Genomic DNA, 56,687 nt, shown 5'->3' on the forward strand with positions numbered 1-56,687 from the left:
GATGCCGAGGATGAGCGCGGGAACCACGATCATGAAGATGTGCTCTTCGATGGGAATCCCGAGCAGGTCGACACCGGTCCGGAGTTTGATCGCGAAGACACCGACGGTGAGGGTGTACCAGTCCCAGACGTAGGCAATCGGATAGAGCACGACGATGGTCTTGGCCGCCATCCGGAGGGCGTTCGCACGCCAGAGCAGCACGAGGGCAATACTCCCCCAGACCACCTCTGTGACAAGATATGTGTAGGGACCGAAGACGCCAATGTCGGGCAGCATACACTGACCTTAGACCCAAGGGCCTAAAGCTTAGTTCGTCTCTCGGTTTCCGGGGACTAAACCAACCTTGATAACCCCACACGTCGAATCTACGAACTGTGAAGAACGATGGATATTGCTGATATCGCCACCAGAGAGTTTGTCGAGGTTGACGCCAACAAGCGCCTGGGGAAAGTCCGGTCTATCTTCGAACGCGAGAACCCCAAGGGTATCATCGTCACGGAAGACGGTGACTACGCTGGCGTTATCACGCAGAAACAGCTGGTCCAGTCCCACGTCGAGGACAACGCGAAAGCGGGGGCGATGACGCGCTCGGCACCGAAAGTCGAGCGCACCGACGACGTGCGCGAAGTCGCGCGCGTCTTGGTCGAGGGTGGAGTCAAGCTCGCGCCGGTGTTCGAGGCGGACGAGCTCTGGGGCATCGTCACCGAGGACGATATCCTCGACGCGGTTCTCGACAACCTCGACGCGCTGAGCGTCGAGGACATCTACACGCGAGATGTCATCACGGTGTCCGAGGATACCAACGTCGGGCAAGTCGTCAATCTCCTCCGGAAACACGGCATCTCCCGGCTGCCGGTGCTCGGTGACGACGACGGCCTGACCGGAATGGTCACGCGCCACGACATCGTCGACGTCGTCGTCCGGGACATGAACAAGACGACGCGGGGCGACCGCTCCGGCGAGATCGAGCGCGTGCTCGACATGCCCGTCTACGACGTGATGAGTAGTCCGGTAGAGACGGCGAAGCTCGGCGACTCCGTCGAGGACGCCGTCGCGCGGATGCTGGAAAACGACTTCGCCGGGCTCGTCGTCACGCCGGAAGACGACGACACCCACGTCGCCGGCATCCTCACGAAAACCGACGTGCTCCGCGCGCTGACCTACACCGAGGAGGAACACATGGACGTCCAGATCACGAACATCAAACTGCTTGACACCATCTCCCGTGCGGACATCCGGTCCGACATCGAGGCGGTCGCGGACAAGTACGGGGCGATGCAGGTCCAGCACGCCCACGTCCGGTTCCACGAGCACAAGGAGAAGCTCCGTGGCACGCCGCTCATCCAGTGCCAGATCCGCCTGCGAACTAACAAGGGCCAGGCGGCCGGCTCCGGCGAGGGCTACGGCGCTGAAACCGCCTTCAACGTCGCGCTCGATAAGCTAGAGCGCAACGTTCTCGAACTGAAAGGCGTCCAGGCCGACGAGGAGTACCGCGGCCAGCTCCTCCGCAAGCTCGGCGAACTATAACCGGATACTCGCTTTTTCTATCGCTCGGCGACCTGCACGAGCTGCTTGCCGATGTTCTCGCCCTCGAACAGCCCGAGGAACGCGTCGGGCGCGTTCTCGATGCCTTCGGTGACGGTTTCTCGGTAGGAGATGTCGCCCGAGGCGACCCACTGACCGAGCTGCTTCGTCGCTTCCTCGAACCGCGGCTCGAAGTCGGAGACGAGAAGTCCTTCGACGGTCGCCCGGGACTGGATGACCTGAGTCAGCTTGCGCGGCCCCATCGGGACTTCCTCGCTGTTGTACAGCGAGATCTGTCCGCAGACGGCGACACGCGCGTCGGTGTTGAGTCGCGTGAACACCGCGTCGGTAATCGGTCCGCCGACGTTGTCGAAGTAGGCGTCGACGCCGTCCGGTGCGGCCTCGTCCAGCGCGGCCCGATAATCGTCGGTCGTCTTGTAGTTGATCCCCTCGTCGAAGCCCAGGTCGTCTTCGAGGAACGAGACCTTCTCGTCGGAGCCGGCGAAGCCGACGACGCGTGCGCCCTGGAGCTTGGCGAGCTGGCCCGCCACGGAGCCGACGGCCCCGGCAGCCCCGGTGACGACGAACGTGTCGCCGGCCGAGGGCTGTGCCACGTCTCGGGTGCCGAAGTACGCTGTCAGGCCCGGCATCCCCAGAACACCGAGAGCCGTCGAAATCGGTGCGAGTTCCGGATTGACCTCTGTCAGTACCGGTCCGGGTGCCGTGGCGTACTCCGCCCATTCTAGCTCGCCGGTGACGACGTCGCCCTCGTCAAACCGCGCACCGTTGGATTCGACGACCTCACCGACGACTGCACCGCGGAGCGCGTCGCCCACGTCCCACGGCTCCTCGTACGATTCGCTGTCGCGCATCCGGTCGCGCATATACGGGTCCACAGAGAGGTACAGCGTCTTGATGAGCACCTCGCCAGGCCCCGGTTCCGGGATCTCTTCCTCGGAAAGCTCGAACGTATCGTGGTCGGGAGTCCCTTCGGGCCGCTTTGCTAGCCTGTAAACGCGGTTAGTGTTCGACATCATCCCCTATACACTTGGGACCCGAAAGGGGGCTTCGAAAGGAGAAACAAACACCGGTTGTATAGTTTATCTAATAATTATCCACAGGTGTTGTGCGGCCGGCGGCAGGGGCATCGCTGATCGGGGACAGCAAAACCGAAAAACCGCGCTCGAATCACAGCGAGGAGCAGGAACCGTGAGCGCCGGAGTTACTGGAAGCCGATCCGGCCGCCGGTCCCGGCCTGGCGCTGCGGACTGGAACCGCCTCTGAACTCCTCTTCCATCTGCTCGTAGTACTCCCGGATGTCGTCGGTGATGGTTGGCCGCACGCTGTCCATCGCCTGCCGGAAGTGACGCATCTCGACTTCCTCCGCGTCGTCGTCCTCGCGGAGCGCCTCGATGGCGGCTTCGCGGGCGATGGATTCGAGGTCCGACCCGACGAACCCGTCGCTGACTTCGGCCAGTTCGCGCAGGCTCACGTCGGGCGACAGCGGCGTGTCGTCCGTGTGAATTTTCAGGATTTGCTCGCGGCCCTCGACGTCGGGCTCGCCGATCATCACCAGGCGGTCGAACCGGCCCGAGCGGATGAGCGCCGGGTCGATCATGTCCGGCCGGTTGGTCGCGCCGATGACCATCACGTCCTCCATCTCTTCGAGCCCGTCGAGTTCGGTCAGGAGCTGATTGACGACGCGCTCGGAGACGTTCGACCCCATCTCGCCGCCCCGACCCGGTGCCAGCGAGTCGAGTTCGTCGAAGAAGATGATGGTCGGGGCGACCTGGCGGGCCTTCCGGAACGTCTGCCGGATGGCCTTCTCGCTCTCGCCGACCCACTTGCTGAGCAGTTGCGGGCCACGGACTGAGATAAAGTTCGCGTCGGTCTCGTTGGCGACGGCTTTCGCCATGAGCGTCTTTCCGGTGCCGGGCGGGCCGTACAGCAACACCCCCGAGGGCGGCGTCACGCCCATGCGCTCGAACTTCTCCGGGGAGTTCATCGGCCACTCGACGGCCTCCTGGACCTGCTCTTTGGGGCCGCTGAGGCCGCCGACGTTGTCCCAGGACATCTTCGGGAGCTCGACCAGCACCTCCCGCATCGCCGACGGACTCACCTCGTTGAGTGCGCCCTTGAAGTCGTCCCGCTTGATGATCATCCGGTCGATGAGGCTCGGCGGGATGTCCTCCTCGTCCAGATCGATCTCGGGAAGGTAGCGCCGGAGCGCCTTCATCGCGGCCTCCTTCGTGAGACTCTCGATGTCGGCTCCGACGAAGCCGTGCGTGTCCGTCGCCAGCTTCGCCAGATTCACGTCGTCCGACAGCGGCATGCCGCGGGTGTGAATCTGGAGGATCTCCTCGCGACCGACTTCGTCCGGGACGCCGATCTCGATCTCGCGGTCGAAGCGGCCCGGGCGACGCAGCGCCGGGTCCACGCTGTCGACGCGGTTCGTCGCGGCGATGACGATGACCTGCCCCCGCGATTCGAGGCCGTCCATCATCGTCAGCAGCTGGGCGACGACCCGGCGCTCGACCTCGCCGGTCACGTCCTCACGCTTGGGCGCGATGGAGTCCAGCTCGTCGATGAAGATGATCGAGGGCGATTCCTCGCTCGCGTCCTCGAATATCTCGCGTAACTGCTGTTCGCTTTCCCCGTAGTACTTCGAGATTATCTCGGGGCCGGCGATAGAGAAGAAACTGGCAGAGGTTTCATTGGCGACGGCCTTCGCAAGCAGCGTCTTCCCGGTTCCGGGCGGCCCATGCAACAGGACCCCCTGTGGCGGCTCGATGCCGAGCTTCTTGAAGATCTGGGGGTGTTTCATCGGCAATTCGACCATCTCTCGCACCCGCTGGATCTCGTTTTGCAGGCCGCCGATGTCCTCGTAGGTGATGCCACCGCCGGTCTTCTCGAAGCCGGAGATCGGTTCCTCGCGGAGTTCCACCTCGGTGTCTTCGGTGATGAGACAGACGCCCTCGGGCTCGGTCTCGACGGCGATGAGCGGGATGGCCTGTCCGGGCGAGCGCATGAACGGGTGGTTCGTCGAGGACATCACCGGGACGATGTCGCGCTCGACGACCGGCCGTTTCAATATCTGCCGCTTAACCATGCCAGCGGCGTCGGAGCCGAACTGGACCGACGCTTCCTCGGGCGGCGCGAGAACGAGCTTGTCGGCCTTCTCGGCCTCGGCCTTCCGGATTGTGACGCGCTCACCAATACCCACGTCAGCATTCTGGCGCGTGAAGCCGTCGATGCGAACAGTGTCAGTGTTCCAGTCCTGCCGGTCGGCCCGCCACACCTTGGCCGCGGTCGTGTCGCTCCCCTCTATCTCGATGATGTCTCCGGGGGAGAGCTTGAGATGCAACAACGTATCGGGGTCGAGTCTGGCGATACCGCGTCCCGAGTCGTTCGGGTACGCCTTCGCCACTTCCAATTGAACTTCGTTCATAGTAGAGCCTGCTTACAATGAACTCGGGTAGCCCCGGAGATATGCTTTATGCTACCGGCGGCCAAGACGCAGGGCGACGGGTTTATATGATACCTAATAGCACACCGCACAGTAGGGGGTAATAGCCACCGGTCTGGGTTGCCGTGACACAGGCTGCCGCCATCGCCGCGTTTCATAAGGCTGGACGCGATAGCGCCGGTATGGTATTTCTCGTTCCCTTCGATGGGTCACCGCTTGCAGATGCGGCACTCAACCGCGCCGTCACCTACGCTGAAGCGCTTGACGAGGACGTCGTCGCTGTCGCGTTTATTCCGACTGGCGCCGACTACGCCGAGCGCCGCCGCCGCGTCGACCCGACCGAGGACTTCGCCGCCGAGACCGCTGCGGACGACCTCCGGCGCAAAATCGAGGAGGCGACCGACGACTCCGAACTCCGCTACGACGACGTGAGCGCCCACTCCACCAGCGAACTGTCGACGACGATCAGACAGACTGCCCGCGACGTCGACGCCAGCGTCGTGTTCCTCGGCAGCGACGACACCGAGGACATCGTCGTCCCTATCGACGAAGTCACCGACGGCGAGACCTACGACATCCACATCGTCCGTCAGGCCTGAGCGGTTCAGCGACTCGACACGCTGGGTGGAATCGTAGTATGAGGGCTTTTACTCGCGGGGCGCGACGCCCCGTGTATGCGAACACTCGCTTTCGACGGCCGGATGGGCGCAGCCGGCGATATGCTTCTGGGGGCGCTACTGGCTGCCGGGGCCGACCGCGACGCCCTGGCGCCGGTCGAGGACGCACTCGCTATCGAGTACGCCGTCTCCGAGGTGGACCGATGCGGCATCGCCGCCACGCGCGTCGAGGTACTGCTGACCGACGCTGCTAGCGACGCTGATGGACCTCACGACCACGCTCACGACGATCACTCGCACTCCCACGACGAGGGACACGGCCACACTGGGGACGACGACGGATATTCTCATACCCACGATGAGCACGACCACACCCACGCCGAGGGCCACGGCCCGAGCCGAACGTACGCCGAGGTGGTCGAACTCGTTGAGGAGATGGACCTCTCGAAGTCCGTCAAGGCGGACGCGCTGGCCATCTTCGAGATACTTGGCGAGGCCGAGGCGTCGGTCCACGGGACGGACCTCGACGGGACGCACTTCCACGAGGTCGGGGCCGACGACGCCATCGCCGACATCGTCGGTGCCTGTCTCCTGCTGGATGACCTTGACGTCGAGCGGGTCGTAACGACGCCGCTGGCGACGGGCGGCGGGAGCGTGGAGATGAGCCACGGCACCTACCCGGTTCCGACTCCCGCGGTAGTCGAGATCGCCGAGCGGGCCGACTGGTCGCTGCAAGGCGGCCCTATCGACAGGGAACTGGTGACGCCGACCGGCGCGGCGATTCTCGCCCACATCGCGGATGGCACTGAGTCGCTGCCGTCGCTCGACATCGACGCGTCGGGCTACGGCGCTGGCGGGTGGGACCTCGACGACCGCCCCAACGTCCTGCGGGCGCTGGTCGGCGACGGCGCGGGGCGGCTCCGCCGCGACGAAATCACGGTCCTCGAAACGAACGTCGACGACGCCCCGCCCGAGGTACTCGGCGACCTCCAACGTTCGCTTTCAGAGGTCGGCGCACGCGACGTGTCGATCGTGCCGACGACGATGAAGAAGTCCCGGCCCGGCCACATCGTGAAGGTCATCTGCAGACCGGACGACGCCGAACGGGTCGCGCGTCGGCTTGCCGAGGAAACCGGGACGCTCGGCGTCCGCGAGTCCGGGGCCGGTCACCGCTGGGTCGCCGACCGCAAGTACGAGACGGTCGCGCTCTCCGTCGACGGCGAGGAGTTCGAGGTGACGGTCAAGATCGCCAGCGACAGCGACGGCACGGTGTTCGACGTGAGCGCGGAGTACGACGACGCCGCAGCCGTCGCGGACGCGACCGGACTCCCCGTCCGTGAAGTGATGCAACGGGCCGAGCGGATGGTTTCGAGTTAACCGCTCCCGTCGGCCGTTTCGTGTTCTTCGTGGTCCGGATCGTCGGCGTCGCCCGTGCTTTCGTCGGTCGCAGTATCGCTGTCGTGTTCCGCCAGGGCCTCTTCGACGGTGAGCGCACCAGTCGCGACCTGCCGAGCCAGTCTCTCGCTGATCGCCCGGTTCGTGTCGCTTTCCTCCCGGGAGCGGTCCTTGATCTTCTGGAGTTCTCCAGCCGTGGGCTCGATAGTCCGACTCTCGATTTCTTCGCCGTCAAGGCGGGCGATGTTGACCGCAGCCAACACGTCGCCCATCCCGCGCGCCCCGGAGCCGAGATACGGCGTCGTCCCCGTTTCGTCGACCAGTTCCACCGGCACGGATTGGATGTCGTCGATGATGCGCGCGCCGACGAGCCGTGCGCCGTCGCCGATGCGAACGACCGGATTGACAGCGTCTTCGACCTCCTCGCGGACGATTTCGCCGACCTCCGCCGTGGGCACCTGAAACGCTGCCACGACCATGTCACCGTGGAGAATCGCGACGCCCGGTCGCTCGCCGGGGTCGATGCCGATGACGGTGCGACCGTCGCCACCGCGGAGTGTCGAAATAACGGCTTCTACGGCTCGACGCGGCGCGTCGGGATCCGCCTGCACGACGTCGACGCCGTCAGGGATCTCGACCGACTCCCCGGCTGCGATGACCGCGACGTCGGCCCCCTCGGGCCACTCGTCGCCCGGTTCGATAGTCGTGAACGCTACGCCGCGGTCGCGGAGTTCGTTGACGACGCCGTGGTACACTTCGAAGTCCTCGGTGGCGACGACAATCACGACCGGATTTCGGCCGCCGATTACTTACAAATGTGGGGGTACAGTGGTCCGCGTATATGTTGCAGATAATTACGAGGTACTTGATAATACATCCAGATAAGAATCTGCCCGATCCCTATTACGTTTGACAGTATTTTTATAACAGCTAACTGGAGTGTCAGTGATGGGTCCAGCGGCCAGCACTGATGGAGAAGACGCGGCGTCAGACCCACTGTTCGGTGGTGTCAGTGGTGCCTATCTGGGCTTAATTCTAGCACCGCCAGTCATACCGCTCATCGAGCGTGTCGGCGTCACCGAAGCCTGGACGCTGTATCTGGCACTGATCGTGACGTTCGGGCTTGTAACCACCGGGACGGCCTGGATACTCACCAGTCGACCGACAGTGGCTGTTACACTCGGCGCGACTCGCGCACGCTGGCTTCTGCCGGTGATTGCGATTGGGTACGCTGTCGTCGGCTTTGCGTCGCTGGAGACGACTGGAATCAGTGGCGTGCTGGCGTTCTTCTTCGGCCTGCTGGCCTTTTTACTCGGAGTTGCTATCGCGACCATGGCACAGACGCGGTACGCCGCTGCGGTCACCGCAGACACGAACGAGCTGACCCGCTGGCGAGCGAGCTGGCCCGAGTCTGCACAGCGCCGGCGGTTGCACGTCGGCGGAGCCATCGCTGGCGTCGCGACCATTGGCTTCGCCGTCGGTGCGGTGTTCGATATCGCCCTGCTCCAGTACTCCGGCCAGGTGCTGTTCCCCGCTGGGTTCGTCCTCCTCTCGACGGGCGGGTCCCGAACCGCCGTTGCGACCGAACGCGGTCTGGAAATCAGACTGCCGGTCGCCAGGCGGTTCTATGCCTGGGAAGACCTGGAATCCTACGACCTCGACGCCGAGTCGCTCGTCATCACCCGCAGATGGGGGTCGGACCTGCGGTTTGCGACGGCCGAAAGCGACGACGTGTCGCTCGTCGAATGGACGCTGGCCGAGCGGCTTTCGGACGACTGACAGTAGTGCTGCCAGGTACCAGCGTTTTTATCGGAACCTGCCCAACCCTTGCCCGTGAGCGAGTACGTCCCGACCGGGTGTGATGCAATCGACGATCTCCTGGGTGGTGGGCTGGAGCGCGGGGCCGTGACGCAGGTGTACGGCCCGCCAGCGGCCGGGAAGACTAACTTCGCCCTCTCGGCGGTGATGGAAGTCGCTGCTGCCGGCGACGCGGCGCTGTACATCGACACCGAGGGGCTCTCCGCAGACCGCATGGAGCAGGTCGCCAAGGGCCGCGCACGCGGGACGGCCCAGACCGTGGACGACCTCGCTGGCCGGCTCATCATCACCGAGGCGCTGGACTACGACGAGCAGGCCGAGGCCGTCCAGGACGCCGCCGAGTTCGCCGCCGAGGTCGAACTCATCGTGCTGGACAGCGCGACCGGGTTCTACCGACTCCGCCGGGACGACGAGGACGGTGGCGAGACGCTGCGGGACGTGGCCCGCCAGATCACCCACCTGCTCTCGCTGGCCCGCAAACACGACATTGCCGTCTTGTACACGAACCAGGTGTTCACCGACCCGGACAGCGACCGCTCGACGGCGCTTGGCGGCCACACCCTGAACCACTGGTCCGGCGCAATCGTCCGTCTGGACCGGTTCCGCGGCGGCAACCGTCGCGCCACGCTGGAGAAACACCGCGCCAAACCGGCCGGCGACACGGCCCAGTTCCGCATCACCGACGCGGGACTCGTGGGCGACGACACGCCCGAGACGCCGAAGTAGGCTTTTCGTCGAGAAGCGTTGCTATCAGGCGCGCGCCGTCGCGGCGACGGCCGCGTCGCAAGCGCGAGGGACGAGTCGCACAGGCGAGCGGAGCGAGCCGAGCAACGCAGTCGGCTGGGGAGGCGTGTGGCTGTCGCGGTTTTGTGGCTGTCGTAATTAATGCATACCGCGCGAGCGGAGCGAGCGCGGTTTCGCTCCGAGCGCGGCCCTGGCCGCGACTCGGAGGTCGTTTTTAGCGTAGATTTTTGCAAAGGGGGTTCCCGCAGCGCCGCAGGCGCGAGGAAACCCCCTGCAGTAAAAAGGTACTCTCAGTAGATGAGGTCGTCGTCGTTCTCGACCATGTACAGCGTCCGCGCGGCGATGTTGACAGCGTGGTCCCCGACCCGCTCGATGTCCCGAATCGTCAGCAGCAGGCGGGATACGTCGGCCATCAACTGCTCGATTTCGGCCTCGCTGGAGTCGGCGTCGATCTCACGCTCGATGAGGTCGCGTACGACCGTCTCGGAGGCGGCCTCACAGCGTTCGTCCACCTCGTCGTCGATGTCGGCGATAGCGTAGCACTGGTCGGCGCTCTCGTCGCCGTAGGCTTCCATGGCGTTCTCGACCATCTCGATGGTCACGTCGGCGACCTCCTGAATGTCGACCTCGGGGTACACGTCGCGTTCGGCCTCCAAGGAGTACTCGCCGAGGTTCGTGGCGAGGTCACCGATACGTTCGAGGTCGGTGATGATCTTGAACGACGCGGCGATAAAGCGGAGGTCGGACGCGACCGGCTGTTGCAGCGCCAGCAGGTCGATACAGTCCTGTTCGAGGTCGAGATACAGCTGATTGATCTCGTGGTCACCCTCGATGACCTCCCGGGCCATCTCCTCGTCTTTCTGTTCGAGCGCATCCAGGCCAAGCCGGAGCCGCTCGAGGACGATCTCTGACATATAGAGGACATCCTCGCGGAGCGAGTTCAGTCCCTCCTGATAGGAATCGCGTGGCATAGTCCGGAATGTGCTAGTGGTATGCATCAGCCTTTCCCTTCTCCCAATATCTCCCGATACCGACCGGCGCGACGGTTGCAGCCGGCGTGCTATGCGGGGACAGGGAGCTCGACAGCGAGAACCGGCTACTGTGGCACCGTCTCGGCGTCGTCACGGGGACGAACGTCCAGCGTCGTCGCGTCGCCGAGTGCTGTCCCGCCCTCGACGCGCTCGACGCGCAACACCACGTCCTGTGGCGTTGCACAGCCACAGCTGACGAACTCGTCCCACTCATCGCCAACAGCCACTGGGCCGCCGTGGGCGCGTCGGAGGTACTGTTGATAGGTGTCCCCGCGGAGTTCGTCGGCTATCCACTCGGTATCGACGCCTGACCACGGGTCCCCATCGGCGATGCTGGGGGCAAACGAGAGCACGAGACGGTCCGCAACGGGAGCCATACACTGGCTGAGGCGGGAGACAGGCTTAGTCCCTTGGGAGCGACCGCCTCGGCGCGGCTACAGTTTGTCGTTGACCGCTTCCAAGCAGTCGGCGTCGACGAACACCACGACGTGATCGCCGGGTTCGATGACGGTGTCACCACGGGGGATGACCAGTTCGCCGCCGCGGCTGATGGCCCCGATGACCACGCCGGTCGGCAGTTCCTGCACCGATTCCTGAATCGGCCGCCCGGCGAGGACGCTGTCGGCGGCTACCTCGATTTCCAGCACCTCGGCGCGGTCGGATTCGATGATAGCAACCTTCGTCGCGTCGTACTCCCGGGTGAACCGCGTAATCTCTTCGGCGGTCGTCTCGCGGGGATTGACGGCCACGTCGACGCCGACGGCCTCGAACAGGTCGACGTACTCGCCGGAGTTGACGACGGCGACAGTTCGCTCCGCGCCGAGCCGCTTGGCCAGCAGCGTCACCAGGAGGTTCTTTTCGTCGCTGTCGAGCGTCGCAACCACGGCGTCGGCGTCTGAGACGTGTTCGCGCTCGAGGAACTCGCTATCCGTTGCATCACTCTCAAGCACGGTGGTTCCCTGCAGGTCCTCCGCGAGTTCGCGCGCTCTGTCGTGGTCTTGCTCGATGAGCCGTGGCTTGATGCCGCGATCCTGGAGCAGTCGTGCGGTGTGATAGCCGACATCACTCCCCCCGACGATGAGGACGTTCTGGGTCGCCTCCGACTCCGGTGCGATCTCGGTCGCGAACTGGCGAACGCTCTCGCAGCTGCCGATGACGACGAGATCGTCGCCTGCTTTGATGACTGTCTCCCCACGCGGGATGATGACTTCGTCGTCACGCAATACGGCAGCGAAGGTCAGGGATTCGTAGCGGTCAGCCTCCGCGACGGTCAGGTTCGTGATTGGACTAGACTCACGAACCTCGAACTCCCCCATCTGGACCTGCCCGTCGACAAACGTTTCCACGTCACGCGCGCCGGGGAGCCCGATGACGCGAGCGATGTTCTCCGCGGTGAGCAGGTTCGTCGCAACCATGTGGTCCACGCCGAAGGCGCCACCGGACTTCTCCCAAGTCCGGAGGAACTTCGCGCTCTTGACGCGGGAAATCGTGAACGGGTCGGCGGCCGTTACCGCCGTCCCGCAGGTGACGATGTTCGTCTCGTCGTCGTCGGTACTGGCGATGAGTACGTCGGCTTTCTCGATACCGGCCTCTGCGAGCGTGTCGAGTTCCGCGCCATCTCCTTCGACGCCGAGCACGTCAGCCTCGTACATCAGGGCCTCCACACGGTCAGGGTCGATATCCACAACGGCGACTTCGTGGCTTTCGGCGAGGCTCTCGGCGATGTTCGAACCGACCTCGCCCGCACCGACGATTACGATATACACGGCTGTGCCTCCGCCTGATACATGTGCATCAGCTTTCCACCGATAGGTGAAGTGTATTTTCATCCGGCTGGCAGGCCAACTCCATCGGGGCGGCCGGGCTATCGAACCCGGCGATGAACGAGTGCTGATCTATCGGTGAAGATGCAGCCTTCGAGCCACTTACGGCTCATCTCGGAGCGGCACGTCTAACCAGGGACAGAGGGCTGACCGACGCTGGAACCGTTCGACCGCATCGAACGACTCTTTCGTCTCTTCGATAGCCTTTCGCATACTGGCGTAGTCGGTCATACACACTTCATCTGTCGCCCCACCGTTTGATTATATGCTTCTTTACGCCCGCTACCTGGCCGGTAGACACGTACTTCTGTCGGTCGCTCGCGTCGGTCTGTTCGTCGAACCGACCTCGGCGACTGCGACGCGATAGCTACACAGATCTTGTCCAAGATTCTGGCCAACGCGTGGCGGACACTTGGCGGACCGTTCGCTTAGTAGCAGGTGACTACTCTCCCGTCGCTAGTCGGCGTGACTGCCACTCACCGTCACGCTGGCAGCTTAGTGACTATTTGTAGACGTGGCTGTGGACGCGAGTACGAGAAGATGGACTGCACTAGATCTGACTGTCGGCAGCAAGCGTTATCCGCCTCCGGGTGTGCCACTGTGTCACGCATCTCTCCAGTACGTAGCTTATTTCTCCGTATCGAGAGCGGCCCGCAGACGGTCAGCAAGTGACTGTGGTGCCGACAGTGAGAGCCGATGGCTCACCGCCAGTGCTACAAACACCACGCTCACGACGAGCGCGACGGCGATGCCCGGCACTGTGACCCCGCTAAGTGCGAGTCCGCCGACCGTAATCAGTGTGGCACACGCGGTCCCGAGATACCGACCTGACCACCGCTCATCGGCCGAGGTGTGAGCACCTGTCCGGTCGTGATCGATGACGGACTCAGTCGACGGCGTCGACTCCGCGTCCGGCGTCGACAGGAGCGATGGTTCCTCGTCGAGATACCCGTCGAAGGAGTCCGCGAGTGCGGTCGCTTCGACGAGTCCGCGGTCCTGATTGTAGTTGATGACGCCCGCGTCGTCCATCTTCGGGAGGTGGGACTGGTACAGCGCGATGTAGACGCGCTGGCGCTGTTTCGAGCGGAGCGAGTCGACTGTCGTGTCGTGTTCCAGCGCCGCGATGTGTTCTGCGATATCGCTCATATCGGCCGGCTCGTCGCCGGGGTGTTCGTGGAGGTACTTGAGGACTAAGCGGCGGCGACGACACTGGAGGACGTGGAAGAGGTCGTCGCGGGTGAGTTCGTCGCTCGATGTGGACTCCGAAGACGACGACTCCTCTGTCGCGGACTCCTCGGCCTCAGTTGTCGTGGGGTCGGAAGTCGTTTCAGCTATGGACATGTTCGCTCGTTCCTTTTCCAGCAACCGACATATACCGGGTCGACTGTTCCGCCGATTGCGACTGTTTCACCGATTTAACGGGTCGATAATGGCCGACTTACCCGGGGCCAACGTGCGATAAAATAACGTTCTGAAGTGCCTACACCTATTTGCTGGGGGTTTCGGGTCAAGAACTCTGTTCCACGGCTGTTTCACACAGCATACTAAATTGTTTCATCACTACGACGGTAAATAATGTCTACAAATACACATATGTGCAGTTGCGGTAGGCGTTGTTTCTCGGGCTAATTCTGCCGTTTGTCGGCCATAGAAGGGTCAGAGGGCGAAAGTTATCGTTTCTATGTGTCTGTCGGCTATCGGTGTGGCTTCAGTTGCGACTGTCGTGACAGTGGCGAATAGTTTCACTTGGCGGAGACACACCCGAAAAACGCCGGTAGTGAACAGTGATGCCACTATCGACCCGGCTATCCGAGCCGTGAGCCAGTTTATCCGCCGGGCGTCGGTGGCTTGATATCGCCTGCGTGTGGCGAGTTCGCGGCTGCGGGTTTCGCCCGCTCCAGACAGATGAGGTTCTCCCTGCCGAGACGGATCTTGACGACCTCGTCGTCGTCGACCATCCGCGAAAGGAGGCGGCTGACCTTCGCTTTCGACCAGTCCGTCGCCTCGACGATGTCGGTCTGGTGCATACGGCCGTTCTCGACTTGCAGCATCAGTTTCACGAGCCGCGCGTCAGGGGTGAGTTCCCAGTCGGCTTGCTCGAAGGCTTCAGCCGCGGTGTCCGCGTCGATGTCTGCACGGTCAGCTTCGGCCACCCTGTCCGTCGCCTCGATTTCACGGTTGACCTCGATAATCTCTCGGTCCAGTTCGAGGCGGCGATAGATGTACAGTCTGGCCGCCACGGAAAGCTCCGTGACCCAGCCACGCCTGATCGCCGCGATTGCCACCCCGATCCCAATGAGGAACCCAAGAAGCGAACTCGTCACCCAGACTGGCGTCAGCATGCTGTTCGGATTCGTTCCCCAGGCGACTTCCTGGCGATCGGTCAGGAAGTCACCGTCCGAATCGGCCGCGAGCGGGTCCGTTCCGAGGTCCGAAACCTCGCGCCCGTCGCTGAGACCATCGCCGTCGGTATCAGCGGTGGTCGGGGACGTGCCAGCCGCCAGTTCCTTTCCGTCGTCGAGGCCGTCATCGTCCGTATCGCTCTCGGTAGGTGCGGTGCCCGTTTCGAGTTCTGTCCCGTCTGTTACCCCATCTCCGTCAGTGTCTGCGACTGTCGGGTCCGTGCCTATGGCCAGCTCTCGCCCGTCGGCGACCTCATCGGCGTCAGTGTCAGCCTGTACTGGGTTCGTGCCAATTTCCAGCTCCCGACCGTCGAGAACACCGTCGTCGTCCGTGTCTGCGTCGGTCGGGTCGGTCTTGCCGGACGCCTCTCGCTGGTCGGACAGCCCATCGCCGTCAGTATCGGCGACGGTCGGATTCGTCCCAAGTGACAGTTCGCGCTCGTCCGACAGCCCGTCGCCGTCCGTGTCGCTCTGTCGCGGGTCAGTGCCCTGTTGAAGCTCAGTCCTGTCGGCGACACCGTCTTCGTCAGTGTCTGCGGCCGCTGGGTCCGTCCCGTGCTGGTGGACCTCTGTCCCGTCCAACAGCCCGTCACCGTCAGTGTCGGCGTCAGTGAGGGTCGTCCCCCGGGCTACCTCGTTGCTGTTGTTGAGCCCGTCGTCGTCAACATCGCCGGCACGCTGAATCGGCTGCAGAGACACCGGCTGCCGATCTAGCGTGGTGTCAGAGCTCGTGTTGGAGAGCGAGATAGAGAGATCATCGAGCCCCGCCGTTCCGGGGGTTGTGAGGGCTGCGGTTCCGTTCGGGCCGACCGGCGTACAGGCCGACGACCCGTTCGCACGCGCACAGACTGAGAGGTTTTCCTGCGGCGAACTGACAGTCACTGCGATCCGATACCCGCTGACCCGCTCGCCGTCTATCCGTTCCCAGACGAACGCGGTTCCGTTCGGCCCGTCCGAAGCAGCCTGTGTGGGCTCGGCCGACTGTATCGCCGGCGCTGTTTCGTTGCCCGCCGCTGTGTATTCAGCATACTGCCCGGCGTCCGCTGCGGTAGCGACACCTACGGAGACAGACGCGACTGTCAAGAGGAGGAGTAAAGCGCAGATCCAGCTCACGATCCGGTGTCTCATACAGTACGAGTGTCACAGCGGGACAATATCCTTTTTGGCACATAGTCTCCTTGTCACTTCTAGACACACCTGATAATTCAATGACGGTTTCGGCTGCGTCCCAACTACTTACTCATCGGATAACCCGAGCTCCGACCCAACGACCTGATCCATCCCCCGCCGAATCCGCTGTGACATCGCCGATGGCGAAATGTCGAGTTTGTCCGCCAGCTCAGCCTGTGAGATGCCACGGGGCACGTCGAAGTACCCCTCTCTGTGTGCCGTCTCGAGCGCGACTTGCTGGTCTGCGGTCAGTCCGCATACGCCGGCGTTTGCCTCCCCAGAGGTCCAGTACAGTCGATCAAGTCTAAACGTGATACTCCGTTCAGAGCACTCAGATCGGAACTGCGACAGTGCCGCTCGCGACCGAAACTGCGCCTGTACCTGCCACTGTCCACCCGTCCCTTCGATGTCGAGCACCCGTCCACCGGCTCGGACGAGCGAGGGCGTGAGTCGGATGGCGCTGTCGGCCACCCTAACCCGATAGACGCGGTTCGTCTCCGTCCAGTCTAACACGACAGGCTCGTATACCGTACTATCCCTCTCCAGTTCTGCTTCGAACTGGTCAAGGCCCTCACCGACGGCTTCTATCACCAGAAAGCTCGACGTCCCGTCGTCGACCATCTGTTCCGGACGGACTGTTATGTCCGGCGTGCTCTCGACTGCCTCCGTCAGAACCAGCTCCGGATGACTCAGACACAGATCGACACCGAGGCTTTTCTCCCGTGGTGTCCCATCCGTCTCCGATGGGCTTGCCGGCCCGTATCCAGCACCATCGACTGGCTGGTCTGCCTCGGTTGCCGATCCCTGGTCGCCGGTGTTGCGCATGTAGACACCAATCGAATCGGGCACAAGGACATTATCACTATATAGATAGTGTCCGACAATAGAGAGACTATACTAATAGCCACTCTGTGGGTCCGGTGTTTGACCACCTGTCGAGACAGAACAGTATCTTCCAATAGCAGGTTTCGCTGGGACAACTCAAACTGAATGAAATAAGTCCTACTTCACGGTGGTTCCGGACTGGCTTCGGGTAGGGTGCTGTCCCACGAAATCAGCCATATTGGCCGATCAGATACGGCATACGCCGGCTGGGTCATCCACCGATCTAGTCAGATACGACAGCGGTCATTCACCTTGTTCCGGTGGTGTTGACGTGGGGTGGACACCCGCAGATTGGCAAAGGACGGTGTTCGGTCGGTTTGTCGGTCTCAGCTGGTCTATTCCACCCTTGCAAGTCATACGAAACGGAGGGGTCGGTGCAGTCGAGCAGTGGTTGCCGGTTGCTATACTTGCAACTTCGCTGCGTTGACTGGCCGCAGTCGGGGCAACGTTCTCAATCCATTGGAATGTATAGACGATTATGGGCGACCCAGCGTGTTACCGCGACTACTGTCCTGCATGTGACGCGCAGGTAAAGATCACTGACGGTGAGTGTCCGGACTGTAGCACAAAATTGGAGCCCCACGAGTCGTAGAGACTATTGAAACGTGGGTTACTACATAAAATGAGTTAATTCACCTCACAGATATGGATTACCTGTCGATATCCGAGCAACTGCAGGCCAAGGGCCCATTGTTCCAACAAGTACATTAATCTTCAGAAGAGGGCCAGTAACGAGAGTCAGTGCTGGAGAGACGTAACAAATGCCATCACATACTTGAAGGAACCGCATCCTGCGTTCCTTCTGATAGTAGTAGTCATCAACGTTAAACTACCACGGTCCTAAAGTATGCAACCAGCAACTTCTTCAAGAGGCCACAGAAAAGCAGCCTATATGCGGATACTGAGGGTTGCTCAGAATCTCTATCCTGAGGTTCCTGGTGGTGGTACGTACCACGTCCACGCAATGTCTCGGGATCAGGCCGCGATGGGCCACGACGTGACTGTGCTGACTGTAACCGACGACGAGAGTTTACCACGGCAGGAAGTGCGAAACGAATACTCCGTGGTCCGACGAGCACCGACGCTTGAGGTGTTTGGTAATCAAATCTCTGCTGGCGTATCCCGATTTCTTCGTAAAGCCGAAGATTTCGATATAATCCATGCCCACTCGCATCTCTACTTTTCGACGAACCTAGCAGCGATTCAGCGTCGGCTAGGTAATATCCCGCTAGCAATCACTAACCACGGACTGTACAGCCAGAACGCTCCTGAATGGCTCTTCAGTCTCTACCTGCACACGGCGGGTCGCTGGACGTTCAATCAGGCTGATGTTGTCTTTTGCTACACTGAAGAAGACAGGGAACGCGTTCGGCGGTTTGGCGTCGATTCACATATTGAAGTTGTTCCGAATGGTGTGGATACTGATCGGTTCACTCCAAACGGAGAGGTCAGCGATATGATCAACCACGATGGGCCGGTAGTATTGTTCGTCGGTCGATTGGTGGAGGGGAAACAACCGGAAATAGCGGCCGATGCTGTGTCGCGTCTTCCGGAGAATTTGAACGTGAAACTGTACGTCATAGGTGATGGACCGTTACGATCAAAAATGGAAACCAATTACAGTGCAGTTGAGTTTCTCGGTCAGGTACCTTACGAGAAGATGCCAGCAATGTACCGGGCTGGAGATGTGTTGATATTACCCAGTCGAGCGGAGGGATTGCCACGAACAGTACTGGAGGCGATGTCTTCTGGAGTTCCAGTTGTGGTGAGCGACTTAGAGCAGGTTGCACCAGTAATAGACGGGGCCGGAGTAACGGTACCAGTTGGCGATGTCGATAGATTCGCTGCTGGGATACAGACTGTACTGGACGGGACAATCAAAAATCCCCAGAAAGTTGTCGATGAGACATTTGACTGGGGCTACACTGTCGAACAGACGACGGCAACACTGTCCGAACTGGCTGGCGAATTTCATCGATGATCGACTGTACAACGTTGAACTAGCAGACACCAGCTATATGGAAATTCCTAGTGTCTATACCACTGATCCTTAACGAGTGCAGAATTTCAGCGCTCTATCTTAGAATAACATCACTGAAGATAGCCAAGATCTTCAAGTCGGTCCCGCGTTTCGGTCCGCATATCCACATTGCCATCCTGATCGGTTTGTTCGAAGGACGCTAACCAACCATCAAGTTCGGACTCAAGGTTCTGTACAATATCCGGATGGCTCTCCGATAGCTCGTTAATTTCACCCGGGTCATCGTCGATATCATACAGTTCTATCGACTCATCGGAACCCCTGATCAGTTTCCACTTGGTCCCACGGACCGCTCGCAGGGACCGGTCGTACTTGATGACATGGTCCGGTAGGTGACCTATTCGTTTTTTTAGAGCCTCCATCGACGGCTGCGGAGCCATATATTCCGCAATGGCATACTCGCGGGTGTCATTGTCCGACTCAGGATGGAATGATTGCCCCTGTGTCTGTTCCCTAAAATCTGGTGCCGCGATATCGACCGCGTCAAGCAGTGTCGGTCCCAGATCAGGCAGTTGGACGATATCGCTTACGACGTTTCGACCTGAGAACATATCGCCGTGGATGAGTAATGGGACGCGCAATAACGTATCGTACAAACAGTACTGGTGATCCATGAGGCCGTGGTCTCCGATATTCTCTCCATGGTCTCCTGTCACGACAAAAACTGTGTCCTGCCATTCTCCGGCAGCTTGTAACGTCTCTCGGAGTTGCCCGATACGGTGGTTGAGATACGAGATCTCCGCCATATACAGCCCTTGGAGTATCTCGAAGTCCCGTTCGGTCATGTCGACAGTCCCCGAAATGTATCCCCAAGCGTCCTGAGGGACCTCCATCGCGTCCTCGTACGTCGTATTGCTGGGAAGGAACTGTTCTGCGAACTCCTTTGGAGGTCGGTATTCAAGATGTGGTTCAAGATAGTTGATAAACAAGAAGAACGGTCGCGAACGGTCTCGCTCGGTGAGCCAATGATCGATCCACTCATTCGTTCGCTCTGCACCGCTATCAGTTTGTTTTCTGAAAAATTTTCCGTATGCCGCATTAGCGATGTTCGCGACTGGATTCCCATCGAAAACGGCTTTTGCGAGGGTTCGGAACTGATTAAGCCCTTCTGTAGTACGAGCGATGCGTCCAAGGTCAGTATCGCTCTGGACATACTGCCATGTCTTGTGGAATCTTTCGAAACCGCGACCGAACCCGAACTCGTTGCTGATCCACGTGTTGTTTGACACGCCGACTGTCTCGTACCCTGCGTCACGGAATACTTCGGCAAGTACTGGGACGTCTGGTTCTAACTGTTTATGACCTGCGTGTGCACCGTGTTTAGAGGGATAGAGACCAGTGAATATGGAAGCGTGTGATGGAAGAGTCCAGGGACTCGCGCTGAATGCCTGATCAAACCGCGTCGCATCCTCCAGAAGGCAGTCAAGATGCTGCGAAGCATTCATCCGGGCGGTATCCATTACGATAAGCACTACATTGTTCATGGCTACTGGGAATCTAGATGGATCTCGGAGTGTACACTGCTACTATAGCGAACGGCTTGATTGTTCTGATGTTACAACCGTGTCAAGTATCTAGATGATTCCGATAAAAGAGAGAGGTTCATAAGAGGACGGGACAAAGGAGAGGTATCTCAAACTGTAATCAAATATGGATCTGTTGATATTGGCCGACTGGGAATTCCCATGTGATGAACCGTTCATGCGGGAGGTCTATGCGAAGCGGTGGCAGGACGCGGGTCACACGGTAACTTGGATTATGCGTCCATCCGGTAACGACGCTAATTCTCAAGAGACGTGGCGTGGTAGTTCGGTATACGTGGCTCCTGACTCCGTATACCGGTATCGAAATGCCTTTGATGTTGGTCATAAGAAAGGAGTAGGGTGGCTTGACTCGGTATGGAATGCAGAAGGGGGATTTGACGTTATCCAAGTTCGGAACGAGCTTGCAGCGATACCTCCGGTCCGGCGATTAGCACATGCCCACAATATTCCCATAGTATTCCGACATTCTCATCTCAAAGCAGAGACGCTCATGCTCGGTTATAAGGACAGAGTAGACGGATATAGTCTAGTTGACTATGGGAAAGGATTGGCGGGGAGAGCATTAAGAGATCGGCTCCTCTCTGATGTCGATGCGGTATTCACGATCAGCGACGCGATGTCACGCTACCACCAAGAGGAGAGGGGCGTTAATACGCCGATGTATTCGGTCCCTATGGGTGCAAATACGTCACTCTCGACAGATAAGATAGATCCTGAGCCGTTCTGTTCGGACTACGGCCTCAGTGAGGGTGAATATTTGATCTACATGGGAAGCATGAATCCGCTTCGTAACCTCGAATTTCTGTTCGAGGTGCTGTCGATTGTTCGCGAGTCTAAACCCGAAACGAAGCTCGTGCTTGTCGGTGGGCGAAACAAACGGCGACAAGACCGACTTCTGACCCTTGCCGAGACGCACGGAGTCAGCGACACAACCGTGTTTACTGGTTGGATTAACGAGACAGACCTACATCGGGCTATCACGGGAGCGGCAATAGGGCTATCTCCCCTTCCGCCAAATGAAGTATTTCGAACGAATTCACCAACAAAAGTACTTGAGTACCTGAATTTGGGGGTGCCAGCAGTAACGACACGGACACCGGAACAGATTGAAATGGCTGAGGCGAGCGGAGGTGGGAAAGCCGTCGATTACACCCCCAACGCGTTTGCCGACGTGATAACGACGCTGTTGAACAATCCGGCTACCAGGCAAGAGATGGGAACTGCAGGACAAGAGTATGTTTCTAAAAATAGGAGTTACGATGATATTTCTCAGACTGTGGTCGATCTCTACCGGAAATTACCCTGATCTCACAGATCCAGTATGGCTAACTCGGCCAAGAATTATTTAATATTATGATTCACTCTGAAACACACTCTCGTTAATTGTTCTCGATAGTCACTCTACAGAAGCTAGCCACTCAGGAACGTTAATTATAGGTTACAAGAGTGGCATACAGTGGTAGTATTATAATTTCAGCGGATAGATGGGTACTTTCGAGGTCTGTTGAAACTACGGGAATTTATACCGCGGCTTTGCATAGGTTCAACCGAAATGTCTACACGGGTTGGAATGGTAACTTCGACACTAGATCATGGACTCTCAGGCCCTAACCGGGTTCTTTTCAATATCTGTGATGAGCTGAACAGTCGTCAACTGAATGACTTCGATCTCAATTTTATTCATAACGAGCCTTCCGACCTCTCCATCTATACGCCTGATACCGAGGTTATTCTTCCAAGAGCGCCAGTCCGATTTGAGAGAGCCCTTGCGAAACTTGATCTTGATATTGTCTATTATCCACACTTTCCAAAGCTCCGACCGGGGTTCTTCTTTTTGAATGCTAAGAAAGTCATCCACCTGCACGGCGACTTACCCTATGCAATGCCATCACTGATGTCTGTTTCTGAAAGGTATAGACAGTACGCTATCGCGGCTTTCTATCGGTCGACCAAGCTTAGTCAGCAAGTAGATGCCTACTTTGCAGCCTCTGACAGTCTAATTAATAATAAAATTCGGGAGTTGGGTGTTCCAAAAGAGAAGTTTTTCCGGACAGAATATGCGCCAGCTATTTCCACTCGGATTGGTGAAACATCCGCTCAAGATGAGGTTTTGGAGAGATTTGAGCTGACCCCCGGTTACATACTTGATGTTGCATCTAATTCGGAAAGAAAGAATATAACTAATCTTCTTAATGCAGTTGCTTCTCTACATCAATCCGGCATCAACGTTCCAAAATTGGTCATTGCTGGAGACTGGCGTGGCACGGAGACCCACCATTACGGTAAAGAAATATTAGGTGACAATGTTGCGTTTACCGGCTACGTTGATGATGATGTTTTAGCACATATCTATCATGGTGCAGGGTTGTACGCGAACCCAACAAGACATGAGGCCTTTGGGTTGACAAATCTAGAGGCAATGGCTGCTGGCCTTCCAGTTATTACCAGCAACAAGTTCGCAGTACCCGAGGTTGTAGGCGATGCAGCACTTCTCATTGACGATCCCGAAGATACTGATGAGATAGCAAACAAAATCCAGCTCGTTATAGAGAACGCAGATCTGAGATCAGAACTATCGGATAAATCACGGATACGCGCCGAGATGTATACGTGGGAGAAAACTGTTGATACAATCGTGTCTGTATTCAAAGAACTCTCATAGTGTCCACCTCTCTTTGACCGCAAGTGATCGTTATTAATACCTTAGTTACCCTTTTCGAGGCTGTCGGCGGAGTACTCACTATCCCGCAGGCAAGTAGAAAAGCTATTCATCGCTCAAACCACTGTCTCTGTGTATGTTAGTTGTTGTTGGCTTAGATAGTTTTGATTCAGAAACTATTAGCCAATATTCGACCCCACATATTGACGCTGTCCGTGAGAGCGGCGAGGGTGGGCGCTTACATACGCCAGTCGGATTAGATAGGAACGAATTGATTACGCAAGTACTGTGGCCTTCAATGCTCGCCGGTGGCAACCCAAAAAATCTTTTTCCCTCCTACTTTGAAAACGTAGGTCAAAGCACTAAGCAATGGAACACCGCTATTTTGGAAAACCCACTGATTCAGCGATTTGAATCCCAGATCTCCTCGTCGCTGTCCACGGAGACGAAACAAAAAATGAAAAAAATAGCGGAGAGGCTGGGAGCACAAAAAGAGGACCTTGGTGAGAATCGACTTCAAGAGATAGACTCTCTGTTAGACGATGCCGATTCCCCATGTGTTATCTCTCTTCCAGGAATCAATGAAGATGCTGTCAATCGAGAGCTGAAGGACCTAATTACACCAGGGTCTCCCAAGTCATCTTCGGATTTCTCGGGTTACATTCCCTCAATTGAATCATCAGCGTTCGAACGAAAAGCTCTGAGTGCCGATGCTGACCGCCTAATTCGACTGCTTGATGCCGTTGAATCACGGCAGCACGATTTCGTCATCTGTCACTTCTTCAGCATTGATCTCGTACAACATATCTGGGCTGACACACCATCGAAACTGGAAAGATGGTATGGAATATATGACGACTACGTTGGACGGGTGCGACAATCACTCTCGGAGAACGACACCCTAGTACTTGTCTCTGACCATGGCATGGAGACCGAAGGTATCCACTCAAAGCGTGCCTTTTATGCGGCCAACAAACAGCTTTGGGAAGAGACGCCTCGGAAGATGGAGGATTTCCGTGGAGTACTCGAATCAGAATTACAAGAGCATTCGTCATCAGACGATAATGTGGAAGACAATACCGTCCAGATCTCCGGCGATACGAGGAAGCACTTGAGCGAACTCGGCTACTTTGACTGAAAAGTCGTGTGTGGTGCTCTGAAAACGTCAGATAGGCCGCTTTCGTCTGATGCTAAATAATAGGTCATGGACGACTCTTTCTATTCCAAAAGTGAATGATAACATTAATAATATATCGGAGAGAGGGCGTATAAACCGACATCGACAGGTAACTATGCCCCCTAAGACCAATAGTGAAGCACGTTATCGAACTGTATCGCAGAGCATAATGCAATAGTAGTTAATTAGTAGATCAATGGTGGCACACAATTTCAGATCAAATCGGAACTCCATATTGACGAGTAGAATATTATTTGTTCTTCTCGTCTCTTCCTTGTTCGTATCTCCGATGTTTCCCCGCATCAGATTAGATTTTATTCCGGTTCAAGCTAGAGTCGGAAGCGTCCCTCTTGGAATCCACCATATTATCTATTTATTCATCGTATTTGTTTTTACAGTAGCTATTATTCCAAAATTTGATGTTAGCCGTCCACAAGTATCTCTAATAATAGTTTGGATAGTGTTATGTTTGTCAATAGTGGGTTCTGGATATCCACAACCCGACTTACGGACGGTACTAAGTCATCTGGCCGTCGTTGCGGTAGCCACTGCGATTAGCATCATAATCCAGACTAGTAAGGACGTTCAGATAATACATATAATATACTCCGCATATATCTCGGGGTCGCTCGTTTCAATGTGGGATATTACTGTTTTTGTTACACCTCTTGAGGTGGGGGAAACGACCGGTTCCCTAATTCCGTTCATTTCCAGAGGTGGAATTGGCTTGCCTGTCAGCTCTGGGACACATGGAATCGTTGTCGGAATGGGGTTCGTCGCGGGCCTATATTTGCTACAACAACTGAAAAACAAGTCGTCATTACAGAGGGTTGTACTACTGATGACAGTTTTCTCAATGCTAATTTCTATTTTGATATCTGGATCTAGAAGTAGCTTAATGGCACTTCTAATCGGAGCAACGGTCTTTTATTCGTATAATCTACTAGTTCTTGGACGAAAGGCGTTCTTGCTTTTGAGTGCCAGTTTGACTACTGGACTAGTTGCCGTTGGGTATACCCTTGCCAGCCTCCGATTTAAGACAGTTTTTCAGCGACTAAATCAGAATCGAGCGGCTATCGATCTCGCGCTAGATCATCCGCTTACCGGGGTTGGATGGCAAGAGGTTTTTCCTGTGTATCTCGACAAGGTTATTCACAACACTCCTCTTAATTACTTTGCAGCAAGTGGAATACCAACAGGTTTCATGTTCATACTGACAATGGCCTACCCTGCTTTTACCGGGGTCCGTATGCTGTTAAGCGGCAATGGCGATCAGAGAACTATTTTGACGATGTTATCTTTATGGGCAGTCGTAATCACTGAATTGATGTTTTATAAGAGTACACCGAACGTATATTTATTCGTCATTGGTATCACGACTTGTCTGGCTACTTTCAGGGAATAATTACAAGCACAAATTTCGGTAGTCGGGTTGCGATAACTTCATTAGATTAAAACTGCTGATTCGAATAAACGCATCAATGACAGACTCAATTCTTCTTATAACGGTTGACTGTCTCCGTGCTGATCACGTTGGTGGGTATGGCTACGCCCGGGATACAACACCTAATATTGACGCTCTCATTCAGCGAGGAACACGCTTCCAGCACGCTTATAGTAATGGTCCAGGGACCAGATTCGGCTTCAAATCTATCCACGGGGGAACGTATCCCCTCCGGATCAGTGGTGCCGGCCTCCCTAGACACGCGAGTAAAACTATTGCCGAAGTGCTACGAGAACAAGGCTACCAGACCGGTGGTTTCTCAGATAATCCTTTCGTCTCAAGCTATTTCAATTATAATAGGGGATTTGATTATTTCATTGATTATGAGAACTGGATAGGAGACAGTAGTGATATGAAATTGAAAGACATAAACCGTTTTATTCGACAACAAGTCGGTCCCACTATCCCGAACGGACGGATCTACGATATTTTGAAGGCAGGCTACGATTCCATACTAAAATATATTGAAAGTACTGGTGCAAACGCGAATTCAAACGATGAGGCGGTAGTAGACCAAGCCCTCAACTGGATTGCTGAAGCAAACGACAGCGATAAACCATACTTTGCCTGGGTCCACTTGATGGACGCGCATCACCCTTATGGGTACTTCCCGGAACACCGTCATGCGCTTAATATCCCCACAGACAGGGAACACATCCGAATGCCCTCTGTAGACCCGGGAAATCCTCCATCAGAAATACTGGTAGACGCGTACGATACTAATATCCGGAATGCCGACGCACACGTCGGGCGTCTCCTTCGAGAGGTTGAAGGAGACCCTACCGTTGTTCTGACTGCCGATCATGGAGAGGAGCTAGGCCTTCACAACCGGTTTCATAAAGAGTCCGTTTATCAGTCAATGGCCCACATCCCGCTGGTTGTTGATGCACCCCAGTTCGATGCCAGCGAGAGCGATGCCACCGTCAGTTTGATTGATGTTCCAACGACAATCGCTCGGCTCGCCGATGCAAATGTTCCAGAGTCTTGGGATGGAACAGACGTAAGAGATCGGACGAATGAGAATACGGTGTTCCTTGGATTTGAGAACAGTGAGGGAATCTCAACGGCCGTCATACACTGTCCATGGAAATATATGTGTCAACAAGATTTGCTTACAACATCTCCGGAGACGGAGTTACTCTTTGACTTCATTTCTGATCCTGTGGAATCGCAGAACGAAATAGAAACTGCCGAAGGCGTATATCAGAAACTACAGGATAAATACCAGAACTATATAAACGAGATCAAGGGTAATAGACTTGAAGCCGAGCGAGATCTCTGGGATCCCAGCAAAGACCTTTCGAAGACGGTGCAAGAGTCAGATAACGATGTTCCGTCAGAGACTCCCGAGGGGATTGACCAACGCTTAGAGGACTTGGGCTACAAATAGACAAGCGTTACTCGTTTCCGGACTATTGAACTTCCTCGAACAGATTGACGATTTTATCCGCAGCATCGTTCCAATCCGCAAACTGAACTGAACGCTCCCACCGTGACCGGTGCTTATGGCGATTATTTGAGAGTATTTCTTGCAACGCTGCTGTCAGTCCCTCTATCGTGTTGTCCTCATATATATAACCGGTACCTTCTGCCACGATCTGTGGGATACGCCCGATAGCAGGTGCGACAGAATACGTTCCGCAAGCTATCGCCTCCTTCAATGCGATTGGGTGGTTCTCCATCGCGGAGGCGAGTATGAATATATCACTGGCATTCAAATGAATCGGAATCGAATCGTGTTCTACACGACCTAGGAAGTGAATCGGAGTTTCGGCGACGATGGAGTCCGCTAATTCCTCAAGTTTCGACCGTTGCGAACCATCACCGAGTATTACGAGAGTTAAGTCAAACTCCGATTCTAACCGACTGACAGCTTCGATTATATTATCTATCTGTTTGACTGGTTCGAGCCGGCCGCTGAATGTGAGTACTGTGCTCTCATTGGTAGCATATGCCGGTCGATCACCGCCGCTGAGTTCCTGCGGACAGAACGTCTCTGGATCGATGCCAGGATCAATCGTCCGATTCGGAATTGAGAGAAGCGATTCATCCCCGTACTCCTCATCACAACCGCCCCAGAAAACCAATCCGTCTGCTCGTTTTAGATACCTGTCGTATAGTGGGTTCACGCGTCCACGGACAGTATACACGAATGGTGCATCTGTAAGCTCTCGGAGACGACTGAGAACGGGTCGCCCTGTTGCATAAACGATATCCGCCCCAGAGAGTGGTTCTCTGATGTCTCGACGGATCCGATAGATGAATAGTTCCTCATTTAGGTGTCGTATAATTTTTCCTAACGGATCTGGAGCGGAATAACTCAGATCGTAGGCGTATGGACAGTCAACGCCTATAGTCTGAACGTCGTTGGATAAATCGGCGCTGTCGTTTCCGATTGTTATATACGAGACATCGTGACCCATCTTCGAGAACTCTGCGCCGAGGGTCAAGTCGTTGATTTCGGCACCTCCTCGAACGTGACCGAGGTGGGTTGAGACAAAACAGATCCTTAGAGGCATATTCTAAACCTGTAGTATATTATCTTTTGCCAATGTATATGAAAACCACGCAATAACAGACATTAAGTCATGCGTTTGATTCGCTTTCTGAATCGGACCGCTCGTGGACACCAAACAACGCTTTTGGTTCACTGACATATTCGATCGAACAGTTGGAGTAGTACTGCCTCATCTTCTTATCCATCTCGTCTAACTCATAATATTCTATGAACGAATGTTTTTTAACGGGTACTGCTGCAAGATTGGACAGAGCAGTTGAGAGCCCAGTCGAACCGACAGAGATCTCCGGTACGTCGTCCCTGCCAAGCAGTGACCAGATGAGGAGCTCAACCGGATAATCTGCCTCATGCAGGACTGTCACATCCATATCAACATACCGCATTGTGTCCTCGCCCGGGTGAGGTTTCACTATTACGTGATGGGTTTTACCGAGAGCGGTTATGATAGCCTCGGTCTTCTCACGATAGGCTTGTGCTGAAATGTAATCATTCTCAACGAGCGGCTGGGTCACGAGAACGAACAGTGGATATCTATTTGAGAGCCTATCAATGTGGAAATCTGATTCAAACAGTGCAGTCAGAAGTTCGTTATGAGCGTAGAAGTTAATTTCTTTTGTCACTACATTCGGATACACAGTGGATAGGTCGTCGGGGCGCATACAATACACACCGTCGATAATTCCATCAGAGAGCAGACTCTCAAGCGTTAGTGGAAACAATACTTCGCTCAATCGTCCTCTATCTTTTAATCCCCCCTGCATATATAGACCGATTCCAACCTCAAAATGATACAATTGGGCCCACCCGTGGTTCCGTATCCAAGCCAAACCGTTGTTCAATATTGGGGATTGTGTTGAAAAGAATATATTTAAATCTTGAACTAATAAACTCATACAGGCGAGAGCGAGGACCATCAACAGAAGAGAAATATACGTCAGGGCCTTATTCAGGCCCATCTTTACAGATTCTGGAACAAATGGTATTTCTTTATTACTTATATTGAGTTTATAATTCGCAATGAAGTGTCTATCGTATACTCTTCCGAGGCTTTCCGTATCCATGTCGGATACCCGTGGTGAGTTCGTTACGATCAAAATGTTCCGAGAGTCTTCGAAGTCTTGTTCAACGATACTAGTTGCCTCTGCAACATGCAAGCTAGTTTCACATATGAAAAGATTCGTCTGTTCCACAGATTCAGACATTGATATCTGTAAATCGCGGCTTCCTTCTCAACTTGTCGGTTGGGTCGGAAAGCCGGCTATGCCTTGGCAATTACAGGATGACCTTTTGTAAGGCCCTAATTCAGATAAGATAATCCACTATAACGCCATTTAGACCAGGAAATACCGTATCTTGGCGTTATTTTCCTTCTGTGCTAAACACTATACAGATAGAGAGTAGGCGTTCAAAATATACTCTGGATTATACGTCGATAAAATCAGCAATACTCCTTCCCAGAGCAATAGATATTATATTGCGGCCAATTGAAAATCATGTAATGGGATTGCTCCGATTCAGATATAGAGATGGGCCACTGCGTATTGGCTATCTCGTGGATGGAATAGTCTTTGATTTGTCTGAGAACTTCGAAAGTTATTCTGCGGCTGTTTGTGAGTTGAATTCGCTAACGGAGAGATTCGTTACTAAGGAGTCTCTACAGACATTTTCTGTAAAAGAAATACAAATAAAATCCCCAGTCGAGCCGTCTAGTATTATTCGTCTAGAAGGGTGTTACGAACATGATGTGATCGACAAAGGAGCCAATCCACACGTGGAAGATGCTGGCCTAAACGAGATGTCGAATCCGGGGCTATGGGTCGCCCCAACCACCACCCTGACGAGCGACCAGTCTACGGTACACATCCCCCCACAGATAACCGATGTTCGGCCTAGTGTCGAACTCGGTGTAGTTGTCGGTAAAAAAGCTTCACAAGTAAAGGGCGAGGCTGCACGCGAATCGGTTGCCGGTGTCACCGTCTGTGCAGGTGTCACCGCATATGACGAACTACCCGGTCTGATGGGCTACAAGATGTTCGATAACTTTCTGCCATGCGGCCCTGCAGTCGTTCCAGCCAAGCCACTCAATATAGAAGATTTGATGCTTGGTCTCAAACACAACGGTGACCTAGTCGATGTCAAGTCAACTACGTCCCTTCGGTACTCTCTCGGCGAACTCGTTGAGTATGTCTCGCATGTAATGACTCTTAGCCCGGGAGATTTCATCACGACTGGGTCCCCAGTTCGGGATATGCCTACACTTGAAGATGGAGATGAATTCAATGCCTGGGTTGAATCAGTCGGTCGAATACAGACGACCATTCAGAAGGAGGAAAGTATATGACGGGTAGAACGCTCGCTGTCATCCCCGCCCGAGGAGGATCAAAACGAGTGCCTGATAAGAATCTTCGCGAGTTGGGCGGAAAACCTCTCATTGCCCATAGTATAGAACAGGCACAATCTGCAACCCATATCGATCGATCTATTGTCTCTACTGAAGATCCACGAATCCGAAGGAAGGCAGAAGAATTCGGAGCATCAGTTCCTTTCCAGCGTCCTGACGAAATTGCCACGGACACGTCGACCGCTAACGAAGTCGTACAGCACGCCATCAAGTGGTACAAGTCAAACAATGAAACGTTCGAATACGTTTGTCTGTTGCTTCCGACGGTCCCGTTTCGCACCGTTGAAGATATCGATACGGCAGTTAATCATCTCCAAGAATCAGACGCTCACTCCCTCGTTAGCGTGACACAGTACGATAACCCACCGTTTTGGGCGGTTGAGACCAATCAGGAGAGGATTCTCCCTCATTTTGACGAGAACCCGTGGCAAAAGACACGCACACAGGAGTTTCCAACGCTGTACCATCCCAATGGTGCGGTCTATGTCGCGTCAGTGGCCGATTTTGAAGCTGCTGAAAGCTTTTATACTGATAAAACAATTCACTACAAAATGCCGAAAGAACGGTCGCTCGATATAGACGAGCCATACGATCTTGAGAAGGCACGTGCGCTTCTCGCTTGGAGGAGCGAATGAGGTTAGTACGATTCAAGTCTGACAGTGATCTGCCTATTCCAGGTATCGTTGAAAATCAATCTGTTAAGGAGATCTCGATTTCCAGTAGCAACTTGACGACAGCAAGCGATCCATTCGGTGAAGTGCTTGAACTATTGACGACGAAAGGTCCCGAAGCAGTTGTACAAGCCGCCGATGAAACAGGACCATCTGCTACCACGCTTGTCGAAAAGGACATATTCCCACCGATATCCGAGAATGGACGTCTGTTTGCGCTTGGTGGAGTATACACACAGCATATCCGTGAGCGGAACCAGCCTCTCAATAAAGTACCATCACAATGGCTTGTACCGGAGACAGCAATCGTCGGGCCACAAGATCCAATCGTTCTTCCTGAGCGAGTTAGTGATTCGGTCATTCCTGCAGTCGAACTCGGGGTGGTAATCGGGAAGTCCGGAAAATATATTGAAGAAAGGGATGCGTTAGATCATATAGCAGGCTACACCATAATTAACGACATAACCGCACGCACCGAGTGGCCGGGGCCGATGGCTTACAAATTGATGGACACCTTCTCTCCATGTGGACCACACGTTGTAACTACTGATGAACTTGACCAGCGAGTCGGATTAGATATGTCGGTCCGACACGCTGGCGATCGTATCTGTCAAGGATCAACATCAAGTATGCGATTTACGATTCCATTTATTGTAAGCTATCTTTCCTCCATTGTCGAGTTGCGACCCGGTGACGTGATATCTACAGGTGACCCGGGGCGGGTAGATGGAGTCCTCAGTCAGGGCGAGACAGTGACTGCCTCAATCAGCGGAATAGGAAGTTTGACAAACCCCGTTGAAATTCGAAAATGATATATCCAAACCCCAATGCTACAAGCATCATCTGGATGAGATACCTAGCAGTCAAGACAAGTAGACTTCTCTCTAGATTGTTTCTACACGGCGGCTTGGGTAGAGGTTCTATTGAAGAGTAGAAACAGATTGTCTGACTCGTGAATACTGGCGCATGACTTTGACATACCAATCGCAACAGTTAACAAAAAAATAGAATTAATTGTACAAAATGCCCGAGCAAATACCACTATTCGAAATCGCGTGGGATGAAAGAGATATGCAGAACGCAGTTGAGTCAATCGGTCGTGGCAGTTACTGGGCCAAGGGGCCGTTCGTGGACCAATTTGAGAGTGAACTTGAGGATTTTTTTGAGGTAGAGCACGCTGTAGTTGTTAATTCAGGGACGACAGGCCTTGTTGCTGGTCTTCGGGCATGTGGCATCGGCCCGGGCGACGAAGTGATCGTCCCATCGTTCACATTCATTGCGACAGCCAATGCCGTTCGCCTCATCGGAGCAACGCCCGTCTTCGCTGATATCGATGCTGATACGTACGGTCTCAATCCGTCATCGGTACGCAACAAGATTACAGAGCAAACTGCGGGTATTGTTCCGGTCCACCTCTACGGTGGTCCCTGCCATATCGACGAGATCCTCGATATCGCCGACGAAGAAGATTTGGTTGTCGTCGAAGATGCCGCCGAAGCATTCGGTGCCACATTCGACGACAAACCTGTAGGATCGTTCGGTGATGCAGGCGTACTATCTTTCTGTCAAAATAAGGTTGTGGTGACTGGAGAAGGTGGCGCAGTCGTGACTGATGACGACGAAGTTGCGGCGAACCTCCGACTCTATCGTTCGCACGGTCGAGTGTCCGGTGATTACTTCGACAGCGTTGGCTCTGGCGAATATGTCGCCCTTGGCACAAACATACGGATGTCTGATCTCACGGCCGCTATCGGTTGTGCCCAGATGGAAAAAGCCGACGATCTGATCGAAGGTCGCCGCTCTGCTGCAAGGTATATGAATAAGCAACTTGCCGATGTTGAGGGCGTTAAGATTCCTCAGCCGATAGCCGAGGGGACTCACGTATATCAACTTTACACAGTCCAGTTCGACTCCCGAAGCGATAGGGAAACAGTGATCGAAACCCTTGCTGAGCACGATATCTCCTCGAAGGTTTACTGGGATACACCCGTACACAGGACGCAGTACTATCAGCAGTCTTCGGTTCACGAAAGCACTGATCTCGAAACAACCAATACTATCGCCGAAACAGTCCTTTCGCTCCCGATCTACCCCGACCTGTCTGCTAGTCAGGCGGACCGTATCGTTGACGCCGTTCGTGACGGAATGGCACAAGCACGAAGTGACCACTAGAGCTATGTTGCCACGGGAGTTCTGTCAGATCGGGTGAAAGCTGCTGTATGAAGTGGGTTTTATAGTATTTAGCGTACTATGGCGGATACTGGAAAGTCGAAACCATTCGTTATGTATCGCCGTATATCCCTTTATCTGTGTCCTCAACACACCCAACCTATTGTCGTACTTCTATTCAACAGATTAACGCGAATCGGAGACTCGAAAGGAAAAGTATCTTCTGGTGAACGGAGAACAATTTGAATATGAGCAGCTTAACCGGCCAAAAAGTACTAATCACAGGTGGCTGCGGCTCTGTTGGATCTGAGTTGGTTTCACGCATCCTTAACGAAGAGCCATCGATAGTCAGGGTTCTCGACACTGACGAAGCCGCTCTCTTTAATCTCCAATCACAGTATGAAGAAGATGATCGTCTACGATTCTTGATCGGTGATGTTCGCGACCGTGATCGTCTTGAGATGGCCGTAGAAGGGATTGACGTCATCTTCCACGCCGCTGCATTGAAGCATGTTGGGCTCACAGAATACAATCCATTTGAGGCTGTCCAGACTAATGTCCAAGGGACCCAGAATCTCATTCGTGTGGCTTTAGAGGAAGAAGTCGATTCGTTCGTTACTATCAGCACCGACAAGGCCTCAAATCCAGTTTCCGTAATGGGCGCGACGAAACTCCTCTCAGAGCGAATTGTCATCGCCGCAAATACTTATAAAGGAAACCGCAACACAGAGTTTGGTGTCGTGCGGTTCGGAAATGTTCTTGGATCTAGCGGTTCAGTCGTCCCGATTTTCATGAAACAGATCCGAAATGGCGGGCCAGTTACCGTCACCAGTCCTGAGATGACCAGATTTATTATGCCGCTTGAGAAAGCAGCTGACCTCGTTCTCCAAGCTCACGAAAAGATGACCAGTGGCGAGGTGTTTGTCCTCAAAATGCCTGTATTCAAGGTCGCTGACCTCGCGGAAGCGATGGTTGACCGATATTCCCAGGATTTTGGATATACTCGCGAAGAGATCGATATCGATGTTACAGGGATGCGACCTGCAGAACGTATGCACGAGAAGCTTATATCCAAAGACGAGAGCCTCAACGCTAAAGAACTCAAGGAGATGTATGTTATTCTTCCACAAATCAACGTTCCGGGATACGAAGCGGCCAATTACTCAAATGCTGATCCTGTAGAAGGCGAGTACACCTCTGCCGATCAAGAATTGCTGTCCAAATCGTCAATTGTAGAGATGATAGAGGACTCTAACGTCCGGTCACGGATCTGATAGCGATCGTATAAAGGATCAAAGGTGGTTCCGACGCGCTGCCTGTGCCTCGGGCCGGCCCTATGCGGGACTAACCATCAATATATAACCTTGGAATTGGACTGTGCATCCATGGACGACAATCAAGATATGGGGGACAGACGTATTCTTGTATTGACTGGAACGCGGGCTGAATACGGGTTGCTTAAGTCCTCTATGGAAGCGATACGTGCTCACGATGATCTTACCCTGTCAGTAGTTGCCACCGGAATGCATCTCTCTCCCAATCATGGGATGACAGTTGAGGAAATAAGGAAAGATGGCTTTACCGTCAATCGTGAAGTAATTATGCAACTTGACGGGGATTCAGGAACTGCGATGGCGAAATCGCTCGGGATCGGTACAGCGGGGCTGGCTGAAGCGTTTAAAAGTATCGACCCAGATGTTGTCCTGTTATTAGGTGACCGTGATGAAGCTCTCGCGGGTACTCTTGCTGCCTCGCATATGAACATTCCCGTAGCGCACATTCATGGTGGCGATGCGATGCAAGGCGCAGTCATCGATGACAGTATCCGACACGCGATCACCAAATTCGCTCACCTCCACTTCCCGGCATCCGAGCAGAGCGCGGAACGGATCCGAAAACTGGGTGAAGAGAGTTACCGAATCACCGTGGCCGGTGCTCCAGGCTTAGATGATATACTGGCGGGAGAGTACGAGAACCCCCAGTACGTTCAGCGTCAGTATGATATAGATACCGACCGACCTCTGTTTCTAGTTGTTCAGCATCCTTTGACAACACAACCGGAGCGGGCAGGTCACCAAATGTGTGCGACCCTCAACGCAATCGAAGCATTCGACTCTCAGACCGTTCTAATATATCCTAATTCCGACGCAGGAGGGGATCGGATGGTTGAAGAGATAGAGGCACGCTCATTCAGCGACGATGTAAAAATCTTTCGTAGCCTTCCCCGGCAGGAATACTTGAGCTTGATGGAAGCCGCTGACGTTATGATCGGCAACTCTTCCAGCGGGATTATTGAGGCACCCTCATTTGACCTCCCCGCCATAGATATCGGTCCACGGCAAGCAGGACGGGAAAAAGCCGACAATGTTGTTTCCGTTCCGCACGAAACCTCTCGAATTGAAGATGCAATAACTATGTGCCTCACCAAAGCCTCTAATAGTGATCCATCTAGTACAGAGAACCCTTATAACCACGGTGGAGCAGGAGAGACAATATGTCAGCACCTCGCTACGGTGGATTTGGACGAATCACTGTTACGGAAAAACTTGACATTCTAGGGTCAAAAATGCTTTTTCAGACGCCCCAAATGTGAACATATGCGCGTCACCTTCGTCACGCACAACGAACTTGGTTTAGCATGTTTGAATGAACTCGTTGAATTGGGGGCGGATATTCGTGCTGTTTTCACTCGAACAAAAAATGAAGATATTTCTGACCAAACGGACCTCTCCGCTTTTTGTGAACGAGAAGACATCACCCTCCATAATATTCGATCAGTCAATAATAAAGAAGTTAAGAAAGAGATATCGAGCTATAACCCTGAACTCCTGTTTGTGGTAGGATGGTCACAATTGGTCGATGCCGAAGTGCTATCGATTCCCACCGTAACAGCTCTAGGGATGCATCCAGCCCCCCTTCCGCGCGGGCGTGGCCGAGCACCGATAGCTTGGTCGCTAATCAAAGGGTTAGACCAGACTGCCCTATCCCTTTTCCATTTGGTGGAGGAGGCAGATGCTGGCGACTTAGTTGGACAAGAACCGATCAAAATAACGAACGACGACGACGCGGCGGCGCTATACAACAAAGTTGTCGAAGCTGGGAAGGTACTGATACGTGACTACTACCCAGCCTTTGAGTCAGGGATGGTTCCCCGAACCCCCCAAGATGAGTCACAGGCCACATGGTGGCCGAAGCGTAAACCCTGCCACGGCTTGATTAACTGGAACGACTCACCAAGAGAGGTGTACGACTGGATTCGTGGTCAATCTGACCCATACCCGGGCGCGTTCTCATATATTAATGGTCGGAAAGTAACGATATGGTCAGCACAGCCGCCCACCAATGAGAATGTGCTTGCCCGGCCTGGAGAGATCGTATATACTGACGGCGACATGATTGGAGTCGGGGCTTGGGAAGGGATCGTTGAGTTATCAGAAGTGCAACCAGATGGAGATAAGCGTATTCCGGCTGCACGCCTCGTCACCGATTATCAACACGAGGTGGGTGACTCATTTGAGGCAGCACGCGCTAGAATGAGGTGAGTAGTGTGCGCGTTATATACTGTGCCGGCGAACAAGGACGAGTAGTACTGGATATTCTCAGAGCTGATGGAGACGTGAACGATGTCGTCTTCATAGACGACAACAAAGAATTGCACGGGAAGTCGTTTGACGGTGTTCATGTAATAGGAAGTTTAGATGAACTCAGTGAGACCGAGTCAGCGGAGTGCATCGTCGCCTTTGGTGACAGCCGCGGATGCCGCCTTCAGCTTGCGTCAGCTGTAGAACGCCTGGGACTCGAATTCTTTAGTGCAGTGCACCCCGACACAACTATTTCCGACGATGCGTGGCTCGGTAGAGGGATCACAGTGAACGCACAGACGTATGTCGGTCCCATGGCCGATTTAGGAAACCATGTACTCGTCGACAGTTGTGTCAATATATCACATGATGTTTCATTGGGAAAGGGAGTAACAGTAACACCGAACGCATCCTTAGCAGGTGGTGTTTCTATTGAGCGTGATGCCTATATCGGGCCGGGTGCGACCATTATTGAAGATGTTACTATCGGAGAGCGAGCCGTAGTTGGCGCTGGGGCCGTCGTGACTGATGATGTCCCGGGGGAAACAACTGTTGTTGGGACCCCGGCAGCGCCAATCAACGACTGACGACAAGGAGTATTGGTCAGCGGTACATTCGGTAGACGTCGAACGCTTCGGCTGCAGTCATATTCGCGGCGAGACCTCGGGTCTTAGCGAGCGCTCGTAACGCTTGCTCCGACCGTGGATGTGGATAGTTTCGGACTTCAGTGTCGTAAGCTGCGAAGGCTTCGATCTTTGCATCTAGATTCGATGAGATATCGACAAAGAGGTCAGCTTCAAAGCCATCATGTCGTGGCTGCCACTCAGTGGATGACGGCGTCTCATATGCGAGAACCATCGATACGTCGGATACGGGTCGAGTCGCCACCAGGGTTGAGTCATGAACAGCCACATGATCTCGATTGACTTCCCGTCGGGAGTGGGTATAGACAATGTCGGGCTGGATCTGTTCACAGACTGATTCGATGACCGCGTTTATTTCGACATGGGCAACATCGTCTAGACGCATATCCGGCAGTTCTCCAAAGTGAACCTCGTCAACACCGAGTCGCTTAGCACACTCGCGAGCGTCCAGTCGCTTCTGCTTGATTAAGTCCTCATCACCGTATTGCTGTGTTGCTCCTTCGGTAACAATGAGTACGTGTACCTCATCACCGACCTCGGTGTGTTTCGCCATAGTTCCACCTGCGCCTAGCACTTCGTCGTCTGGATGGGCACCGACGACAAGCACTGTGTCCTCTCCTTCGAACATTAATCCTTCTCCCAGCTTACGTCGGTTTCGGTTATCGGATCACCGCTGTCTAGTTCGCGGACAACGCGGGTCCCAAGTACCGTTTCTCGATAACGAGGAGAGAGTCCATCAGCCGGACGTAAGATATCGATATGATGGTCCTCTAACACAGTATTAGGTGGCAGATCCACCGCCGCATGGAGACCCTTTCGGAGCGCCGATCTATTTTCTGTTTCAACTGGGACCGGAGACTTTTTTGATTTACCCCGGGCGAGATTGGCGTCCCGTACCAGAGACACCGCGTTTGATAGTTCTGGTGGTTCAAGTGATGCCTCGTGGTCCGGCCCGGGAAGGGACGAGTTGAGGGTAAAATGCTTTTCCACAATCTCTGCGCCAGCCGCTACAGCTATTGCCGGCGTTTCCGGGGCGGTTGTGTGGTCAGAGTAACCAACCGGTTCTGGCAATTCCCTGGCCATAGTCTCCATCGCCCGCAAATTAACATCAGACATTTCACACGGATACGCTGAAGTACAGTGAAGGAAGGCGGCTTCAGCGTCAGGTTCTTTAGCCAGAATTGCGTCCCTAGCGTTGCGAACTTCCTGCATCGTCCCCATTCCTGTGCTAATAATCATCGGAACCGAGAGTCCTGCAATGTGTTTCAGCAGCGGAAGATTATTGAGTTCACCAGATCCAACCTTGATCGCCGGAACGCCAAGATCGGCGAGCATCTCAGCACTCTCCGGGTCAAATGGTGTAGAGAGAAATGTTATCCCGCGGTTCTCGCAGTGCTCGCGTAACCGCTCGTGGTCAGCATGATCCAGTTCGTACTGTGATAACATCTCGTACTGGGTGCCACTGATATCTGAGTCCTGCTGATACTCAACAGTTTCAGCGTTGGAAGTAACAAGACGATCCGCACAAAATGTCTGGAATTTCACAGCATCGGCCCCTGCTTCGGCGGCGACATCAACTAACTCCTCTGCCATTTCGAGGTCGCCATTATGGTTTACTCCTGCCTCTGCAATGAAATAAACTCCATCTTTGCCAACTCGGAAATCGTCAATTCGCATCGTGTCAGGTGGAAGTTTATGCCCAATACAAATTAAATCGTCGCTAGTACTGCTAAGTGTATAGAGCGCATATTTATACACCTGTATAGTGTCCAAATGTATACGATAGACGGCTCGCCTGAGAGGTCCTGTAGCCAAGTCCCCAGGCCCGGCTTAATCTGCCGAACTCATTTGGAAACAATACAGGGACAGCATAGCATCTAACTCTACATGAAGTTGGTGAAACCTGCGAGTGCCTCTTCAACAGGTAGACTAAAGTTTCTCTCTTGCATCAGTTTCTGGGGCTCAGCCGAAGGACACTTCAGATGACTTTATCCCTCCAAATATCTTGTTTCTCACGCCGAAATCGATGTCGAGTCGCTCTCCCACAGAACTGCATCATGGTTGATAGAGAATATGAGTGTTGCTCATTTCTCAGAATATAGGATAATTATATTTGAGCACAGGCAATTCTTGAACAGACAACGAACACCACATTGCGGAGGAAATTCTAGTCTATTATGGGCTTTGAGACTGAATAGCATACAGTTCTGCGTACTGTCCACCCTTGTCGAGCAACTCCTCATGGCGCCCTGTTTCAACGATCTCCCCAGCGTCTAACGAGTAAATCCGGGCGGCGTTTTTCACTGTCGAGAGTCGGTGAGCGATTCCAACGATTGCGTAATCTCGTTGCATATTTTCGATGGATTGCTGGACTTCCTTCTCTAAATTCGAATCGAGATCGCTCGTCGCCTCGTCAAGTACCAACACATCGGCGTCTTTCAAGAGTGCTCGTGCCAACGCTACTCGTTGTCGTTGCCCACCGGACAACCGGACCCCGTCGTCGCCAAGTTGCGTCTCGTAGCCATCTGGTAGGTCTTCAAAGAACTCATCAACGTTCGCTATGCGGGTCACCCTGTCGAGTTCTCTTTCTGGTACCTCTCGATTCCCGATTGTCAGGTTGTACCGTAGGGTATCATTAAAGATAAATGGGTCCTGTCGTACGACAGCGATTCTCGACCGCCACTTATCGATATCCATCTCGTGAATCGGGCGGCCGTTTGCTCGAATCTTTCCAGAATCAGGTTCATACATCCGGACTAATAACGAGATAATAGTGGACTTCCCTGCACCGGATTGCCCCACAAAACCAATGAACTCGCCCTTCTTGAATTCGAAAGTCACTCCTGAGAGTGCCTCATCCTCCTGTCCCTCGTAGGAGAAGTGCACATCGTTAAACTTGATCGTCTGGATATCGTCTGGGACGGGCTCTGAATCATGCTTCGGTTCAGAATTCTGTTCCAGCTCATCGATGAACTCTTGTGTTCGAACGAGATGTGGCAGGTTGTTTTCTATTTTATATAGCTTCGAGTTTAGCCCACTTGCTTTCGGCCCAAGTCGGAACATCGCGAACAGAAACACACTAAGTGATCCGAGCGAGAGGTTCGCGAAGGTGAGTGCAAAATAGATGAGCACAAACACAGAGACGGCCGTCAACAAGTTATAAAAATTCTGTATAGCCTGCTCATTTCGTTGGAGAGTAATACTGGAGGTAGCGAACTGATCCACTGCTTCGATAAAATCATCGAAAAGTTCGTTCTCCATACCGAACAATTTCGTGTCCCGTATCCCCTGGGTCCCCGCCTGCGCGGTCTGTTGGACACGCTCGTTCGCGTCTGCGACCTCGTCCCCAAGTTCGTAGCCAGGTTCAATGACATACCGAAACAGCACTGAGAATCCACCGAGAAAGATGAGTGAGAAGAATGTGAGAGATGGGGCAATAATCAACGCAGTAGCTAGGTACATCAGTGCCAAGAGGCCCTGTTCGAGGAAATTGATTACAAATCGGATAGTTCGTCCTGCGTACTCGGCTTGTGTTACGATCGCATTGAGTATATCATCTGAGCCTTCCTGATCGAAGTACTCAATCCGTGCCTCAAGCGCGTTGTCGAACGCTTCCTGTTGGAGTTGTCGCGTATAGTCGACAGCCAGTGCACTTCGCATCCATCGCACAAAAAACGTCAGCGTCCATCGAACAGTCAATACGGCACTGACACCGACAACGACAGATCCCAGCGTGAATGGTATCCCCAAAAACTGATACATAGATACAAACGCTAGCAGGATGCCGTCGGCCTGTTGTGCTGGGTCACCGGACGACTGGACGATTTCAACTATTGGGAGAATAAAGCCAAGCCCGACGCCCTCGAGTAGCGCAGCGAAAACACCGCCTATAATAATCGCTACAGTGAGATTCGGCCGATGCTTAGCGACCCGTATAATTGCCCGCAATTGCACACGGCGACCGATTTTTTCCGATTCACTCATTAGGAAATCGATCCCTCTCCCGGAGTTTATATTCGTTGGTTTAATCATTCCGAATTGGACGGGAAAATGAATCGTCATTTATATAGAATATTTGCGTCACAGGTTACCGGAACTTCTTCGTGCTCACCAAACTGACGAGGAGGACGTGTATGCGCCCATGGATTCAGTCCTACTCGATAGGATGGAACTGTCCTCACATTTGCATGAGAATCAAAAGAGGAGAACAGACGCGGTTTATCCTAACAACCCTGAAAGACCAGAAGTGAGTTCGATACTGTGATAATATTCCCATATGACTGTCCACTGGAGCAAAATATCTATGATTCCTTACCCGACGAACCGTCATCAAAACCGGCATAACCATCCATTCAGAATATATATTCTACTATTTCTTTCAGATTGTCGTGATCACTACAGTTTCGGTCAGTGCACTGAACATATTTAATATCCAACCAATGTTGGATTTCGACTTAACTCGGTTGTTATAACGTATCCTCCACCGCTAATTAGGATCGTTATTTGAGCTATCCAGTCAACAATTAGATACAATTAAATCATCATCACTTATATATACTTTATAATCACAGATATCTTGTTCGTCAATTATGATTTTTTCTGATTGGGCGGGAGTTATAGCTTCAATATTAATCCGGGCATGCATTAGAATTCGCGATTGGATTATTCTCATTCTACCGGTATCATTCTTCAACTGGCCTCTGAAAGCGATTCTAGCTGTATCCTTATTTGGAAGTTTCCGAAGTTCATGGCCTGCCTGAGTTACTTTTTCGGATGACAGCGGTCCATCATCGTAGATGTGGGCCGGGTTTTCTGGATAGAGGGTGGAACCAGCGATCCCTGAAGATAAAAGTAAGATAGCTAGAGCCACCGCTTGTGTTTGATGGACTTTCAGTTTGCTCGACAAAAATTCGGTGATTATGATAGCTGCCGCCAGTGCCGAGGGAACTAAAAGGCCCCATGCGTAGTACACATGTCCTCGCCAACCGACCGGTAACAAAATCATAACCAACAGTCCGCTAATGAACCAAGCGATTATCGTTACAGCCCGATCGTCCTGATTTTTCCATCCCCAAATAGTTAGTAATATCATTAATGTAATCGCGACAGGTATTGTCCATATAATAGATGCTGAAAAAAATATCAGTTGGGAAAAGGTTACCACCCCACGCCCAGTGAAAAACCCAATTCGGGGTCAGCAAAACTTCAGGATGATAGAACACAGATCGGGTCTGGAAATGTGAAGTTACTGATGGTTGATACGACTTGATCAGTTCAACTATAATAATCACAACAATTGTAGTGCCGATAATAGTTGCAGATCGTCGGATTTTCTTAGTCTGGTAGTAGGCGACTGCTGCTGGTAATGCTATTGAGGCTTCCCAAAGATGATTCGTAATCGCAAGTGAGAGTAAGCAGATCGCAAGAAAATAGTATCTTCGTCCTTCTTCATCTATATCTTTGATAACAGCATGCATAACTGCCAACGTCATTAATATACCCAATGACTCTGGGTACCAACGGGAAGAAAACCGAATAAACAATGGATGAATCCAAACTAAGGACCCAGCTAGAATCCCTGTTTTGGTTGAAAACCAGTCTTTAATAAAAATATAGAGAAGTACTGACGAACCACTCCCTGCAATCAGTGCAACAAGCCGGCCAGCCTCAGAGACACCGGCAAATAAGAATAGAGAACTAATTAAACTGTGAAGATGCAGCCCCGACGAACTTTCAAAAATAGACAGATAAGTGTATGACGCAAAGCCATCTTTAATTATGGATAGCGATTGAAAAAAACCAGCGACCTCGACCGCTGCGTGTTCTTGTATTCCCAAGGGTGCAGAAAAGATGAATGGAGAGATTACAGCTGCAGGAATTGTAAGTAGTAGAAACTGATTTAGGAGATATCGATCCAACTTCATCTATTTGTTGCAATTTATCCTATCGACTTAAGCTGATGGGAATTCCAACTACGAGAGCTCTGGGACGTGTTCGAATGTCCCCAGACCGACTTATATTCGCTAGTTCAAGCCGAATCACAAGTGGTCAGTCTGGTAGCAAATATTGCTGAAAGTTTATACAAAAAGTCGGAAACGGTGCTTCTCTGAACTACGTGTAACCTATCCGAACATCTGGCGCATCATCGGATGCATCTCCATGAGCTGCTCTTCGGCGATCTCCTCGTACAGCTTGTACGTAATGGAGACCGTCAGTAGCAGCCCGGTACCGGAGACGCCGCCGATGGTACCCAGCATGTTGGCCATCACGGCGAGCAACCCAACCAAGGCGCCGCCGATGACAGTCACTTGCGGGATATACCGCTCGAGGACCTTTTCGATGACGCCGACGTTCTGTCGGAAGCCGGGGATCTGCATCCCGGAGTTGTGGATCTGCTTGGCCGTTGCTTCCGGGCCCATGTCGGTGGTTTCGACCCAGAACACGGCGAAGACTGCGCCGCCGACCAGCATGACGAACAGGTCGATTCCAACGCGGGTCAGGATCTGCCAGACCGGCTGAGCAGTCCCTTCCAGCCACCACATCCAGTCGCCACGGCTCTGGATGGGGGCGAGGAAGTAGAACAGGCCGCCGGTCGGCTGGCCGTTGGCGTACGTGCCAAGGAACGCTGGCATCGAACCCAGCTGGGCGTTCAGGATACGGCCCAGGAACTGGATGTTCGCCTGCAGTGCCCGGACGAGGATCATCGGCAGGACGCTCGCGTAGATGAGCTTGACCGGGAAGCGGCCACGGGCTCCTTTCACGCGGGCGTTCGACAGCGGGATCTCCACGCGGACCGATTCGGCGTAGACGACCACTGCGAAGATGAGGACCGTCGTGAACAGTCCCAGCAGTTCGCCCTGCAGCAACACGGTCTGGAGGCCATCAGCGGCCAGCACTGGCCCGGTGCCGCGCTCGCCGGTGATGAACAGGTACCAGGTGTAGATGATCCCTTCGTTGTTGCCGATAAACGGCGTCGTCAGGATGCCACCGATGAGTCGCTGGCTCACGCCGGCGACAATGAACAGGCCGATACCGGAGCCGACGCCCCATTTGGAGATGACCTCGTCCATGAACAGGATGAGGACACCGCCGACGAACATCTGGGCGAAGATGAGCCACTGGACACCGGCCGTACCGATACCCAGTGAGTTCGCGACCGCCGTGTCAGCCGGGAGGAAGCCGCCGGCAAACACCATCGGGAGCCCGGTGAGACAGATCATCACGAGTACCAGCAGCTTCTGGAGCCCCTGATAGAGGATCTGGTCTCGCGGGTCGTCTTGGGTGTTCAGCCCGAGCAGGTCCGCCCCACCGAGGAGCTGTAACACGATGGACGCCGTAACGATCGGACCGATACCCAGCTGCATGATGCTCCCCTGGCCAGAGGCCAGAATCGAGGAGAAGCGCCCGAACACCTGTTGACTGGCGTCGATGTCCAGCCCGAACAGCTTCACGTTCGTCAGGAAGAAATACAGCAGGAGCACGCCTCCTGTCCAGGTGAGCTTGCGCTTGAACGGAACGTGTCCGTCCGGCCGCTGGACTGCGGGCATCCGGACAAGCAGTGGTTCGGCGGTGTCCTTCCAGCTCATCGTTCGTTATTCCTCGTCCGCGTCCGCGTCTTCGTCTGTCTCGGCCTCGGCCTGGCGCTCCTGGCCGAGGTCGGTCAGTTCGACGCTCCCGCCTGCGGCTTCGACTTTCTCGCGAGCGCCCTCGGAGAAGTCGTCGGCGATGAGCGTGAGTTCGTGGCGAACCTGGCCGGCACCGAGTACCTTCACGTAATCGGCGTCGTCGGCGTCTTCGACCACATCACGGACATCGACGCGGAAGCCACCGTCTTCGACTTCGGCGACGTCGTCGGCGGCCAGCAGCGTCACGTTCTCGTCGATCTCGCGAACGTCGATAGTGGCGGCCTCTTCCTGCACCTTCTGCGGGCGCTTGAAGCCGCTCTTGCCGAGCGGTTCGTGGTTGTGGAACTCGTGCTTGTCACGGCCTGCGGCACCGCGACCACCGCGGTGGCCGGCACCACGTCGGTTCTTGTGCGAGCCGCCGCCGTGCGTGCGCGAGCCGCGCTGTCGTTTCTTTTTGCTCGTCATTATCGCATCGCCTCCAGGAGTTCGTCGATTCCCTCGGTGTCGTGTTTCCCGAGCTGCCCGCCCTCCTTGACGGGGTGTTTGACGCCGTCGTGGCCGCCACGGGGCGGGTGCAGACGGAGCGTCGGGGACAGTCCCTGCTCGCGTAGCGTCGTCTCCTCGGAGAGGAGCGCGAACGCGAGCCCGGAGATGTCGTCGTAGTCCGTGTTCTCGGCGACCCACTCGTCGTCCACGTCGGCGTCGCCCTCGAGCGGCTCGGCGCGCGTCGCCAGGACTGTCTCCAGCGTCTCCTGGCTCGGCTCACCGAAGGCGACGAAGTCGTTGACCTTCGTCACCATGCCGCGGTAGGCGTCCGTCTCGGGGACGAGCGTGCAGTGGTTCACGTGGTGGATGTTGAGCATCTCCAGCGTGTCCTGGATGTCGGTGTGCATGTTGACTTCGCCACGGAGCTGGACGAGTGCGTGCATCACTCGATCACCTCTCGTTTCTCGAAGGTCCGTTCGGGGACGCGCGCCTCGGCCGTGTTCTGCAGGGCGTTGAACGTCGCCTTCGCGAAGTTGACCGTGGTGCGCGTGTTCCCGCTACTGCGTGTCCAGATGTCTTCGATACCGGCGAGTTCGAGCACCTTGCGGACGGTCTCCCCGCCCGCGAGGCCCAGCCCGCGCGGGGCCGGCTGCAGCTCGACTTCGACGCTCCCGGCCTTGCCCTCGGTGCGCAGCGCGACCGTGTGCGGACGGCCACAGCCACACTCCCAGGACCCGCAGCCGCGGGAGACGTCGATGATGTTCAGCTTTGCGATGTCGATGGCTTTCTGGATGGCACCGCCGACCTGGTCGTCACGCCCCTCGGCGTAGCCGATGAGGCCGTCGCGGTTGCCAACGGCGACCACGCAGCGGAACTTAACGCGGCGGCCGGAGTCTGTCATCCGCTGGACCATGTTGATGTCCAGCACTTCGTCTTCCAGGTCGGGAACGAGCTGGTCGACGACTTCCGATTCTTTCAGCGGGAGCCCGGAGTTCAGCGCCTCCTGCATGGAGTCGATTTCGCCCTCGACGACCTGCTTGCCGAGGCGTGTCCGTGGCTCCCATCCGTTGTTAGCACTCATAGTTCGATGTCACCGTCCAGTAGGGTCTCTCGGAGCTCGTCGAAGTGCTCCGGGAGGTCTGCAGCGTCGAAGTCACCGCTGTACAGCGGCTCCTCGAGCTGCTCGTCGTACTCGGCGATGTGGGCACCGCGCGTGCGCTGCCAGTCGGCGAGTACGTCGTCGTTGTGCGGAATGTCCAGGCCGGCGTCGATTGCGCCTTCCTGTATTGCGAATACTTTGCTTCCGGGGGTCGGGCTGTTGAGTCCGATGTCGAGCACTGCCTCCTCGATGCCCGCTTCCTGCGCGCGAAGCCCGGCGAGCAGACCGGTGAGGTAGGCCGAGGGCATGTTGCCCGTCGGGGCCTCCCAGCCGTACTCGGCGAGGTCGCTCGAGTGAGCGGACGCGAGAGTGTCGTCGCCGTTGGGGCCAAGCGTCACCAGCTGCGCCCTGACGTGTTTATTGCTCTTTCGAGCAACGAGACGTGGCTTACCGGATTTCAACAGGCGCAACCGCTGATGGTAATCGGTTCTGGCCTCGCGGCGTCGCCGCATCGGTACTTTGTATCGTGGTCCTGTCGCCATTATGCGTCACCGTGGTTTGCGTCGATGTAACGTTCGAGATCGGCAACGCTATCGAACTCGCCACCGCCGGCCTTGTCGTACAGGTCGCGGTACTGCGAACTCGAAAGCGTTCCCTCGTCACGCAGTTCGCGCAGCTTCGTCCGCTGTGCGCGGATGCGTGACTCCCAGTCCTCCTTGGAGTTCTGCCGTGCGCCTGCCTTGCCCTTCCGGGAACCGGCTCCCTTCTGGTGGCCGTACGCACGCTTCTTCTGGCGCTCCCGGGCGCGTCCGCGGGAGTTGCCTTTCTTGTCTTTCGCCTGAATGGCGCCCTCATCGACCAGTTCGCGAACGTCCTCGCGGGTAATCGCATCGGCGATGTCGCCCTGTCGCTCGGGGTCGAACCAGACGCGGTTCTTCCCGACGTCAAGGACGTCCGACGCGAGTCGCTTCTGTGCGGAGAGGTCTGTCATCACTCACTCACCTCGACTTCGACGTAGGTGGGGTTGAGCACGCGGATGCCCGCGTCCTCGGCTTCCTCTTCGATTCGCTCGCGCTTGCGAGCGCCGACCTTCGAGGCAATACGGACGGCTTCCGTGTCCCCGTCGACGCCTTCGAGGTCGTCCACGTTGTGCACGCGGACCTCCTCGAAGCCCGAGGGGTGCTTGCCGCGAACCGCGGTCGGCGAGCGGAAGCCCGCCTCGACCGTGTCGCCCTTGCCCTTGATGCCGCGGCGCTGCTTCGAGAGCTGGCCGCGGGGCTTGCGCCACGAGGTCGAGACGCGCTTTTTCTTGTGGTGGTCCTGGCGGTTGAACTGCGGCTTGCCGACCCGGTGTCGCTGGGTCAGGAGCCGCGCGTCCTCGTCGGAGAGGTCCGGCGTCTTGTCGGTGAGCCCGCGGGCCTGGAGTTCCGTCTCCACGTCCTCGTCGGGCGCTTCCTCGCCGCCTTCCTCTTCGACTTCGGCTTCGGTCTCGGACTCGACTTCGAGTCCGCCGACGTCGGCCTTGATTCGGGCCGCCAGCGCGTTCCCGATACCGCTGACATCGGCGAGCGCGGACTGGTCGGCACCGCGAACGTCTTCGACCGATTCGAAGCCGGCCTCGCGGAGCGACTCCGCCTTGGACGGGCCGACGCCGCTGATGTCAGTCAGTTCGGTGTACTCTTCCTCTGCTTCGACGTCTTCTTCGTTATCCGCCATCAGGCGTCACCTCGGTTCGGTTTGCGGGTGATGTACACCCCGTCCTGGAACACGCGCACGTCCTTGTCGTTGATGCGCGTGAGCTGCTCGATGTCCGCGGCGGTCTGGCCGACAGCTTCGATGTCGGGACCGCTGATGGTCAGCTCCTCACCGTCGATTTCGACGTCCGTGTCGCCGTGGATCGTCGTGCGGCGGGGGGCCTTCTCGCCCAGGAAGTTCTCGATGACGACTTCGTCACCCTCGACGTCGACCTGCATCGGGAAGTGAGAGTAAAAGACCTCCATACCGTACTCCCAGCCCTCGGTCACGCCGTGGAACATATTCTCGATGTGGCTCTGGAAGGTACCGATCGTCGACATCGTCTTGGCGTTGTCCTCATCGGATTCGATGACGACCGTGTCGCCGTCGACGGACACGTCGATGTCAGGGTACCAGAGCCGACGCGTGACGCTGCCGTTGTCCCCCTCGACGGTGATGTCAAGGTGGTCCTGCTCGGCGTCCACGTCCTCCGGAATCTCCAGTTCTACTCGTGGCATTGTTAGTATACGTACGCGATGACTTGGCCACCGACGCCCTGCTCACGAGCCTCGTAGTGGCTCATGATGCCGTGGCTGGTCGTCACGACGAGGGTCCCGTAGTCACGGGCGGGGAGGAACCGCTTCTCCCACTTCTCGAACTCGTCTGCGCCCGCAGAGTAGCGGGGCTTGACCGGGCCACACTCGTTGATGGCTCCTTTCAGTTCAACTTCGAACTCGCCGGCTTTGCCGTCGTCGACGAAACTGAATCCGTCGATGTACCCGCGGTCGTAGAAGACCTCGAGGACGCTGCCGATCTCGTTCGAAGCTGGCGATACTGTCTGCTCTAGGTGCCCGACGCTTTCGGCGTTGTTAAGCGCCGACAGTGCGTTGGCAAATGGGTCGTTCCCTGTCATTGTTAGCTGTACTTCCTGAAGCCCATGCCTCGCGAAATCTCGCGGAAGCACTGGCGGCACAGCCAGATGTCGTACTTGCCGACGAGTCCCTGTTCGCGACCGCAGCGCTGACAGGACTCGAGCTGGCCAGTTCGCTCACTGGATGCCGTCTCGGAATCGGGCTCGTCTGTGGTTTCACTTTCGCTCATTCGCTCACCTCCACGTCGTAGGTCGACTCGATAAACGCGACTGCGTCGGCCGGGTTGAGTCGATGCTTGGTCGGAATCGAGCGTGACGCCTTGTCGCGCTTTGCGACGCGGTAGCCGGGGCGGACGAGGTTGACCGTCACGTCCAGCCCGTAGATTCCGATGCTCGGGTCGTACTCCTGGCTCGGGAACTCGGTGTGTTCCTCGACGCCGAAGCTGAAGTTGCCGGTGTCGTCGAACTGGCTCGTCGCCAGTTCGGCCAGCGGCAGCGCCGTCTGGAGGAACTCTTCAGCCATCTCATCGCGGAGGGTGACCTTCGCACCGATTGGGTCGCCCTCGCGGATGTCGAACTCGCCGACAGTCCGCTTGGCCTTCGTTCGTACCGGCGTCTGCCCGGTGATTTCCCCGAGGATGTCCTCTGCGTTGGCGAGGTCGCGGCCACCGTGGCCGATACCCATGTGAACGACGACCTTCTCGATGCGCGGTTCGCGCATCTCGTGGAAGTCGCCGCCGGACTCACTCTCGGAGCTCATTCGTCATCACCTGTGAAGTTCTCGTCGATGACGACGACGTACTCTTCGACCGTCTCGAAGCCTTCGTCGCCATCCTGCGAGACTATCACGTTGTTCTGTGCCGAACCCGGCGTCACCTGAATCTCCTCGATTTCGCCGACTTCGCCCGCGTGGGCGCCGTCGACGGCGGTGACGAGCGCGCCCTCTTCGTACTCGAAGTGGGCGACGATTTCACCGTCCTCGTTGCCGACGACGATGGAGTCGCCAGCGTCGTAGGTCTGGGCGTCCTCGACGACGAGCGTCTCACCGTCGTGGAGGCCCAGCTGAACGTCGCCACCGGAGACGTGGGTCTTGGTGACGATTTTACCGAGCTTGGACTCGGCCGCGTCCGGGTCGATTGCGGTCAGCGCCAGCCGACCACCCTCGCCGGGGAACACGCGGTAGTACTCCTCGCGCTCGGTGAAGGCCAGGATGTCGAACATCCCGACGGGGCGTTCCTCGTCGGAGATGGCCTTCCCGTTGATGAGGACGTTGTCCTCGTTGAGGGCGTAGCGGGCTTCTTTGCGGTTGTCGGCGTAGCCGAGCACGTCCCGAAGAACGATGAGTAGGGGAACCCCGTCCTCACCGTGCGGGCCGGCGCCGGCTTTCACCGTAAACGTCGCGGTCTTGCGCTCTACGGGCCAACTGTTGGGCACCGAGAGTCGCTTCTGGTGGTTACTCATGCGGAATCATCCTCCGATTCGAGACGCGCCTCGCGCTTCTCGTCTTCGAGGTCCAGGTCCGTCACGCGGACGTTCGAGGTGTCAAGCGGTCGCGGGACTTCCTCGCCGTCCGTCTTCTCGAGCGTGACGTCTTCGACGTGGATGACGGCCTTGTCGAGATTGACCTCAAGGACTTCGCCTTCCTCGCCGGCGAAGTCGCCGCGGAGCACCTCGACGGTGTCACCAGCGTTGACGCGGACGTTGCGCTGGCCGTACTCCTCGCGGAGGTCGGCCGAAAGCGTCGCCCGGACCTGCTTGTGCCGCTCGTGAAGCGGGGCACGTCGTTGACTCTTGCGTTGTTTGTCTGGTTGCTTGCTCATGGTTCTATACGATCATCGTCGCTGCTGATGCCACACTGCCGAATCGCTGTGCGACTTCCCGTGCGATTGGACCTTTCAGCTCGGTCCCGCGCGGGTCCTCGTTTTCGTCGACGATGACGGCCGCGTTGTCTTCGAACTTGACGCGGGTGCCGTCGGGTCGACGGATCGGCTTTCGCTGGCGGACGACGACGGCTTCGAGCACCTGACGACGCATTTCGGGCGTCCCCTTGGTGACCGAGACCGTGATCTTGTCGCCCAGCCCAGCTTTGGGGTGGCGGTTCTTCGTTCCCGAGTAGCCGTGGACGGAAATGACCTTGAGTTCGCGCGCTCCCGTGTTGTCCGCACACGTAATGAGCGAGCCCTTCTCGAGGCCTTGCGTGACGTCAGCACCGAGTGCTTCCATCAGGCATCACCGTCCTGTTCGTCGTTCGCGGCCTCGTCCGAGCCCGCGCTAACGACGACGTGGCTTTTCGTTTTCGAGAGCGGTCGACACTCTGCTATCGTGACCGTGTCACCGACCGCGAGGTCGAGACAGTCCGGTGCGTGAGCCGGAACGCGGCTCCGCCGCTTCATAAAGCGGTCGTATTTCGGCACCTTCACGTCGTACTCGCGCTCGACGACAACGGTCTTCTCCATGTCAGTGGAGGCTACCTCGCCGTTCAGTGTCTGTCCGCGCACGGAGAGCTCTCCGTGGAACGGGCAGTTCTGATCGGCACAGGTGTCCTCCGGTTCCTGTACGTTCAGTCCTAGCGCCATAGTGAATCTCCTGTGTTCTCTGTGCGACGAGCGGGACGCGCGACGAGTCGGTCGCCGTCGACCCGGACTCGCTGTCCGTCGATGGCGAACGAAAAGGTCGCGCTGTCCTTCGGCACGTGCCACACCCGGTCGGCCCCCTCGATTGTCAGCATCTGTGTCGTCTCCATGACGACAGTGCCGCTGATACCGACGGCGTCCGGGTTGGACGCGGCGACGACCTCACAGTCGAGGCCGACGAGTTCGTGTCGTGGGAGCGTCTCGGGTGTCAGTGGCATTATTCGTTCTCCTGCAGGTCGCCTTCTTCGCCCTGAATCGTCTTGATGCGGGCGATGGCTTTCCGCAGCTCCTTGATGCGACCGGGGTTTTCCGGTGCACCACCCGCGGCCTGCACGGCCCGGGCGTTCAGCAGTTCGGTCTTCAGGTCGTCGAGTTCCGCCTCGCGCTCGGCGGGCGTCATGTCCCGAATCTCCTGGACGTGGAGGACGGTCATTCGTCGTCAGCCTCCTCGTCCATTTCGTCCATCAGCTCTTCGGCTTCCGCCTCGACGTCCTCGTCGAGTTCCTCGTCGACAGCGTCTTCGAGTTCGTCGACGTCGACGTCCTCGACATCGTCGTCAGTCGGGACCTCGACGTCTTCCTCGACGATTTCCTCGTCGACGAACTCCTCGTCAGCCTCGGACTCGTCGTCGGCCCCGGTGGCCACGTCTTCGTCGAGTTCCTCGGCCGTCTCGCTGTCTTCAGGCTCGCCTTCGAGGAGTTCCTCGACGGACTCGCCGTCGGTGTCGGCCACGTAGTCCTCGACGTCGACATCCTCGTAGATCTCGAAGTCGTCGGGGAGCTCCGCGTCCGGCGGGATGATCTTGACTCGGACCCCGATGGTACCGAGCTTCATCACGGCGACGCCGACACCGCTGTCGACGATCTCCTCTGCGGGTTCGCCGTTGTGCTTGACGTAGCCGCGGTTGAACTTCTCCACGCGCGAGCGTGCACCCGTGACCTTCCCGGAGAGGACGATCTCTGCACCGAGTGCGCCCGACTCCATGATGCGGTCGATGGTGGTGTGGCCCGCTTTGCGGAAGTACCAGCCACGCTCGAGTGCGTTGGCCAGTCGGTCCGCGACGATGCGGGCGTTGAGGTCCGGCTCGTCGACTTCCTGCACGTCGACTTGCGGGTCGTCGAGGTTGAATCGGTCCTCGAGTTCCGTCGTGATCTTCCGGATGTTCTTCCCGCCCTTGCCGATGACCATCCCTGGCTTCTCGGCTTTGAGCACGATCTGGGTCCCCATCGGCGTCTTGGCGACGTCCATGCCGCCGTAGCCGGCGCGACCGAGTTCCTCTGCGAAGAACTCGTCGATCTGGGTCCGCTGGAGTCCGTCCTCGATGAACTGTTGTTCGTCGGCCATTAGTCTTCGACCTCCGGCTCTTCGAGGATGAGTTCGACGTCGACCTGCGGGCTGTTCCACGCCGAGGCACGCCCCATCGCGCGGGGCTTGCGACCCTGCTGCTCGCCGACCTTGTGGGCGGCGACGTGCGTGATCGTCATGGCCTCACCGTCGAAGCCCTGGTGGTCGGCGTTGCCGACCGCGTTCTCGAGCAGGTCGAGGAAGGCCTTGCTGGCCTTCTCCGGGTAGCGTCCGGCGTCCCAGCCGTCGACCTTGCTTTTGTGGCCGACGCCCGAGTTGTGCTGTTTGAACGGAACGGGCTGGTCGCCCTCGATAACCGCGTCGAGGTAGTCGACAGCCTCGCCGGCCGTTTTGCCCTTGATTTCGCGGGCGATGGCCTTGCTGTGCTTGAAGCTCATCTGCCGCTCCCGGAGCATCGCTTTGGCCGTCGTGTCCGGGTCGGCTTCGACTGAGTAACTGATTCCCATGATTATTTGAGCGGTACGAACTTCGAGGAGCGTGTCGCTCCGATACCGGCCTGACCGTGTTCGACGCTACTCCGTGTGAGCTGGAACTCACCGAGGTAGTGGCCGAGCATCTCGGGCTCGACTTTGACACGCTCGAAGTTCTGGCCGTCGTGGACGGCGAAGGTCAGCCCGACCATCTCCGGGACCACCGGCATGTCGCGCAGGTGCGTCCGGATCGGGTCGTTGGCTGTCTCCTCTTCGCCGGCCTCGCGGGCCTTCTCGAGGAGCTTGTGTTTCTCCTCGGTCAGGCCGCGTACGATACTTCGCCGCTGTCGAGCGGGGAGCAGTTCCGCGACTTCCTCGAGCTCCATCTCCTGCAGCTCGTCGAGCGTGTGGCCGCGGAAGGAGAACTCTCCTTCGTGGCCGATTTGATATTCTGAGCTCATTCGTTGCCACCTCGACCAGTTCGCTTCGAGGCGATGTCCCCGACCTTACGGCCAGGCGGGGCGTTCCGCGAGATGGACTTGGGCTTGCCGGGGTGCTGGCGGCCGCCGCCACCGAACGGGTGGTCGACGGCGTTCATCGCCACACCGCGGACGTTGGGCCACTTCGTCCCTCGCGCTTTCATCTTGTGATGCTTGTTGCCAGCCTTCACGAACGGCTTGTCAGTTCGGCCGCCACCGGCGACGACGCCGATGGTGGCACGACACTGCGGGTCAAGCCGCTTCATCTCCCCGGAGGGGAGCTTGACGACCGCGACGTTGCGGTCGTGGGTGAGCAGTTGGGCGTTGACACCCGACGCGCGGGCGAACTTCCCACCGTCACCGGGACTGGATTCGACGTTGCACACCGGGACCCCCTCTGGGATCTCGGCCAGCGGGAGCGTGTTCCCGGGTGCGATCTCGGCGCTGACGCCGACCTGTAGCTCGTCGCCTACCCCGACGCCTTCCGGCGCGAGGATAAGTCGTCGGTCGCCGTCTTCGAACTCGACGGCAGCGACCGGAGCCGAGCGGGCAGGGTCGTGCTCAATGTCGACGACCGTGCCGGCGATGACGTCGCCGTCCTCGACCTTGCGGTGCTCCAGATCAGCCTTGTAACGGTGCGACGGAGCACGGAACGTGGAGGTCCCGCGGCCGCGCCGTTGTCCTTGGATTCGTCGTCCCATCGTTAGAACACCCCAATTCTGGAGGCGACTTCCTGGGCGTCGTCGTCCTCAGAGAGGCGAACGACGGCCTTCTTTTCGCCGTCCATCGTGTTCTGCGTGTTGACCTGTTCGACTGTCACGTCGTACTGCTCCTCGACGGCGTCGGCGACCTCGCCCTTGGAGGCGCGGTCGTCGACGGCGAACTGGAGCTTGTTCTGGAAGTCCATGTCGTTCATGGCCTTCTCGGTGACGTGTGGGTGTTTGATGACATCCCAGCTCATCGCTCGGCCACCTCCGCGAGTGCGGATTCCGTGAAGACGGTGAGTCGACCGGGCGCGCCGCCGGGCGCGAGGTCTTCCGTGTTGACCTCGCTTGCGGTCGCCACGTCGGCGCCCGCGAGGTTGCGGGCGGCCTTCGACGGCTCGTCGCTGGTCACGAAGAGGATCGAGGCGGGACGACGGTACTTCCGTCCACGGGCCGAACCCTGTCCAGCCTTGATCTTCGTCTCGTCGGCGCGGTCGATGTCCGCGTGGACGTCGAGCGCCTCCAGCAGCGAGACGACTTCCTGCGTCTTGACGAGGTCCTCGAAGTCGTCGGAGACGACGACGGGCACTTCGTCACGGTCGAACTCGTGGCCGCGGTCGGCGACGAGGTCGGCGTCGGCCGTCGCGGCCAGCGCCGAGCGAACGGCCAGCTGCCGTTCCTTGTCGTTGAGGTCGAGCGAGCGGTCCTTCTCGGCTTTCGGCGGGTGGGCGCTTCGCCCCTTGACCGCCTGCGGGACGCGGCGGGCACGGCCGTCCTGCTTCGGGACGTGTGCCTGGCCGCGGCCGCTACCGAAGGACTCGGCCGGCGTTCGGAGGCCGGCGTACTCGTCGGACCCGTAGTCCTGCTTTCGGTTGGCCTGTGCGGCACGTACAGCTTTGCCGATGAGGTCGGTCCGAACCGGCGTCTCGAAGACGTCCGGCAGGTCGACCTCGCCGTCTGTGTTGCCGTCCAGGTCGTAGATTGTTGCCTGCATAGGTTATCCCTGGTTCGATTCGTTGGAGACGTAGCGCACCTCGGGGTCGAGGCGCGGCTGGTCGTTCGGACGCACCGCGGGCCGGAAGCGCACCAGGCGCTTGTCCGGACCGGGTACGGAGCCCTTCACGAGCGTGTACGGCCCATCGACTTCGCCGTAGTTGACGAAGCCGCCATCGACGGTCGGTTCGTCGCCGTCGCCGATGTCGATGAGGCGCTTGTTGAGCTCGGTGCGCTGGTGGTAGCCGGTCTGCCCCTGCTGGGGGACCGTCGAGCGCACACGGGACGGGTTCCACGGACCGAGGTTGCCGATCCGTCGGCGCCATCCCTGGCGGGCGTGCTTGCCTTTCCGCTTCTGGACGCCCCATCGCTTGACGGGACCCTGCGTCCCTTTGCCTTTCGTGACACCGGCCACGTCGGCGTACTCGCCGGCGCGGAAGATGTCGTTCATGGCGTGTTCGCCACCGTCCTCAACGAGGTCGAGGGCGTGGTCGAGGCGGTCCG

The 56,687-nt window shown here is 56.3% G+C and carries 61 protein-coding genes (2 of these 61 cut by a window edge); 18 read left to right on the top strand and 43 right to left on the bottom strand.

Translation table 11 applies throughout. From position 1 onward, the window contains the following. Positions 1-276, bottom strand: the 5' portion of a protein-coding gene (locus tag AV929_RS05395) for a lycopene cyclase domain-containing protein (protein ID WP_050036796.1). The gene continues 45 nt to the left of window position 1, outside the view; the window shows 276 of its 321 coding nt (coding positions 1-276); the start codon lies at positions 274-276; its stop codon lies beyond the left edge, outside the window. A gap of 108 nt (positions 277-384) precedes the next feature. On the opposite strand from AV929_RS05395, the gene AV929_RS05400 reads away from it, so the two are divergent. Next, positions 385-1,527, top strand: coding sequence for a CBS domain-containing protein (locus tag AV929_RS05400; RefSeq protein ID WP_050007162.1), 1,143 nt, complete (start codon positions 385-387; stop codon positions 1,525-1,527). A 17-nt stretch (positions 1,528-1,544) separates the two neighbouring features. Here the strand turns inward: AV929_RS05400 and AV929_RS05405 are convergent, their stop codons facing one another. Together AV929_RS05405 and AV929_RS05410 are read right to left on the bottom strand one after the other, a co-directional pair. After that, positions 1,545-2,558, bottom strand: coding sequence for an NADP-dependent oxidoreductase (locus tag AV929_RS05405; protein ID WP_050038238.1), 1,014 nt, complete (start codon positions 2,556-2,558; stop codon positions 1,545-1,547). Between the two features lie 188 nt (positions 2,559-2,746). Continuing rightward, positions 2,747-4,972 carry a CDC48 family AAA ATPase gene (locus tag AV929_RS05410; protein ID WP_008311543.1) on the bottom strand — a complete coding sequence of 742 codons (2,226 nt, stop codon included), beginning with the start codon at positions 4,970-4,972 and terminating at the stop codon, positions 2,747-2,749. Positions 4,973-5,172: 200 nt separating this feature from the next. Between AV929_RS05410 and AV929_RS05415 the strand changes: the two genes are divergently transcribed. Together AV929_RS05415 and larC are read left to right on the top strand one after the other, a co-directional pair. After that, positions 5,173-5,589, top strand: coding sequence for a universal stress protein (locus AV929_RS05415; protein WP_050036797.1), 417 nt, complete (start codon positions 5,173-5,175; stop codon positions 5,587-5,589). A gap of 75 nt (positions 5,590-5,664) precedes the next feature. Further along, positions 5,665-6,984 carry a nickel pincer cofactor biosynthesis protein LarC gene (larC, locus tag AV929_RS05420; protein WP_064287645.1) on the top strand — a complete coding sequence of 440 codons (1,320 nt, stop codon included), beginning with the start codon at positions 5,665-5,667 and terminating at the stop codon, positions 6,982-6,984. Here larC and AV929_RS05425 read toward each other — a convergent pair. Next, positions 6,981-7,787 carry a hypothetical protein gene (locus AV929_RS05425; protein WP_064287646.1) on the bottom strand — a complete coding sequence of 269 codons (807 nt, stop codon included), beginning with the start codon at positions 7,785-7,787 and terminating at the stop codon, positions 6,981-6,983. The genes larC and AV929_RS05425 overlap by 4 nt on opposite strands. Positions 7,788-7,950: 163 nt before the next feature. Here AV929_RS05425 and AV929_RS05430 point away from each other — a divergent pair, with 163 nt between their 5' ends. Both AV929_RS05430 and radB read left to right on the top strand, forming a co-directional pair. Further along, positions 7,951-8,781, top strand: coding sequence for a hypothetical protein (locus AV929_RS05430; RefSeq protein WP_064287647.1), 831 nt, complete (start codon positions 7,951-7,953; stop codon positions 8,779-8,781). A gap of 54 nt (positions 8,782-8,835) precedes the next feature. Next, entirely contained in the window at positions 8,836-9,546 is a 711-nt protein-coding gene (gene radB / locus AV929_RS05435; protein ID WP_008311538.1) for a DNA repair and recombination protein RadB, read from the top strand. Positions 9,547-9,854: 308 nt separating this feature from the next. On the opposite strand, the gene phoU is transcribed toward radB, so the two are convergent. The 7 genes from phoU to AV929_RS05465 form a co-directional block, all read right to left on the bottom strand. Beyond that, entirely contained in the window at positions 9,855-10,535 is a 681-nt protein-coding gene (gene phoU, locus AV929_RS05440; RefSeq protein ID WP_050036799.1) for a phosphate signaling complex protein PhoU, read from the bottom strand. Positions 10,536-10,660: 125 nt separating this feature from the next. Then, positions 10,661-10,972 carry a hypothetical protein gene (locus AV929_RS05445; RefSeq protein ID WP_050007164.1) on the bottom strand — a complete coding sequence of 104 codons (312 nt, stop codon included), beginning with the start codon at positions 10,970-10,972 and terminating at the stop codon, positions 10,661-10,663. Positions 10,973-11,029: 57 nt separating this feature from the next. Then, positions 11,030-12,361 carry a Trk system potassium transporter TrkA gene (trkA, locus tag AV929_RS05450; RefSeq protein ID WP_050036800.1) on the bottom strand — a complete coding sequence of 444 codons (1,332 nt, stop codon included), beginning with the start codon at positions 12,359-12,361 and terminating at the stop codon, positions 11,030-11,032. Positions 12,362-12,520: 159 nt separating this feature from the next. Continuing rightward, positions 12,521-12,649 (bottom strand): hypothetical protein, encoded by a 129-nt coding sequence (locus AV929_RS22750; protein ID WP_255355535.1) that lies wholly within the window; start codon positions 12,647-12,649, stop codon positions 12,521-12,523. Positions 12,650-13,045: 396 nt separating this feature from the next. Beyond that, positions 13,046-13,759, bottom strand: coding sequence for a hypothetical protein (locus tag AV929_RS05455; protein WP_050007171.1), 714 nt, complete (start codon positions 13,757-13,759; stop codon positions 13,046-13,048). Positions 13,760-14,244: 485 nt separating this feature from the next. Next, positions 14,245-15,948, bottom strand: coding sequence for a hypothetical protein (locus AV929_RS05460; RefSeq protein WP_064287648.1), 1,704 nt, complete (start codon positions 15,946-15,948; stop codon positions 14,245-14,247). Positions 15,949-16,056: 108 nt separating this feature from the next. Then, the gene (locus AV929_RS05465; RefSeq protein ID WP_050007172.1) at positions 16,057-16,815 is read right to left on the bottom strand and encodes a helix-turn-helix domain-containing protein; all 759 of its coding nucleotides are present in this window, start codon (positions 16,813-16,815) and stop codon (positions 16,057-16,059) included. 952 nt (positions 16,816-17,767) lie between these two features. On the opposite strand from AV929_RS05465, the gene AV929_RS05470 reads away from it, so the two are divergent. Beyond that, positions 17,768-18,856 (top strand): glycosyltransferase family 4 protein, encoded by a 1,089-nt coding sequence (locus AV929_RS05470; protein ID WP_064287649.1) that lies wholly within the window; start codon positions 17,768-17,770, stop codon positions 18,854-18,856. A 110-nt stretch (positions 18,857-18,966) separates the two neighbouring features. Here AV929_RS05470 and AV929_RS05475 read toward each other — a convergent pair whose 3' ends face one another. After that, entirely contained in the window at positions 18,967-20,400 is a 1,434-nt protein-coding gene (locus AV929_RS05475; RefSeq protein WP_064287650.1) for a sulfatase, read from the bottom strand. Positions 20,401-20,617: 217 nt separating this feature from the next. On the opposite strand from AV929_RS05475, the gene AV929_RS05480 reads away from it, so the two are divergent. The 4 genes from AV929_RS05480 to AV929_RS05505 all read left to right on the top strand — a co-directional run bounded on the left by AV929_RS05480 (position 20,618) and on the right by AV929_RS05505 (position 27,190). Beyond that, on the top strand, positions 20,618-21,766 hold the full coding sequence (locus AV929_RS05480; protein WP_255359466.1) for a glycosyltransferase family 4 protein: 1,149 nt from the start codon (positions 20,618-20,620) through the stop codon (positions 21,764-21,766). 246 nt (positions 21,767-22,012) lie between these two features. After that, complete coding sequence (locus tag AV929_RS21270; RefSeq protein ID WP_080510035.1) at positions 22,013-23,122, top strand: glycosyltransferase family 1 protein; 1,110 nt, start codon at positions 22,013-22,015, stop codon at positions 23,120-23,122. Positions 23,123-23,255: 133 nt separating this feature from the next. Beyond that, entirely contained in the window at positions 23,256-24,257 is a 1,002-nt protein-coding gene (locus AV929_RS05495; protein WP_080510036.1) for an alkaline phosphatase family protein, read from the top strand. Positions 24,258-25,777: 1,520 nt separating this feature from the next. Further along, entirely contained in the window at positions 25,778-27,190 is a 1,413-nt protein-coding gene (locus AV929_RS05505) for a sulfatase (protein WP_080510037.1), read from the top strand. Between the two features lie 22 nt (positions 27,191-27,212). On the opposite strand, the gene AV929_RS21275 is transcribed toward AV929_RS05505, so the two are convergent. Further along, positions 27,213-28,223, bottom strand: coding sequence for a glycosyltransferase (locus tag AV929_RS21275; RefSeq protein ID WP_196219976.1), 1,011 nt, complete (start codon positions 28,221-28,223; stop codon positions 27,213-27,215). 163 nt (positions 28,224-28,386) lie between these two features. Then, positions 28,387-29,520 (bottom strand): alpha-2,8-polysialyltransferase family protein, encoded by a 1,134-nt coding sequence (locus AV929_RS05515; protein WP_230458841.1) that lies wholly within the window; start codon positions 29,518-29,520, stop codon positions 28,387-28,389. 296 nt (positions 29,521-29,816) lie between these two features. Between AV929_RS05515 and AV929_RS05520 the strand changes: the two genes are divergently transcribed. From AV929_RS05520 to AV929_RS21285, 8 genes are all read left to right on the top strand, one after another. Further along, on the top strand, positions 29,817-30,659 hold the full coding sequence (locus AV929_RS05520; RefSeq protein WP_080510039.1) for a fumarylacetoacetate hydrolase family protein: 843 nt from the start codon (positions 29,817-29,819) through the stop codon (positions 30,657-30,659). Further along, positions 30,656-31,354 carry a cytidylyltransferase domain-containing protein gene (locus AV929_RS05525; RefSeq protein WP_064287659.1) on the top strand — a complete coding sequence of 233 codons (699 nt, stop codon included), beginning with the start codon at positions 30,656-30,658 and terminating at the stop codon, positions 31,352-31,354. The genes AV929_RS05520 and AV929_RS05525 overlap by 4 nt, the downstream gene beginning before the upstream one ends. Beyond that, on the top strand, positions 31,351-32,202 hold the full coding sequence (locus tag AV929_RS21280; RefSeq protein WP_080510040.1) for a fumarylacetoacetate hydrolase family protein: 852 nt from the start codon (positions 31,351-31,353) through the stop codon (positions 32,200-32,202). The genes AV929_RS05525 and AV929_RS21280 overlap by 4 nt, the downstream gene beginning before the upstream one ends. Before the next feature lie 211 nt (positions 32,203-32,413). After that, the gene (locus AV929_RS05535) at positions 32,414-33,562 is read left to right on the top strand and encodes a DegT/DnrJ/EryC1/StrS aminotransferase family protein (RefSeq protein ID WP_064287660.1); all 1,149 of its coding nucleotides are present in this window, start codon (positions 32,414-32,416) and stop codon (positions 33,560-33,562) included. 245 nt (positions 33,563-33,807) lie between these two features. Next, complete coding sequence (locus AV929_RS05540) at positions 33,808-34,833, top strand: SDR family NAD(P)-dependent oxidoreductase (RefSeq protein WP_064287661.1); 1,026 nt, start codon at positions 33,808-33,810, stop codon at positions 34,831-34,833. Positions 34,834-34,944: 111 nt separating this feature from the next. Beyond that, positions 34,945-36,117, top strand: coding sequence for a UDP-N-acetylglucosamine 2-epimerase (neuC, locus tag AV929_RS05545; RefSeq protein ID WP_207210971.1), 1,173 nt, complete (start codon positions 34,945-34,947; stop codon positions 36,115-36,117). 39 nt (positions 36,118-36,156) lie between these two features. After that, complete coding sequence (locus AV929_RS05550; RefSeq protein ID WP_064287662.1) at positions 36,157-37,101, top strand: methionyl-tRNA formyltransferase; 945 nt, start codon at positions 36,157-36,159, stop codon at positions 37,099-37,101. 5 nt (positions 37,102-37,106) lie between these two features. Then, the gene (locus tag AV929_RS21285; protein ID WP_196219977.1) at positions 37,107-37,727 is read left to right on the top strand and encodes an acetyltransferase; all 621 of its coding nucleotides are present in this window, start codon (positions 37,107-37,109) and stop codon (positions 37,725-37,727) included. Between the two features lie 16 nt (positions 37,728-37,743). On the opposite strand, the gene AV929_RS05555 is transcribed toward AV929_RS21285, so the two are convergent. The 29 genes from AV929_RS05555 to rpl3p form a co-directional block, all read right to left on the bottom strand. Continuing rightward, positions 37,744-38,412, bottom strand: coding sequence for a PIG-L deacetylase family protein (locus tag AV929_RS05555; RefSeq protein WP_064287663.1), 669 nt, complete (start codon positions 38,410-38,412; stop codon positions 37,744-37,746). Then, complete coding sequence (locus AV929_RS05560) at positions 38,412-39,461, bottom strand: N-acetylneuraminate synthase family protein (RefSeq protein WP_050007771.1); 1,050 nt, start codon at positions 39,459-39,461, stop codon at positions 38,412-38,414. Before AV929_RS05560 ends, AV929_RS05555 begins: the two co-directional genes overlap by 1 nt. A 498-nt stretch (positions 39,462-39,959) precedes the next feature. Continuing rightward, entirely contained in the window at positions 39,960-41,768 is a 1,809-nt protein-coding gene (locus AV929_RS05565; protein ID WP_064287737.1) for an ABC transporter ATP-binding protein, read from the bottom strand. A 532-nt stretch (positions 41,769-42,300) separates the two neighbouring features. Further along, positions 42,301-42,756, bottom strand: coding sequence for a hypothetical protein (locus tag AV929_RS21745; protein ID WP_155120726.1), 456 nt, complete (start codon positions 42,754-42,756; stop codon positions 42,301-42,303). Between the two features lie 46 nt (positions 42,757-42,802). Then, complete coding sequence (locus AV929_RS21290) at positions 42,803-43,621, bottom strand: glycosyltransferase family 39 protein (RefSeq protein ID WP_196219978.1); 819 nt, start codon at positions 43,619-43,621, stop codon at positions 42,803-42,805. 285 nt (positions 43,622-43,906) lie between these two features. Beyond that, positions 43,907-45,370, bottom strand: a complete 1,464-nt coding sequence (secY, locus tag AV929_RS05570; RefSeq protein WP_014040867.1) for a preprotein translocase subunit SecY — start codon at positions 45,368-45,370, stop codon at positions 43,907-43,909. 6 nt (positions 45,371-45,376) lie between these two features. Beyond that, positions 45,377-45,874 (bottom strand): uL15m family ribosomal protein, encoded by a 498-nt coding sequence (locus tag AV929_RS05575; RefSeq protein ID WP_008312927.1) that lies wholly within the window; start codon positions 45,872-45,874, stop codon positions 45,377-45,379. After that, positions 45,874-46,338, bottom strand: coding sequence for a 50S ribosomal protein L30 (gene rpmD, locus AV929_RS05580; RefSeq protein ID WP_050036837.1), 465 nt, complete (start codon positions 46,336-46,338; stop codon positions 45,874-45,876). Before rpmD ends, AV929_RS05575 begins: the two co-directional genes overlap by 1 nt. Then, positions 46,338-46,976 (bottom strand): 30S ribosomal protein S5, encoded by a 639-nt coding sequence (locus AV929_RS05585; RefSeq protein WP_004957374.1) that lies wholly within the window; start codon positions 46,974-46,976, stop codon positions 46,338-46,340. The genes rpmD and AV929_RS05585 overlap by 1 nt, the downstream gene beginning before the upstream one ends. Continuing rightward, positions 46,973-47,536 (bottom strand): 50S ribosomal protein L18, encoded by a 564-nt coding sequence (locus tag AV929_RS05590; RefSeq protein WP_023843357.1) that lies wholly within the window; start codon positions 47,534-47,536, stop codon positions 46,973-46,975. Before AV929_RS05590 ends, AV929_RS05585 begins: the two co-directional genes overlap by 4 nt. Further along, positions 47,536-47,985: a 50S ribosomal protein L19e gene (locus tag AV929_RS05595; RefSeq protein ID WP_014040870.1), complete on the bottom strand. Its 450-nt coding sequence runs from the start codon at positions 47,983-47,985 to the stop codon at positions 47,536-47,538. Before AV929_RS05595 ends, AV929_RS05590 begins: the two co-directional genes overlap by 1 nt. Beyond that, positions 47,985-48,710 (bottom strand): 50S ribosomal protein L32e, encoded by a 726-nt coding sequence (locus tag AV929_RS05600; protein WP_008312922.1) that lies wholly within the window; start codon positions 48,708-48,710, stop codon positions 47,985-47,987. Before AV929_RS05600 ends, AV929_RS05595 begins: the two co-directional genes overlap by 1 nt. Further along, positions 48,710-49,246, bottom strand: a complete 537-nt coding sequence (locus AV929_RS05605) for a 50S ribosomal protein L6 (protein ID WP_004591564.1) — start codon at positions 49,244-49,246, stop codon at positions 48,710-48,712. The genes AV929_RS05600 and AV929_RS05605 overlap by 1 nt, the downstream gene beginning before the upstream one ends. A 2-nt stretch (positions 49,247-49,248) precedes the next feature. Then, on the bottom strand, positions 49,249-49,641 hold the full coding sequence (locus AV929_RS05610) for a 30S ribosomal protein S8 (protein ID WP_004516956.1): 393 nt from the start codon (positions 49,639-49,641) through the stop codon (positions 49,249-49,251). A 2-nt stretch (positions 49,642-49,643) separates the two neighbouring features. Continuing rightward, positions 49,644-49,829: a 30S ribosomal protein S14 gene (locus AV929_RS05615; protein ID WP_004591563.1), complete on the bottom strand. Its 186-nt coding sequence runs from the start codon at positions 49,827-49,829 to the stop codon at positions 49,644-49,646. Beyond that, positions 49,826-50,359, bottom strand: a complete 534-nt coding sequence (locus AV929_RS05620; protein WP_004591562.1) for a 50S ribosomal protein L5 — start codon at positions 50,357-50,359, stop codon at positions 49,826-49,828. The genes AV929_RS05615 and AV929_RS05620 overlap by 4 nt, the downstream gene beginning before the upstream one ends. Further along, positions 50,356-51,060: a 30S ribosomal protein S4e gene (locus AV929_RS05625; protein ID WP_023843358.1), complete on the bottom strand. Its 705-nt coding sequence runs from the start codon at positions 51,058-51,060 to the stop codon at positions 50,356-50,358. Before AV929_RS05625 ends, AV929_RS05620 begins: the two co-directional genes overlap by 4 nt. Beyond that, entirely contained in the window at positions 51,057-51,419 is a 363-nt protein-coding gene (gene rplX, locus AV929_RS05630) for a 50S ribosomal protein L24 (RefSeq protein ID WP_014040872.1), read from the bottom strand. Before rplX ends, AV929_RS05625 begins: the two co-directional genes overlap by 4 nt. Positions 51,420-51,423: 4 nt before the next feature. Then, positions 51,424-51,822 (bottom strand): 50S ribosomal protein L14, encoded by a 399-nt coding sequence (locus AV929_RS05635; RefSeq protein ID WP_004516961.1) that lies wholly within the window; start codon positions 51,820-51,822, stop codon positions 51,424-51,426. Then, positions 51,822-52,175: a 30S ribosomal protein S17 gene (locus tag AV929_RS05640; protein ID WP_004516962.1), complete on the bottom strand. Its 354-nt coding sequence runs from the start codon at positions 52,173-52,175 to the stop codon at positions 51,822-51,824. The genes AV929_RS05635 and AV929_RS05640 overlap by 1 nt, the downstream gene beginning before the upstream one ends. Beyond that, positions 52,166-52,450, bottom strand: coding sequence for a ribonuclease P protein component 1 (locus tag AV929_RS05645; protein WP_064287664.1), 285 nt, complete (start codon positions 52,448-52,450; stop codon positions 52,166-52,168). The genes AV929_RS05640 and AV929_RS05645 overlap by 10 nt, the downstream gene beginning before the upstream one ends. Further along, positions 52,450-52,665: a 50S ribosomal protein L29 gene (rpmC, locus tag AV929_RS05650; protein WP_004516964.1), complete on the bottom strand. Its 216-nt coding sequence runs from the start codon at positions 52,663-52,665 to the stop codon at positions 52,450-52,452. The genes AV929_RS05645 and rpmC overlap by 1 nt, the downstream gene beginning before the upstream one ends. Next, on the bottom strand, positions 52,662-53,576 hold the full coding sequence (locus AV929_RS05655) for a 30S ribosomal protein S3 (RefSeq protein ID WP_064287665.1): 915 nt from the start codon (positions 53,574-53,576) through the stop codon (positions 52,662-52,664). Before AV929_RS05655 ends, rpmC begins: the two co-directional genes overlap by 4 nt. Then, entirely contained in the window at positions 53,576-54,043 is a 468-nt protein-coding gene (locus AV929_RS05660) for a 50S ribosomal protein L22 (RefSeq protein WP_008312913.1), read from the bottom strand. Before AV929_RS05660 ends, AV929_RS05655 begins: the two co-directional genes overlap by 1 nt. Before the next feature lie 2 nt (positions 54,044-54,045). Next, positions 54,046-54,468: a 30S ribosomal protein S19 gene (locus AV929_RS05665; protein WP_004516967.1), complete on the bottom strand. Its 423-nt coding sequence runs from the start codon at positions 54,466-54,468 to the stop codon at positions 54,046-54,048. After that, positions 54,465-55,187, bottom strand: coding sequence for a 50S ribosomal protein L2 (locus AV929_RS05670; RefSeq protein WP_004957415.1), 723 nt, complete (start codon positions 55,185-55,187; stop codon positions 54,465-54,467). The genes AV929_RS05665 and AV929_RS05670 overlap by 4 nt, the downstream gene beginning before the upstream one ends. A gap of 2 nt (positions 55,188-55,189) precedes the next feature. Beyond that, positions 55,190-55,447 carry a 50S ribosomal protein L23 gene (locus tag AV929_RS05675; RefSeq protein WP_004591553.1) on the bottom strand — a complete coding sequence of 86 codons (258 nt, stop codon included), beginning with the start codon at positions 55,445-55,447 and terminating at the stop codon, positions 55,190-55,192. Next, a complete protein-coding gene (gene rpl4p, locus AV929_RS05680) occupies positions 55,444-56,184 on the bottom strand; it encodes a 50S ribosomal protein L4 (RefSeq protein ID WP_064287666.1) in 741 nt (246 codons plus the stop codon). Before rpl4p ends, AV929_RS05675 begins: the two co-directional genes overlap by 4 nt. Before the next feature lie 3 nt (positions 56,185-56,187). Then, positions 56,188-56,687, bottom strand: the final stretch of a protein-coding gene (gene rpl3p / locus AV929_RS05685; protein WP_008312890.1) for a 50S ribosomal protein L3. The gene runs 517 nt beyond the window's last position; only the last 500 of its 1,017 coding nucleotides appear in the window; its start codon lies off the right edge, out of view; it ends in the stop codon at positions 56,188-56,190.

Origin of the sequence: Haloarcula sp. K1, from assembly GCF_001647155.1 — an archaeon.
Classification (GTDB): Archaea; Halobacteriota; Halobacteria; order Halobacteriales; family Haloarculaceae; genus Haloarcula; species Haloarcula hispanica.

Bases quoted from the DNA above. Each gene is read 5' to 3' on its own strand.
- AV929_RS05400 (WP_050007162.1), top strand. From the start codon at position 385: ATGGATATTGCTGATATCGCCACCAGAGAGTTTGTCGAGGTTGACGCC.
- AV929_RS05405 (WP_050038238.1), bottom strand. From the start codon at position 2,558: ATGTCGAACACTAACCGCGTTTACAGGCTAGCAAAGCGGCCCGAAGGG.
- AV929_RS05410 (WP_008311543.1), bottom strand. From the start codon at position 4,972: ATGAACGAAGTTCAATTGGAAGTGGCGAAGGCGTACCCGAACGACTCG.
- AV929_RS05415 (WP_050036797.1), top strand. From the start codon at position 5,173: ATGGTATTTCTCGTTCCCTTCGATGGGTCACCGCTTGCAGATGCGGCA.
- larC (WP_064287645.1), top strand. From the start codon at position 5,665: ATGCGAACACTCGCTTTCGACGGCCGGATGGGCGCAGCCGGCGATATG.
- AV929_RS05430 (WP_064287647.1), top strand. From the start codon at position 7,951: ATGGGTCCAGCGGCCAGCACTGATGGAGAAGACGCGGCGTCAGACCCA.
- phoU (WP_050036799.1), bottom strand. From the start codon at position 10,535: ATGCCACGCGATTCCTATCAGGAGGGACTGAACTCGCTCCGCGAGGAT.
- AV929_RS05445 (WP_050007164.1), bottom strand. From the start codon at position 10,972: ATGGCTCCCGTTGCGGACCGTCTCGTGCTCTCGTTTGCCCCCAGCATC.
- AV929_RS22750 (WP_255355535.1), bottom strand. From the start codon at position 12,649: ATGACCGACTACGCCAGTATGCGAAAGGCTATCGAAGAGACGAAAGAG.
- AV929_RS05455 (WP_050007171.1), bottom strand. From the start codon at position 13,759: ATGTCCATAGCTGAAACGACTTCCGACCCCACGACAACTGAGGCCGAG.
- AV929_RS05460 (WP_064287648.1), bottom strand. From the start codon at position 15,948: ATGAGACACCGGATCGTGAGCTGGATCTGCGCTTTACTCCTCCTCTTG.
- AV929_RS05465 (WP_050007172.1), bottom strand. From the start codon at position 16,815: ATGCGCAACACCGGCGACCAGGGATCGGCAACCGAGGCAGACCAGCCA.
- AV929_RS05470 (WP_064287649.1), top strand. From the start codon at position 17,768: ATGCGGATACTGAGGGTTGCTCAGAATCTCTATCCTGAGGTTCCTGGT.
- AV929_RS05475 (WP_064287650.1), bottom strand. From the start codon at position 20,400: ATGAACAATGTAGTGCTTATCGTAATGGATACCGCCCGGATGAATGCT.
- AV929_RS05480 (WP_255359466.1), top strand. From the start codon at position 20,618: ATGCGGGAGGTCTATGCGAAGCGGTGGCAGGACGCGGGTCACACGGTA.
- AV929_RS21270 (WP_080510035.1), top strand. From the start codon at position 22,013: ATGTCTACACGGGTTGGAATGGTAACTTCGACACTAGATCATGGACTC.
- AV929_RS05495 (WP_080510036.1), top strand. From the start codon at position 23,256: ATGTTAGTTGTTGTTGGCTTAGATAGTTTTGATTCAGAAACTATTAGC.
- AV929_RS05505 (WP_080510037.1), top strand. From the start codon at position 25,778: ATGACAGACTCAATTCTTCTTATAACGGTTGACTGTCTCCGTGCTGAT.
- AV929_RS21275 (WP_196219976.1), bottom strand. From the start codon at position 28,223: ATGGGTCACGATGTCTCGTATATAACAATCGGAAACGACAGCGCCGAT.
- AV929_RS05515 (WP_230458841.1), bottom strand. From the start codon at position 29,520: ATGTCTGAATCTGTGGAACAGACGAATCTTTTCATATGTGAAACTAGC.
- AV929_RS05520 (WP_080510039.1), top strand. From the start codon at position 29,817: ATGGGATTGCTCCGATTCAGATATAGAGATGGGCCACTGCGTATTGGC.
- AV929_RS05525 (WP_064287659.1), top strand. From the start codon at position 30,656: ATGACGGGTAGAACGCTCGCTGTCATCCCCGCCCGAGGAGGATCAAAA.
- AV929_RS21280 (WP_080510040.1), top strand. From the start codon at position 31,351: ATGAGGTTAGTACGATTCAAGTCTGACAGTGATCTGCCTATTCCAGGT.
- AV929_RS05535 (WP_064287660.1), top strand. From the start codon at position 32,414: ATGCCCGAGCAAATACCACTATTCGAAATCGCGTGGGATGAAAGAGAT.
- AV929_RS05540 (WP_064287661.1), top strand. From the start codon at position 33,808: ATGAGCAGCTTAACCGGCCAAAAAGTACTAATCACAGGTGGCTGCGGC.
- neuC (WP_207210971.1), top strand. From the start codon at position 34,945: ATGGACGACAATCAAGATATGGGGGACAGACGTATTCTTGTATTGACT.
- AV929_RS05550 (WP_064287662.1), top strand. From the start codon at position 36,157: ATGCGCGTCACCTTCGTCACGCACAACGAACTTGGTTTAGCATGTTTG.
- AV929_RS05555 (WP_064287663.1), bottom strand. From the start codon at position 38,412: ATGTTCGAAGGAGAGGACACAGTGCTTGTCGTCGGTGCCCATCCAGAC.
- AV929_RS05560 (WP_050007771.1), bottom strand. From the start codon at position 39,461: ATGCGAATTGACGATTTCCGAGTTGGCAAAGATGGAGTTTATTTCATT.
- AV929_RS05565 (WP_064287737.1), bottom strand. From the start codon at position 41,768: ATGAGTGAATCGGAAAAAATCGGTCGCCGTGTGCAATTGCGGGCAATT.
- secY (WP_014040867.1), bottom strand. From the start codon at position 45,370: ATGAGCTGGAAGGACACCGCCGAACCACTGCTTGTCCGGATGCCCGCA.
- AV929_RS05575 (WP_008312927.1), bottom strand. From the start codon at position 45,874: ATGACGAGCAAAAAGAAACGACAGCGCGGCTCGCGCACGCACGGCGGC.
- rpmD (WP_050036837.1), bottom strand. From the start codon at position 46,338: ATGCACGCACTCGTCCAGCTCCGTGGCGAAGTCAACATGCACACCGAC.
- AV929_RS05585 (WP_004957374.1), bottom strand. From the start codon at position 46,976: ATGAGTGCTAACAACGGATGGGAGCCACGGACACGCCTCGGCAAGCAG.
- AV929_RS05590 (WP_023843357.1), bottom strand. From the start codon at position 47,536: ATGGCGACAGGACCACGATACAAAGTACCGATGCGGCGACGCCGCGAG.
- AV929_RS05595 (WP_014040870.1), bottom strand. From the start codon at position 47,985: ATGACAGACCTCTCCGCACAGAAGCGACTCGCGTCGGACGTCCTTGAC.
- AV929_RS05600 (WP_008312922.1), bottom strand. From the start codon at position 48,710: ATGGCGGATAACGAAGAAGACGTCGAAGCAGAGGAAGAGTACACCGAA.
- AV929_RS05605 (WP_004591564.1), bottom strand. From the start codon at position 49,246: ATGCCACGAGTAGAACTGGAGATTCCGGAGGACGTGGACGCCGAGCAG.
- AV929_RS05610 (WP_004516956.1), bottom strand. From the start codon at position 49,641: ATGACAGGGAACGACCCATTTGCCAACGCACTGTCGGCGCTTAACAAC.
- AV929_RS05615 (WP_004591563.1), bottom strand. From the start codon at position 49,829: ATGAGCGAAAGTGAAACCACAGACGAGCCCGATTCCGAGACGGCATCC.
- AV929_RS05620 (WP_004591562.1), bottom strand. From the start codon at position 50,359: ATGAGCTCCGAGAGTGAGTCCGGCGGCGACTTCCACGAGATGCGCGAA.
- AV929_RS05625 (WP_023843358.1), bottom strand. From the start codon at position 51,060: ATGAGTAACCACCAGAAGCGACTCTCGGTGCCCAACAGTTGGCCCGTA.
- rplX (WP_014040872.1), bottom strand. From the start codon at position 51,419: ATGAGCAAGCAACCAGACAAACAACGCAAGAGTCAACGACGTGCCCCG.
- AV929_RS05635 (WP_004516961.1), bottom strand. From the start codon at position 51,822: ATGGAAGCACTCGGTGCTGACGTCACGCAAGGCCTCGAGAAGGGCTCG.
- AV929_RS05640 (WP_004516962.1), bottom strand. From the start codon at position 52,175: ATGGCGCTAGGACTGAACGTACAGGAACCGGAGGACACCTGTGCCGAT.
- AV929_RS05645 (WP_064287664.1), bottom strand. From the start codon at position 52,450: ATGCCACTGACACCCGAGACGCTCCCACGACACGAACTCGTCGGCCTC.
- rpmC (WP_004516964.1), bottom strand. From the start codon at position 52,665: ATGACCGTCCTCCACGTCCAGGAGATTCGGGACATGACGCCCGCCGAG.
- AV929_RS05655 (WP_064287665.1), bottom strand. From the start codon at position 53,576: ATGGCCGACGAACAACAGTTCATCGAGGACGGACTCCAGCGGACCCAG.
- AV929_RS05660 (WP_008312913.1), bottom strand. From the start codon at position 54,043: ATGGGAATCAGTTACTCAGTCGAAGCCGACCCGGACACGACGGCCAAA.
- AV929_RS05665 (WP_004516967.1), bottom strand. From the start codon at position 54,468: ATGAGCTCAGAATATCAAATCGGCCACGAAGGAGAGTTCTCCTTCCGC.
- AV929_RS05670 (WP_004957415.1), bottom strand. From the start codon at position 55,187: ATGGGACGACGAATCCAAGGACAACGGCGCGGCCGCGGGACCTCCACG.
- AV929_RS05675 (WP_004591553.1), bottom strand. From the start codon at position 55,447: ATGAGCTGGGATGTCATCAAACACCCACACGTCACCGAGAAGGCCATG.
- rpl4p (WP_064287666.1), bottom strand. From the start codon at position 56,184: ATGCAGGCAACAATCTACGACCTGGACGGCAACACAGACGGCGAGGTC.